Source organism: Paenibacillus sp. FSL A5-0031 (assembly GCF_001956295.1).
Taxonomy (GTDB): domain Bacteria; phylum Bacillota; class Bacilli; order Paenibacillales; family Paenibacillaceae; genus Pristimantibacillus.
This window is the reverse complement of the sequence record NZ_MRTD01000002.1, coordinates 406,037-463,707: the sequence shown is the minus strand read 5'-3', so window position 1 is coordinate 463,707 and position 57,671 is coordinate 406,037. Positions and strand designations below refer to the sequence as shown.

The following is a 57,671-nucleotide window of genomic DNA, read 5'->3' as shown; positions in this document are numbered from 1 at the left end:
ACTAATTGAAGAAATGAAAATTACAGTTCCTGTTGCGATCCACTTGGATCACGGTTCCAGCTTTGAAAAATGTAAAGCTGCGATCGATGCTGGATTTACATCCGTTATGATCGATGCTTCACACTCACCATTTGAAGAAAACGTAAAAACGACTCAAGAGGTTGTTGCATACGCGCACGAGCGCGGCGTTTCTGTTGAAGCTGAGCTAGGTACAGTTGGCGGACAAGAAGACGATGTAATAGCTGAAGGCGTTATTTATGCAGATCCTAAGGAGTGCTTCGAGCTAGTACAACGTACTGGTATTGACTGCCTTGCTCCTGCACTTGGTTCCGTTCACGGTCCTTACAAAGGTGAACCAAACCTAGGCTTCAAAGAAATGGAAGAAATTTGCCAAACAATCAAATTGCCACTAGTATTGCATGGCGGCACAGGTATCCCAACTGAGCACATCAAAAGATCAATTTCGCTAGGAACAGCGAAAATCAACGTAAATACAGAAAACCAAATCACATTCACAAAAATCGTTCGTGAAGTGTTGAGCGCAGATTCCGAAGCTTTCGATCCGCGTAAATTCCTTGCTCCAGGTCGCGAAGGAATCAAACAAACAGTTATGGGCAAAATGCGTGAGTTTGGTTCATCCAACAAAGCGTAAGATCATTTTCGAATATACAAAAAAGAGCTGTCTTTCAAACGCCGCTGGCGGGAGAAGGGCAGCTCTTTTTTTGTTATCTGATTTGCGGCAAACGCAAGGCTGCTCACGTTCCCGCCAAGCTAAGCGCCAGCAAATAAAAAGGATTTCAATTAGAAACGAGGAATATAATGTAAAAATAAACATGCATAAACAGAATGGAGAATGGCCTATCGAGCTCCCTTACTATGAGCAATATAAAAGGATTTTTGTGCAGACAGCGAAGCCTTTTGCTTATGTAAATCTTGATTTATTGGATGCGAATAGCAGAGCCATTGCGGCTGCGGCGGGTGACAAAAAAATTCGAGTCGCAAGTAAATCAATAAGGTCTGTGGAGGTTCTTCGACGTATTCTTCATTCAGACAAAGTGTATCAAGGCGTTATGTGTTATACGGCAAGAGAGGCGGCTTTTCTGCTGAAGCATGGCTTTGATGATTTGCTGCTTGGTTATCCCGTTTGGGAGCCGGGCGAAATATCAATTCTGTTAGAAGCTGCAGCTAGTGGCCGAACGGTTGTATTTATGGTTGATTCCATTCAGCATGTGGAGCATATCGAGCGGCTTGCAGCAGCCACTGGCGTACAGGCAGCCGTTTGTCTGGATATCGATATGTCTGCAAACTATCCAGGACTGCATTTTGGCATATGGAGATCACCGGTAACCTCATGGCCACTGGCTAAGCCGATTGTCGAGAGGATTATGCAATCCAAATGGGTAAGGCTGGACGGTGTAATGGGCTACGAGGCGCAAATTGCTGGGGTAGGGGACCGGGTTTCGGGACAGTGGTTAAAAAATTCATTCATCCGCCAGCTGAAGCGGCGTTCAATTCGAGAAGTAGCTGAAAGGCGTGAGGAAGTGCTGCAAGGTATTCACGCGTTAGGCGCGGAACTGCGCTTTGTAAACGCTGGAGGCACTGGGAGTATAAGCAGCTCTAAGCTGGAGCAGGGAGTAACGGAAATCACCGTAGGCTCCGGTTTTTATTGTCCTACGCTGTTCGATCATTATGCTGATTTTCAGTATTTTCCTGCTGCCGGATATGCGGTGGAAATCGTGCGGAAGCCTAGATTAGATATGGTAACCTGCTTGGGCGGGGGTTACACCGCTTCAGGTGCTGTTAGCGCGGAAAAAGCGCCGCAGCCGCATTTGCCGGAAGGCTTAACGTTGATTTCGTTAGAAGGCGCCGGTGAGGTGCAGACGCCGCTTCGTTGTCCGAGCGGTTTGGCTCTCGAGTTAGGAGATCCAATCTTTTTCCGGCATGCGAAGGCTGGGGAATTATGCGAACGGTTTCCAAAGCTGTATGCGATAACTGGGGAAGGCATCGTTGACGAGTACTTAACCTACCGCGGAGAAGGGGAATGTTTCCTATGACAGCGAATCGGAATAGCTGGACAAATTGGTCGGGGTCAGTCACTGCCGCTCCTGAGCTTATTCGGCATCCGAAGACGATAGATGAAGTAGTGGCAATCGTTCGTCATGAGAGTTTGAAGAAAGGCAAATATTTGCGCGTTGTAGGGTCAGCGCACTCTTTTACGGCGGTTGCTGCTTCTGATCAGGTGCTTGTATCGCTTGACGAGCTGCAAGGAGTGGTGAGCGTAAATGCTGACGAGCAGACGGCTGTCGTCTGGGCAGGAACGAAGCTGAAGCGGTTAGGCGAGCTGTTGCATGAGGAAGGACTGGCGCAGGAAAATCTAGGCGATATAGATGTTCAGTCGATTGCAGGTGCGATTAGTACAGGAACTCACGGATCAGGGCTGCGCTTAGGAAGTATAGCTACACAGGTGATTGGCATAACGGTCGTAAATGGCTTAGGAGAAGTGATGGAATATACGCTGCAGTCACATCCGGCTGTATTTCGAGCATTACAGGTTTCATTAGGCACATTAGGCATTATCGTTCAGGTAAAGCTCCGTTTAAGGAGCTCTTATGTACTTTCCTATGAGAGCAAACGTATGGCTTTGACGGACTGCTTGACGCAATTGCCGAATCTTGTAGAGGATAACCGGCATTTTGAGTTTTTTTGGTTTCCATATGCGGAGACTTGTCAGGTCAAACTGATGAATGAGACGGATGCGCCCATACCTACGAACAAATGGATTGAATATGTAAATGAAAAGCTAATTGAAAACACATTGTTTGGCTTACTATCAGGGCTTTGTAAGATGATCCCCACTGCAAGTGCTGCCATAAGCAGGTTAAGTGCATCAAGTGTACCCGTTGCGACGAAAGCGAACTATAGCCACCGCATATTTGCGACAGAAAGAACCGTCCGTTTTTATGAAATGGAATACAGCTTGCCGAAAGAAGCCATGACGTCGGTCATTCGTGAAATGCGAGAGGCAATGGAACGTGAGCGATTCCATGTTCATTTCCCTATTGAGTGCCGTTACGTGGCGGCTGATGAAATCTGGCTTAGTCCTGCGTATGGCCGCGATTCTGCCTATATAGCAGTCCATATGTATAAAGGTATGCCGTACAAACGTTATTTTGAAGTGATGGAGCAAATCTTTCTTCGGTATGAAGGCAGACCCCACTGGGGGAAAATGCATACGCTCAAAGCTGCCAATTTAATTAAGCGCTATCCGATGTGGCAGGAATTTGCTGAAATAAGAAAGCAAATGGACCCTCATGATTTGTTCATGAGTCCTTATTTGCGGGAGTTGTTTACGACTCAAAATTAGCTTTTACATCCGCTAGATCATGTTTAAGCCGGGTAATAAAGCTCTTTGAAATCGGAGTAGAGTGATGTCCTTCAGGCTGAATAAGGCCTAAATAAACAGCACCTTGGCCAGTTAAATCGAGCTCCAAAATGACCGATTGATCCCGAATAATGGACAAATCACTCACAAAAGAGTAATCAAGGCCGATGGTTACGGCATGATGATTTAGGAGTGCCCTGCCAATCGAATTCGGGTTGTTTGTCGTAAACAAAATATCCACCGTGCCATATTTGGCTTGAAAGTCATCCATAAACCATTTCACATAATCATCATTATACAAGACGATCGTTTGCTGCATAATTTCCTCTGGCGTAATCGTTTTGTTAAGCGCCAATGGAGACTGTGTGCTTACTGCAGCAACCATCTTTACACTCATCAAGCGTTCAATGGACAGTCCGATATTTTCAACAAGGCGATTCTCAAACAATATAATAAAACCCAAGTCAGCTCGATTATGCAGAATGTCGTCGATAATTTCCTGAGAGCCCTTCTCGAAAATTTCCATTCGTATTTGCGGATAATCCTTTTTAAAATCCATGACGGCATTCTCAATCAGAAAAGCATGGCCGGGAATGGTGGCGAATCGCAAATGGCCTTGTACAGAATTAGAATAGCCCTGTGTGGTCTCGACTAGCTCTTTGTACTTGTTAAGAACTTCATACACCTTTTTTATAATTACAATTCCTTCGGCTGTTGGTACTGCTCCTGAACGAGATCGTTTTAGGATGACAACCCCCCATTCCGATTCTAGGCTTGAAATCGCCTGGCTAATAGCCGATACGGTCACATGAAGATTTTGAGCGGCAGCCGAGATCGACCCCGTTTTTACAACTTCAACAAGATACTCCAGCTTTTCGATATTCATGAATGACCTATCTCCCTTGTTTTAGTTTTTCTTAAGTATAATTCAATTTGTTTAAATTTATCTTAACTTATAACAGTGATAAGATGAAATCAAGGTACAGCTACTCGTACTTATAAAGTAAGAGTGAAATTGGCGGATTATGGACAACGTAATCGAGACCGTTTTTGGGCTCGAATCATAAGAAGGAGTGTTGATAACATGAGATTCCAAGATAAAGTTGTTATTGTTACTGGCGGTGCAAGCGGTATTGGCGAAGTAACCGTCCGATTATTTGCCGAAGAAGGGGCGAAAGTGGTCATTGCGGATTTTTCTGATCATGGGCAGGGCGTTTCCGATCAGTTGAATACAGAAGGCTTTGATACCTTGTTTGTAAAAACGGACGTGTCCAACGAGGACGACGTCATTCATATGGTATCCCAGACAGTGAGCAAATATGGCAAGCTGGATGTTCTGTTTGCAAACGCAGGTATAGCTAAGGACGGGCCTGCTGATCTATTAAGCTTAGATGCCTGGAATAGAACCATTGATATCAATCTAACAGGTGTATTTCTCTGTGATAAATATGCAATCAAGCAAATGATTGAACAAGGCACAGGCGGTTCCATCGTAAATTGCGGCTCCATCCATAGCCACGTTGGCAAAGCAAATGTTACTGCGTATGCTTCTGCGAAAGGCGGCGTTAAGCTTTTGACACAGTCGCTGAGTGCGGACTATGCAACTAAAGGCATTCGAGTCAATGCAATATGCCCAGGATACATTGATACACCGCTCATCGCAGGGCGGAATGAAGCGATTACGCAGCATCTTATCGATTTGCATCCGATGAAACGCCTTGGCAAACCTGAAGAAGTCGGTAAAGCCGTGTTGTTCCTTGCCAGCGATGATGCTTCTTTTATAACAGGTGCCAGCCTGCTTGTTGATGGCGGCTACACAGCGGTATAATTCGCATTTCGATAACTAGGATCTCGTAAGGAAGACAAATCCGAAAGGAAGGATCAACGATGAGATTACAAGGCAAAATTGCTGTTATTACAGGCGCAGGTACAGGTATAGGAAAAACAACAGCACTTCGGTTTGCTAAAGAGGGAGCCAAAGTTGTCGTAACGGATATCAATTTTGAAAATGTTAAAAAAACAGCAGACGAGATTCAACAGTCCGGCGGTGAAGCGCTAGCTTTACACCATGATGTTAGTCATGAGGATAGCTGGACTCAGGTTGTTGACGCATCTTTATCCACATATGGACAAATTGATATTTTATTTAATAATGCAGGAATCTATTTCATCAAGCCTCTCGCAGAAACGACATTGGACGAGTTTAATCGCATGATGAGCATCAATGTCACCAGCGTGTTTCTTGGGATGAAGCATGTTATGCCGCTTATGGCGAAGAAAGGCGGCGGGTCGGTCATCAATGCCTCCTCCGTTGCAGGTCTAAAAGGGGCTGCAGGTCATATTGCATATGGTGCCAGCAAGGGCGCTGTACGAATTATGACCAAGGATGCTGCCGTTGAGTACGCTCCGGCTAATGTCCGCGTCAATTCGATTCATCCGGCCTACATTAATACGGCGATGGGAGCCTACGCTGTTAACACAGCTAAGATACCTGAGTCTGAATTGGCCAAAATTGTGGCGCCATTAGGACGCTTTGGTACGGTAGAGGAAGTCGCGAATTTAGTTGTTTTCCTGGCATCCGATGAATCATCCTTCTCAACGGGTGCAGAATTCATTCTCGATGGCGGGGCAACTGCGAGATAAATAAAAAAAGTAAGGGCACCCAAGCGCGGGTGCCCTTACTTTTTGTCTCGCCTTAAATAGAGAAAGGAATTATATTAATCAACTAGCGTGTTGAAAGAACGTCTGAGTTAAATTGGATACTATAATGTTTTCGCCATCACTTCACTTTGAATATGACCACCTAAGTAAAGGTGGATGACTCTCCAGGTTCAGCGGAAACCCCATTCTTCAGCGTTGGAGGAGCAGAGGCTTCTGTCGGAAAGCGCGCTACGCCAGAACATGTTGTAATAAGTCGTTATAAACAGTTGAGCGTCAGAAGATAACCTATGGTGAAACATAGGTTATCTTCTGACGCTCTTTTTATTGCCGTACCGCCACCTGAATGACACATTGATCCTTTATAGTATAGAAACTGCCATCAATAATAAAGGAAAGATAGGAGAAATAAACATGTATGAAATTCATAATGTATCCAGATTATTTGGCCAGGAATATGCACTTAAAAATATATCTCTGGAAATCAAGGGTGGGCTTAATTTTATCGTAGGTGCATCAGGAAGCGGGAAAACAACCCTCCTCAAAATATTAGCTGGTTTGGACCAGGATTTTAAAGGGGAGGCTTATTACAAAAAGCAAAGTTTAAAAACGCTGAGCCAAAAGGATAAGAGTGAGTATCACAATAAAAAAATCGGGATCGTATGGCAGGAATTTAATTTGATCGATGATTTATCGGTATTGGATAACATTAAAATGCCTCTTTACTTAAACGATACCATTTCAGGTGAACGAATAACCCAGCTTATGAAGCAGCTTAAAATTAATGAGCTCGCAAAGCAGAAGGTCAGAAATCTATCTGGCGGTCAAAAGCAGCGGGTGGCTATAGCAAGAGAGCTTATGAAAAATCCGGAGGTCCTTATTGCGGATGAGCCCACAGCTGCGCTTGACCCGAAATCAGCCAGTGTAATTATTAATATATTGAAGCAAATCGCCAAAACGCGTACTGTCATTATCGTCACGCATGATAGCTCGATGCTTGACGATAACAGCAGTGTTTTTGAGTTTGATAAAGGCGAGCTCGTGTCGGAAACCAAAGTTGAACAAGCTAAGCCAAAACCATCTCCAATGACAGCAAAACCTGCATTATCTGTGAAGCGGACCATGTCAATCTCAATGACCAATATAAAGAGTAAAATAAGCAGATACGCGGTGTTGGTTATTGCCATATTGGTATCGACAAGCTTTCTATTCATGAATACATCAGGCCGTATACAGAACACGAGTCAAAACAGCTTTGATGAGTTGTACGCTGCGATTGGCGAGGGCCTTTTTGATATTGAAATTGCGTCTAAATTTATAAGCGCAGGCAGTTCAAGTGAATCTGATCAAGAGCAAAAGCCGAATGTCGATGTGGATCAGGACATTGCAGGCCTTTATGAAAAATACTTAAATGATGAACGTGTGAAGCACGTGGTATTTGCTCAGGCAGTGAATAATATTACGGTAGTCTTAGATGGCAAGGAGCACAAGATTGAGGGCTCAAACAATGTTCCTGTATTCAAAAAGCTAATAGCTGGTAAAATGCCCTCGGGTGATCATAATGAAGTGGTTGTCTCAAACAGCTTGGCAGATGTTTTAGGCGTTTCCAATAATGATCTCATCGGCAAAACGATTGACCTCCGCGGGACGTTATTTAATTGGGATTCCGGAGAACCAGTTGAAATGCCAGTTGGTACAACTATCAAAATTGTTGGTGTAGCGGATACAACAGCTGTGGTAGAGATTAATGGTGAGATTAAGGAGTTTCCAGTAAACGACTCATTCTTTTTCAGTAAATCATCAGTTGTGGAAATGCGTGAACAGGCGAACATGAAATCCAAAACGTCTAATTTCTCGATGAGAGCAAATAGCGCTGAAGACATGATTTCATTGAAAGACGAGCTGCTGGCGATGGGAATTGTGCCGAATGGCAGATTTGAACTGGTCGAAGATATGGTTCGATTAAATGCTCAGGCGAAAGAACAATCAGGCTCAGCTGTCATTGTCATTAGCATTCTGTCTCTAATCGTTTCGCTTGCCATTTCGTTCATGACTGCAGCTATGCGTAAAAGAGAATATGCGATTTTCAAAATAAACGGCTATAGGAATAGCGATCTAACAAAAATTACGTTCGTGGAATACTTGTTTGTTAGCTTAGCGGTATTTGTGTTATTTGTGTTGGCCTCTCCACTCATCAACATGGCTATGAATTCAATTACTGGCTCGCCAGGTGTTTTGGAAGCCAAATCATATGCTATAGAAGCGGGCCTGATAATCCTCATTGCTTGGTTTTGCAGCTTGATAACAACGATGGTGATTGGGACTGTAAATACATTCAAATCGTTGAAGTCAGGTGACAGATCATGATTATTTTAGAAGAGGTAACAAAAAAATATGGTGACCAAACGATTTTAAACCATCTAGGCTATACGTTTCGGGATACAGGGATTACCTGTATTCTTGGCGCATCAGGCAGTGGGAAAAGTACATTATTGAACCTGCTTGCAGGGTTTGATATGAATTACAAAGGAAACATTACGGTATGCGATGAGAAAATTACAGAATTGACTCCAGCAGAGCTTTGCCAATTCCGACAAAACCATATCGGGTTTATTTTTCAAAGTTACAATTTAATAAGCGGTTATACTGTTATGGAAAATATTTTACTCGCAGCTGAGTTGAATGGGAAATCAGCGCAAGAAAACCGTGATAAGTTATTTGCATTAATCAAAGAGTTGGGCATCGAAACGAAGGCAGAAGAAAAAGTGGAAAACCTATCAGGGGGGCAAAAGCAGCGCGTTGCGATTGCGAGAGCTCTCGTGAATGATCCGCAAATATTATTCGCAGATGAGCCAACTGGAGCACTTGATCGTGAGTTAGCTAATCAAATCATGGATATCTTGAAGGAAGTGGCAAGGGATCGGTTGGTCGTTGTCATTACCCATGATAAAAAGATATGTTCGTGGGCTGATGAAGTTTTGTCTATCCAAAATGGGAAGATACAGGTTGTTTCATCTCAAACAATATCAGCAGAACAAACGATAGTCCAAAAGCGAATCAAAGCAAAGCATACGAGTAACCGTGCCAAGGTTTCCATTTGGAAGCGTGCTGTTAAAAATTTTAGAGTGCGACTATTTCGTTATATGGCAGTTAGCTTGGTTATTGCAATAGGAATTGCGCTGTTTGTTGTATCACTATCATCCAGCAACATCATGAGTCAGACTATTACTGATTTTAAAGACAAAAACACCGCGTTCAATAACGGATATATTGCGTTAAATGAGAAACAAGATCCATTTAAACTATTAATCCAGGATCAAAGAATTGAAAATGTCTATTATCAATACGTGCTCAAGGACATAGCACTTACCCTAAGTGCAGGGAGCGTTAGCTTTAAAGAGAAAATACCCATGCCAAGAGCCACTGAAAATATGTCATATGGCATCATGCCGAGATATGGGGAGAACGAGATTTCAATTACGCCAAGTGTAGGGAGAAAACTTACCGATAATATCCGTGAGCTCATTGGCCAAAAAATAACGCTAAAATATAACGGAGACAGTTTCCCTCTCACAATCAGCGGTATCTATAACGCAGGTTATGATGACTTTTTCATCAGCGCCGATGTGGAGCAATCACTGTATGGGCATGAGAGAGGAGAGAGGCCATTCTCAGTTTCTTATGATGTAACAAGCTTTTCGGATATTGTGCCGGTAACAGAGGATTTGGAAAAACAAAACATAACGACCAAAACGGCTGTGGAGCAAGTCGCTGCTCTGGAGAAAACCTTTAACAGCGTAAAGAAGCTTTTTCTTGCTGTGTCCATTCTTATTTTATCCATCGCACTTTTTATTAGCATTGTACTGCTTGCTAAACAAACAAATGCTAGATACCGTGAGATCGGAATTTTAGCAGCTCTCGGCTACAACAAAGGATGGATCAGAGGGATATTAGCTGCTGAAAACATCCTTTTAGCTAGTACATCAACGATTCTCAGTATCGGGATGTTCTTCGTCATCAGTTATGTATATAGTCTTTTGCTAGGGGGCGGAATGATCATACAAGCCCTGCAAATTGCGATTACTGTCATTTCAACATTTATCATTATTCTTTTAATGAGTACGATTGTTAGTCGGAAACTAATTGCTGCTGAGCCGGCGGATGCTCTTCGGAAATAAAGGATTACGAAGTAATACTTAGTGATGTTAAAAGGCAATATCGTGTCGCAAACGAAAACAGTCTATACTCCTGAATGATAGGGGTTTAGACTGTTTTTTTATATTTTCAGCTAATTGGCCTTAGTTAATTATGTTCTAGAAGAGGAAGGGTTAAATAAAACGTTACACCATCCGCTTCATTAAACACGCCATACTCACTTTCATGTCGCTGTAAAATCGCTTTTACGATGGACAAGCCGATGCCGGTTCCTCCAAGCTCACGGCTGCCTGAGTGGTCGGCTCTATAGAAAGTGTCCCAAATATAAGGCAGATCCTCTTCGGGAATAGGCATGCCCTCATTTTTAAGCGCTACCCGTACGGATGACTGTTCGGTCTTTATACGTATTTCAAGATTTCCTTGAACGGGGGTATGGCGTATAGCGTTGCCAAGCAGGTTGATCAGCACTTGCTCCAGCCGCTGCCGATCTGATCGCACCCATAGTTCTTCAGCATCTAGTCCAATCAGCTGGGGACGAATGGATTTCTCATGCAAGAGTGGAGCGATCTTCGTTAGTACCGATTGGACCGTTTCATAAAGCGGGACCGTTGACCATTGCAGTGCAAATCGGCCGCTCTCTAGTTGGGAGAGATCCAGCAAATCGGCGACCAGACGGGCCATCCGCTCCGATTCCTCGATAATCACGGCCGTATATTTATCGCGTTTCAGTCCGTTTGCTACATTGTCTTGGAGCGCTTCAGCATAACCTTGGATTAGACTGACCGGTGTTTTTAATTCATGTGATACGCTAGCTACGAATTGCCTGCGCATGCGTTCTAGCTGCTTTTCTTTCTCAATATCATCAAGCAATTTCAAGTTTGCTTCCTGTAATTCTGCCATCGTTTGCTGCAGATTACGGGCAAGGCTATTCATCGTTCCCGCGAGCTGGCCGATTTCATCCTTCCGGTTCATACGTACGAATGCTGTGAAATCGAGCTTGGCCAGACGCTTTGCTACTTTGTTCAGCTGCATCAGCGGCAATGTAATGGTGCGTGAAAGGAAATAAGCAAAAAGTAAAATAGGGATGGCAGCAAGCGCGTAAAAATACATATAAAATCGGCTCATGACTTGAACAGCATCGCCGACGGGCTGGAGTGTTGCCAGTGCAATCAAATACGCATCTCCACCCCTATTGTTTACTGTGTTCGGCAGCTTCACTGCGGCAAGTAGCATGTTTTCGTTATCAGCATTAAAGGATGATATTTTCGTCACGCTCACATGTCCTGTTTGGGATAGTGTGCTGAATCGGTCGTTATTTTGCAGCCAAATGCTCATGGCGTCTGACAGCCGATTACTGTAGGGATTAACATAAGTTGCAGGTACGAGGGGTTGGCTTCTAATGTTCTTATCATCCAGCGGAGGCTGGACGTAAGGCTCGGGATCGAGTTGAATCGATATATCGTAATCATGATTAAGGATGATGGAAGGCGTCACAGGTATAGCAGGAATGGCTTTGTAGCCCCCAGCATATACGTCGATTTTATTTCCTTGCTTGTACAACGTGGCTGTTACACCGTAAAAGCGTTGTTCGAAGCTGACGACCTCTTCTGGCTTGACGTTTAGATCGTAAACACCGGATGCATACTTATGATAAATGCTCTCCATCTGCTGAGATAGCTCATTCGACTTCTGCTCGATATAAAAAGTTCCAAAAAATTTAGTCTGGAGCACCATCCATAAGATGATAAATAACATCAAAGCGACCAAGGTCACCCAAAATATTTTGAAATCCAATCGCTCTCTCTTCATAAATACCTCATGTTTTGTTTTGAAATTTATAACCATTGTTGCGCACGGTTTGGATGTAATCAGACTTGTCTCCTAGTTTTTTGCGTAGACGTTTAATTTGCGTATCGACTGTGCGGGCATCGCCGAAATAATCGATCCCCCATAAGCGATCAAGAAGAGTATCTCTTGTTAATACGATATTTGGATGCTGGTAGAAGAACAGCAGCAGTTCATATTCCTTTGGAGACAATTCGATAAGCTTGCCGTAAAGATAAACTTCATGGGCTTGCTCATTAATTTCCAAATCTTGATGCTTCTTCAGCTCTGCGGCCCCATCATGAACATGCCATCGGCTTAATAAGGCTTTAATTTTCGCAATCAATACTTTGGGGCTAAATGGCTTAGTTACATAATCGTCTGCACCCAATTCGTAGCCATATAACTTATCTTCTTCCTCCGACCTAGCCGTTAGCATAATTATTATAGTGTGGGAGTGACTGCGAAGCTGCTTGCATACTTCAAAACCATCTATCCCTGGCATCATAATATCAAGCACAACGAGATCAGGCGGCGTATGGCGAGCATGCTCTAACGCTTCATAGCCATTTGCTGCTTGTATGATGCGGTAGCCCTCTTCTTCCAAATAATCTGCAACAAGCTCCCGCATGCGAGGCTCATCCTCAACGATGAGTATTAAGGGCTGTTTCACCATGTTGGATCCAATCTCCTCTTTAGCCCATGTCATTCCACTGTCATAGGGGCATTATGATTCTTATGGTTTGGAGCTCACTAATTACCACCATTATGGAGGAAATGATCCTGTAAACGCAATGCTGCTCTATATACCGGCTCATTCGCCCCTAATTTGCATTGCTAATGGTTTTCATTTGTCGTTTTATGATAGTATATAGACCTATACGCTAAGAAGGAAGTGAACCATTATGATCAACATAACGATTCCGGCGCCGGACGTAACCATAACCAAGCAGGTTAATCCACAGCTGAGCAATATTTATGGCTTTACTGATTTTCACCTGATTACAAGGGAGCATGGCGGTTTCTTTATGTTTTACAACGATAAGGACGAGCTGTTGTTTGTCGGCAAGGCCCGGAAGCTAAGACCCCGTATCAAAAAACATTTTGAGGATTCCGTATCCGTCATGAAAAATCATCGCAATGAGGTTACTAAAATAGAGGTTTATGTTAATGAGGATTCGGTTGATCGCGAGATTTACGAAACATACCTTATAAACAAATTTAGAGCGAAATACAATGTAGAAAAAGTGTTCTTTAAATAAATAGATCGACAAACACAAAGCAATGAGCGCAGTCATTAGGACGAGGCTTATTGTTTTTTTGTTTAGGGTGAGATGGCGGCTTGTTGACATCGAAAAGTAAACCTGTTATATTTATCTTAAATTAAAGATAATTAAATTAAAGATTGTTTTAGAAGATGATTTGTCTTCATGAACCACGGGAAAGCTAAAATTGAATGGAGGAATATATAATGAATCAATTAAAAGGTATCCATCACGTTACGGCAATTACAAGCAGCGCAGAGCGCAACTACGATTTTTTTACAAACGTGTTAGGCATGCGATTAGTGAAAAAAACCGTGAACCAAGACGATATTCAAACGTATCACTTGTTTTTTGCAGATGATAAAGGCAACGCAGGAACTGACATGACATTTTTCGATTTTCCACATATTCCGAAGGGCGTGCATGGAACGAACGAAATTTCAAAAACGTCATTCCGAATTCCGAATGATGCGGCTTTGCATTACTGGGTAGAGCGATTCAACCGTCTAGATGTGAAGCATACCGGTATTCAAGAGATGTTTGGCAAGAAGTCACTTTCGTTCGTTGACTTTGATGACCAACAGTATCAATTGATTTCGGATGAAAATAATAAAGGGGTAGCTTCAGGGGTGCCTTGGGAAAAAGGACCAATCCCGTTAGAGCACGCGATTACGGGTCTAGGACCAATCTTCATTCGCATTTCTAATTTCGAGAACTTCAAAACGATGCTGGAGAAAGTGCTGTTGTTCAAAGAAATTGACCAAGACGGCTCATTCCATCTATTTGAGGTTGGTGAAGGCGGAAACGGAGCTCAAGTTATTGTGGAATACAATGCTGTGCTTCCACAAGCGCATCAAGGCTTCGGCACCGTTCACCACGTGGCATTCCGTGTTGAAGACCGCGGCGTATTGAATGAATGGATCGAGCGCCTAGAGAGCTTCCGATTGCCGTCTTCCGGCTATGTAAACCGTCACTTTTTCGAATCGTTGTACGCTAGAGTGGCTCCGCAAATTTTATTCGAATTTGCAACGGATGGTCCAGGATTTATGGGTGATGAGCCATATGAAACGCTTGGTGAAAAATTATCGTTGCCTCCTTTCCTAGAGCCTAAGCGTGAAGAAATCGAAAAATTAGTCCGTCCAATCGATACGGTTCGCAGTACGAAGGCGTTTATTAAAGAATAAAGCTTTAGAAAAAGACAGAGGCAGTGGAATGATTGGACAATATCCCCTATACTTGTAAGGCAACTTCAAGGAGAACTTGAATGTATAATAAGGAATGGGGGACATGAACTTATGTCTAGTTTGCCAAATTGCCCGGAATGTAATTCTGAATACACGTATGAGGATGGCAGTCTGCTAATCTGTCCAGAATGCAGTCATGAGTGGAGCTTACAATCAGAATCCGATAATGATGAAGATAAAAGAATAATTAAAGATGCGAATGGAAATGTGCTGAACGATGGCGATTCTGTAACGGTCATTAAAGACCTTAAAGTTAAAGGCAGCTCGCTCGTTATCAAAATAGGCACAAAAGTAAAAAACATCCGTTTAATTGAAGGCGATCATGATATTGATTGTAAAATTGATAGCTTTGGCGCTATGAAATTGAAGTCGGAATTTGTTAAGAAGATTTAGGATTTGTTTTTAATTCAAGTATAGATGAGGCCCGATTAGCTCTTTAGAGCTTATCGGGTCTTTTTATTGATGTTTAGAAGAAAATAATTTTCATAAATTAAATAATGGTGAAATTAATTTACAAAATGAGGGTATTATGATATGTTGATTTTGCCTAAAAGGCAGGAGCAGTCAAGGAGTAAATAAAAACAGTGGTGGAGTGGAGTCCAATGAATACAAATAGAAATGTACTTGATAGGATAAGAAGAAAGCTGGTCGTTTCCTGCCAAGCTTTGCCGGATGAGCCGCTTCATAGTCCATTTATTATGGGGAGAATGGCATATGCAGCGTTTTTAGGCGGTGCTTCGGGTATTCGTGCCAATAGCGTAGAGGATATTAAGGAAATTAAGAAGCAAGTAGATTTACCGATCATAGGCATTATAAAAGAGGTTTATGAGGGGTCTTCCGTATTTATCACCCCTACGATGAAGGAAGTAGATGCGCTTTGCCGTGAAGGCGTGGATATCATCGCAATGGATGCAACAAATCGTGTGAGGCCGGACGGATCAACGATATCGGAATTATTTCCTTTACTACGAGATAAGTATAAAGATCAGCTCTTTATGGCGGATTGCTCGACCTATGCTGAAGCTATCGAGGCTGCAGCGCTAGGGTTTGACATTATTGGGACGACTCTTAGCGGCTATACGGAAGCAACAAAAGATAATGTTTTGCCAGATTTTCAGTTGATAGAGAAGCTCGTGAATACGATATCCGTTCCGATTATTGCGGAGGGAGGCATCTCAACACCTGAGGAACTAAAACGATTATTTGACCAAGGGATTTATTCGGCTGTAGTGGGATCTTCCATTACAAGACCGATGGAAATAACCAAAAAATTCGTAAAGGCTGTTGAATAGCCCATGGGAATGAATATTTTAGCGGCAGATATTGGCGGTACCCATACGAAGATAGGCATTTGCGATGAACGAGGCCGTATCACTCAGTTCAAGGAGTATGCAACTGAAGCTCATATGGGCGGCAAGCATCTCATGGAAAAACTGCTTTTCCAAATGGAGTCGTATCAGCATTTTGATGCTGTCGCTATTAGTACGGCCGGACAAGTGAACGCGGATGAGGGCTGCATCTTGTATGCCAATGAGAATATCCCAAGCTATACAGGCATGAAGGTCAGAGAGATCGTAGAGAATCGGTTCCATAAGCCAGTGAAGGTTGAAAATGATGTGAATGCGGCTGCTTTAGGCGAGGCGTGTTTTGGAGCGGCAAAGTCGTTTACTGATTTCTTATGCTTAACGTTTGGGACGGGGATTGGCGGAGCCATCGTCATGAATCGTCAGATCTATCGTGGTGCGAGCGGCTCAGCTGCTGAATTCGGTCATATGTTTACCCGTCCATTGTCGCAAACGAATGGCGGCACGCGCAAATCATTTTATGAAACTTATGCCTCAACGACAGCCTTAATTCGAATGGCCCAAGAAGCTGATCCTGAAATTGTAGACGGAAAAGGTTTTTTTGATAAAATACAGGTAGGAAACGAACCATTACAACAAATATTGCATGCATGGACGACTGAAGTATCCACGGGTTTGGCTTCACTCATTCATATCTTCAATCCACCTGCTATTATTGTAGGAGGCGGAGTGATGGAGCAGGATGAGCTTGTTCGAATGGTTGAGAAACAAACGAAAGCTTTAATTATGGAGAGCTTTGCTGGTGTGAACATCGTAAAGGCATCTCTTGGAAATAAAGCTGGCTTATTAGGTGCGGCATCATTATTTCTACGCGGAATGGACAGGATTTAGGGAGGTGATCGGTTGCGCACTATCAATATTTTTACAACGATTCATTCGAAATACAACAACCTAACGAATACCGAAAGGAAAGTAGCAGACTTCATTCTGGAAAACTCGGAAGGTGTCGTCTACATGTCGATTACTGATCTTGCAGATCACTGTGGAGTGGGCGAGTCCAGCGTATTCCGGTTTTGCAGGTCGTTAAGCTATAAAGGGTATCAGGATTTTAAAATCGCCCTTGCACACAGCATCACCGCTGAAAACGAAATACCGCAGCTCACGGACAAGGTCCTGATGAATGATACGATGGATCAAGTGTCCTCTAAGGTGCTCTCATCCAACATAAGTGCATTGAACGAGACCTATAACTTAATCGATAACGAAAAAATGGATCAGGCGATTGAGCATTTACTCCAAGCGGAACGGGTCATATTTTTTGGCGTAGGCTCCTCCTTAATGACGGCAATGGAAGCGAAAATCAAATTTATGCGTATCACAAACAAAACGGAATGCAGCATCGATTCGCATCTGCAGATGATGTCAGCGGCATTGATGACGAAACGAGATGTCGCTGTCGTTATTTCTTATTCCGGCTCTACAAAGGATACGATTGAAGTAGCGAAAAGGGCTAAAGAAAGCGGTGCTACCGTCATTTCAATTACGAGGTTCGTTAAGTCGCCGCTAACCTCTTACTCCGACCTGACGCTGCTGTGCGGAGCGAATGAAGGACCTTTGCAGGGCGGCTCATTATCTGCGAAGATTTCACAGCTTTACTTGCTCGATGTTTTGTATGTGGAATATTTTAAAAGAACCTATGAAGATTCAATAAGGAATAAGGAAAGCACGGCTGCGTCGGTAGCTGTGAAGTTGCTATAAAGCTTACGGTGAACAAAAAGAGGCAGAGTGCGGTTGAGAAGCACTCTGCCTCTTTTTTGATTTTCATAGAAAAAGCCGCTCTATCGCGGATCGGCACGAAGAGCGGCTGGCTTTAACATAGTTTAATGATGAGATTTCGATTATGAACGAGGCTTGAAGATGCCAAAAGGCCGACCGATTGGCAGAAACACACGCCCAAAATGCGTGTTCAATACAGCTGCGCCTGCGGCATATAGCGATAGGAGAGCAATACCCATTTCCGCATAGGCAGCTAGTGTGTGGAACACGTCGGGTGCTACTCCGAATGCATCGAAGCTCAGTCCAAGGAAAAGCAAATCAATTAGAACGAAGATGAAGAATAATACTTTATTGGTCTCCGCTGCTCCGATAGTCATTAGCAGCGAGAAAATGAGATAACCGACAAAAGCAAAACCAAGCTGCTTGTTATCTGCGATTGCAGCCAGCTCAGCGCCGAACACACCGAGCTTGATCAGCCAACTGCCGGCCATCGCCATCCAGAAGAAAGCATAAGCGCCAAAGGCGGTCATACCGAATGTATTGTTATGTTTTGCATCTTGAATAGAAGCAAAGAGCTGAGCAAAGGCGCCTAGAAAAACCGCCCATGGAATAACGAGGCTTAGACCGTCAGTTAAGCCGAGCTTCTGTGAGGAAGCTACGAGCGTAACGATAGCCAGCCCAAATAAGCCGATGGCGCTTGGGTCGGCTGTTACAATTTTGACATTGGAATGATGTTCATTATGCATGTTAGAAAAGAAACCTCCAATAGTTTTCAGGGGTAAACCTGCAATAGTATAGTTGATTCTGCCGATACCAGAATTTCTAGTTTAACGGAAAAGACCTAGCTCGCATAGGGGGAAATTATTGAAAACGCCCCTTTTGCCTTGTTTCAGCAGAGGGGCGTCACATAAATGTTTTAAATTCAGCCTTTTGGCTACTGTCCGAGCGATTTCTGTTTGGGGATAGGTCCGAATAAAACCCAATGTCCTTTCATTTTTCCAGCCCAAGCAACGATGATCCATGAGCCAATTAAAGCCAGGAAGAAGCCTCCTGCAATCCATGCTCCGTAAACGAGCGGACTCCCATTCACATCCATCATACGGTAATATCTGAGGAACATCGGATGCAGCAAATACATGCCAAATGACGCATGGCTGAGATGAATAAGTACCGATTTCAAATATTCCATACGGGATGCCTTAATCCGAAGGGCAAGATGAATAAGCAGCAAACAAGCCGAAGTAATATAAACTTCATTTTTTATTTGTACCAAAAAGCTATCGTTAAATAGTAGTTTTCCCTGCGCCTCACGTAAAAAGTAGATCACGTTGATCGTGCCGGAAATGGCTACTACTAGAATTAATGTGCTGCGTAAAGCAATGCTGCTGCGTTTGCGCTCCCAGAAGGCATAAAACCTCGTATAGTTGATTCCTATATAAGCCCCGATACAAAAGTACAAGCTGTATGCGAAAAAACCGCTGGTGACGTATTTGATTCCCATTTCCTTGGCGTTCAGCATATAAATCCACTGAATGAGAAGTCCGCCTGTGATCAGCCAATTGACGAGACGCGGCCATTTTCTCATCACATACCAAAGTACAGGGAAGAGCAAATAACACTGGATAATAATAAAGATAAAATACAAATGAGCATAGGTTTTTCCTATCAGCAATTTAACGAGAAAATCCCAAGTTTGAAAATAAGAGACAAACTGCTCGAAATTAATAAATCCGTATCTGAAATAGATGATAGTGGCATAATACATAAACGAAAATAGGAGAAACGGCAGCATAATTTTAGTGATGCGTTTCTTGTAGAACATCGTAGCTGTTTGTTTGTTTAATGGTTTATCATTGTAATTGTAGAAAAGAGATATGCCGCTGATCAGAATGAAGAGAGGCACGGCGAATTTGGATAACGTATTAAACAGGACAAGAATCAAAAACAGTGTGGAGTTAGGATCGGAATTGACTACTGAAGAGGATGTCGCGTGAATCATAATGACAGCAAGTATGCCAAATGCGCGTAGGCTCTCAAGCTCAGTCAAAAGCGCCTTCTTAGCTGGCGGTTGAGACATTTATGCACCTCGTGAGTTAGTTGATAATTTAACAATATTTGTTGCTAAAATGCTGACAAGCTAGTATAGCACAGAAGTGGAAAATTATAATGTAGTAGTTTGTGGAGAAAATGTGCGCGGGCAGGAAAATTGAAAAAGGAGCTTAAATTTAAATCTCGAATATCTAATGTAATCGGATAGCTAAAAATCTAATGACAGACAGGAGTTAGATACCATGATAAAAGGTTTTGGCGGAATATTTTGGAGAACTAAAAATCTTGAAATGATAACAAAATGGTACAGTGAAGTGTTGAAGCTTGAAATAGGGAATTGGAATGGGACGATGATAAAACCCGAATCCGGAAATGAGACTATTTTTTCTTTTTTTAACGAGAATGACAGTTATTTTCCATTAGAACAACAAGTGATGATAAATTTCCAAGTACATAATGTAAACGAGATTATTCAGCATCTTGAACATATGGGTGTACCTCTTGCTAAGAACTTAGAGGTTAGCGAATTTGGGAAGTTTATTTGGATTGAAGACCCGGAAGGTCGATTGATCGAGCTTTGGGAGAAAAACGGGTAACTATAACTTAACCATCACTATGGCGAGGCTATCGGCATGAATCGGTAGCCTCGTTTAAGTAATAGATAAATTAGAATTTATGGAGGAATCAAAATGGATGTAACATTTCAAAGAGATCACTTATTCTGGGTACACGAGCCTAAAGAATATACGATTACAGATGGAGAAATTGTGATTAAAACAGAAGCTGGAACAGATTTTTGGCAAAGAACCTATTATGGCTTTCAAAATAATAATGCTCCTGCTTTGTTAATGAAAACCAATGAGAAATACTTTTCATTTTTAGTAAAAACGGAATTTGACAGTAAACAACGCTTCGACCAGTGCGGCGTAATTATTTATCAAAATAGTGATAACTGGATAAAGGCTTCTATTGAATATGAAAATGAAGAATACCAAAGATTAGGAAGTGTTGTAACGAACTTAGGCTATTCTGATTGGGCAACTACGGATATTTCTGCAACAAAGAAATTGATGTATTACAGACTAAGCCGGCGTGAAAGCGATTATTGTATTGAAAACTCTTATGATGGCATTCACTATAAGCAAATGCGTATTGCGCACCTTTTTGAAGGAGCAGACAATATACAGATTGGTATTTATGCTTGCAGTCCAGAAGAATCCTCATTTAATGCTATTTTCACAGAAATGAAATTTACTGAATGCCAATGGAAAGATCATAAGTAACAAATTTTCAGTTTAATGTCCTAATGGTTGAAATTAACCTTTCTCAGGAAGATGTTCTGGCTGATTGACGACAACAGATCCATCATCTAGTCTAAGCCATGTTTGAAAGTCAGCTTCCCCTTCGGTCAATTGTATGATCCGTGCACCACGCGGAAAACCCTCTTTTCCATAGGTGTTATAGCCCGTAGCTCTTCCATAACATAGACGGATACCATGAAGCTCACCCCAGTAATCATTGATATGATCATGCCCCACGAACGTACCGCGGACATCTTTCATTTCAAGAAATGCTGTGAAAAGTCCAGAATTGATTTTTGGACTCGCTACGCCCTCGTGTTTCTGCCCATAGCAGGTATGCTCGTTCCACACCTCGTTATATTCGGGCACAGGGATATGGAAAAAAGCAAGCGAAGGCAGTGGCACATCATTGTTTTGTTTCGTCAAACGAGCGGATTGCTCCTTATACCAGCCAATTTGGCTGTGAGTTACCCATGCATAGCCGCCAACGGGCTGATCGGCATACTCGCCTGAATCCAATAAATATAATGCGGCAGCGGGGCTGCTATTATTTTTAGAATGGATTTCCAGCACATAATTTCCCGCACGATCCCCCAGGCTAGGGCCCATTTCTGTTAAGCTGAGCGGTCTTTCCTGCTGCAAGCGAATAAGCTCTTCTCTGGTGGTGCCAACCTCGGTATCATGATTGCCAAATACAGCTGCCCATGGGATATTAAATTCTTCCGCTGCTTTGACGGCCTTTTTAAAGGACTCTTGTCTATCCGTACAATGCTCGCTATAAATAACGTCACCGGTAAAGATCACCAAATCCGGTGATTCTTCTTGCAGGACGTTCTTCATTAGAGAATAGGTTTGTAAATCCTCTTGCTGCTCGTTTTGCCAGTGCAGATCTGTAAATTGAACAATTTTGAATGTGCCATCTTCTCGAAAGTTTAAGTTAGCCATAGTACCCTCCACTTGGATCTCAATCGAATGATTTCCGCCAAAAATATGTAAACAATGGTTTACGTTCATTCATTTCGATATCATTCCGCATTATCCTGCAATAAGGCATGATTAAATAAGGGCTGTCCCAAACGTAGATGTATCTGCGTTTGGGACAGCCCTATTGTTGTTCCGCTATGATATTAAAAATCAAAGTTGTCGGGATCTGGACCCACCCGAAGATTTTGATTCAGAGCGTCTATCCGGGACTGCTCACTCTCAGATAGTTCAAAATCAAATACATTACTATTTTCGATGATGCGATGCTCTTTCGTTGACTTCGGAATCGTTACAATGCCATGCTGTAAATCCCAGCGCAGAATGACTTGAGCAATGGATTTATTATGCTTCTCAGCAATCTCCTTAAGAACAGGATGATCTAACAGCTGACCTTGCATAAGCGGAGACCATGCTTCGATTTGAATGCCTTGTTTCTTGCAATAGTCGATTAACTCTTTCTGCGTTAGCTGCGGATGGAGCTCCACTTGATTGATCATCGGTTTAACGGCAGCATCTTTCATTAACGTCTCCAAATGATGAATCTGAAAATTGCTTACGCCAATGGCTTTGACTCGGCCATCCTTGTAAAGGGTCTCCAAAGCTCTCCACGCCTCTTGGAATTTGCCTTCTACAGGCCAATGAATCAGGTACAGGTCAAGATAGTCTAAACCGAGTTTATTTAGCGTAGTTTCGTAAGCCGCCAGTGTAGATTCATATCCGAGATCAGCATTCCAAACCTTTGATGTGACAAAAAGCTCTTCTCTCGTCACGTTATACTCAGCCATAGCTTCACGAATGCCTTGTCCGACACCTGTTTCATTGCCATAAATAGCTGCGGTATCAATACTGCGGTAACCATTTTTAATCGCTGCTTTGACGGACTCGACCAGCTCCGTGCCATCCTCAACTTTAAAGACGCCAAGACCAAACCAAGGCATTTGAATACCATTGTGAAGTGTAGTTGTATCCTGTAAATTTTTTGCGATCATAGTGAAGCCCTCCTGTGTTTTGTTTCATCTTTTTTTTCTAAAGCTCTAGCCCAGCCGGTTAAAATTACAGCGCCGAGAACCATCAATCCGCCAACCCAAGCCGTATGAATAAGTCCCATCGAGTCCGTAATAACACCGCCCAAATAGGCGCCAATGGCGATACCAGCGTTAAATGCAGCGATATTGACAGCCGATGCGACATCTACCGCCTTCGGCGCATAACGTTCAGCGAGCATCACGACATGCACTTGCAAGCCGGGCACGTTCATGAATGCAAATAGACCCATCAAGATAATCGTAATTAAGCCAACCACTTTAAACGGTGCGGTGAAGGTAAGAACAAAGAGTATGATAGCCTGCAAAATAAACATGTAAAACAAGGCGGTAATCGGCTTCTTATTGGCAGCTTTCCCACCGATGACATTGCCGATGGCGATGGCGATGCCGTATACCAAAAGAATGGCCGCTACCGTACTTTCCTTAAATCCGGTTATATCGTGAAGCAACGGGGATAAATAAGTAAAGACAACAAACGTACCCCCGTACCCAATAGCAGTAATCGCGAATGCAAGCAGCAATCTTCCATTCGTGACCAGTTTTATCTGCTCGCGCAGCGGTGTTCGAGTTCCTTTGCGCAAATCGGAAGGAATCAACACCATATTGGCAATAAAAGCGATAACGCCAATAAGAACTATGCCAACAAAAGCAGCACGCCAGCCCATATGCTGTCCAATCCAAGTACCTAACGGTACGCCTGTAACGGTTGCTACAGTGAGTCCGGAGAACATAATTGCGATTGCGCTAGCTCTGCGGTTCTCAGGAACGAGATCGGCTGCAATAGTAGCGCCAATCGACATAAATACGCCATGAGCCAGTGCTGAGATGACGCGAGCGGTAAGTAAAATGCCAACTCCGCTTGCCGATGCCGCAAGGCTGTTCCCAGCAATAAAAACAATCATGATCCAAAACAATAATGTTTTTCTTGGAATCGTAGATGTTAAAGATGTTAATATTGGAGCTCCAAAAGTAACCCCAAGAGCATACAACGTAACGGTTAGTGCCGATGTTGTAACCGATATATTCAAGTCTTCAGATATAAGCGGAAGCAGCCCTACACTGATGAACTCTGTTGTCCCAATCGCAAAGGCGCTTATGGCTAACGCTAGAAGCGCCAGGGTACTTCTTTTTTTATCTAATGCCATTTGTATAACCCCTTTTGTATGGTATTGCCGGCCGGTAAGTGCTATTATGATGGGTTTAGGCAGTAATGAACAGTACGTACTTTGAAGTGCTATAGGTACTAAAAAGTAATAAATGCATGAATAGTAGGCTATAGCTTGGTTGGGGAGGATATATCTATGATTAAGAAAAAATACAATATTTCAGTGGAAGCGACCCTCGAGGTTATTGGAGGGAAATGGAAATGCGTAATCCTTTGTCACTTAACGCATGGCAAAAAAAGAACGAGTGATCTCAAACGTATTATGCCCTCCATTACACAAAAGATGTTAACGCAGCAGCTGAGAGAGCTGGAGCAAGATGGCATCGTGAATCGAATAAGCTACAATGAGGTCCCGCCGCGGGTTGAATATGAGCTCAGTGAATACGGATGGAGCTTAAAATCGATATTGGACTCCCTTTGCTCATGGGGCGAGATCCATATTATTAAAGAATACGGCAATAAGGCTGCCGTATTGGAAGACAATGGCCTAAATAATCTTGAGATGGATATCGTCGAACTGGAAGAAGATGTGCTTTGTTAATCCATCTAATAACAAATAGGCTGTCGTCAAGTGGACGACAGCCTATTTGTTTATGACGATTATTAAGCTTTTTGTTCGTACAGCTTAACGATTTCAATAATTGTATTGACGGCTTGGACCATATTGTTAACCGATACATACTCAAATCGGCCATGATAATTTTCTCCGCCGGTGAAGATATTCGGTGTCGGCAATCCCATGTAGGAAAGCTGCGAGCCATCTGTGCCGCCGCGAATCGGTTCGATTAGCGGGGTAATGCCGAGGTTGATCATCGCTTGCTCTGCGATGTCTACGACTTGGATTACCGGCTCGATTTTCTCCTTCATATTGTAGTATTGATCTTTTATTTCAAGGACAATACGTTCTTCTCCGTACTTCGCTTTCAGTTCCTCTACGATACGAGTTAGCTCCAGCTTTCTTTCATTAAATCGGTTGCGGTCATGATCACGTATCAAATAATGAAGCTCCGTTTGCTCGACGTCGCCTTGAATGGATGACAGGTGGTAGAAGCCTTCATGGCCTTCTGTCTGTTCAGGTGTTTCATTAGCCGGCAGTTTTGCGTGGAGCTCCATCGCCATTTTGGCGGCATTGATCATTTTGCCTTTGGCCGTTCCGGGATGCACGTTTTTGCCCTTGCATATAATGACAGCGCCAGCGGCATTAAAGCTTTCGTATTGAAGCTCGCCCAGCGGACCTCCATCCATTGTATAGGCATAGACCGCATCAAAGGCTTGTACATCAAACTTATGCGGACCTCGGCCGATCTCTTCATCAGGAGTGAAGGCTACTCTTATTTTGCCGTGCTTCAACTCAGGATGATTAATGAGATGAGCCATCGCCGTCATGATCTCAGTTATGCCTGCTTTATCGTCTGCACCAAGCAGTGTCGTGCCGTCTGTTGTAATCAGCGTATGACCTTTATAGCCGTGCAGCTCGGGGAAGTCGTTCGGCGACATAATGATGCGCTGTGCTTCATTCAAGATAATGTCATTCCCGTCATATTGTTCAATAATTTGCGGCTTGACGTTAGTGCCAGTAAAGTCAGTTGCTGTATCGATATGCGCAAGGAAACCGATGGTTGGGATCTCTTTATCCGTATTGGCTGGAAGAGTAGCCATGACATAGCCGTTAGCATCCATCGTAACCTCTTGCATGCCGATGGTTTTCAATTCTTCTACTAGTATATTAGCTAGCGTCAATTGTCCGGGCGTGGAAGGGCAGGTTTCGCTGCTTTCATCGGACTGTGTGTCCACCTGCGCGTAAGTGATAAATCTGTTTATAATCTCGGTTTTCATCATTCTCAGCTCCAATACAAATAGTCATATAGCAAAATACAATACAAAAGCGACGTATCTTCAACCGTCACTAGAAGTGGTCTCTAATCTGTTTACTTTAAAGATGATACGCTGTTCCATGATTTTTTTCAAATCGCTTGGGAAACAATGAGAGCAGAGGTGGAATCACGGCATGCATACCTATATGGATATATTAATACGTACGATTGTTGCTATTTTACTGCTTCTATTAGTAGCTAGAATATTGGGCAAACAGACGATTTCCAACATGACGTTTCATGATTTTGTGACCGGCATTACGATAGGGGCACTTGCAGCCAACTTGGCATTCAATGATACGTTGAAATGGACGCATATTATTTTATCACTCGCGGTTATGACCGTTACGTCTTATCTGTTATCTGTCGTTGCTTTAAAGAGCCGTAAATTACGAAGCTGGATTTCAGGTTCCCCAACGGTACTCATTGAAGGCGGGAAGATTCTTGAGAATAATATGAAGAAGGTCAGATACACTTTGGATTCTTTGGATCAAGCTTTAAGAGAAAATGGGATTTTTAATATGGATGAGGTTGAATATGCAGTTCTTGAGGATAATGGAATGGTGTCTGTACTAAAAAAAGACGAGTATCAGCTTGTCACGAAAAAGGACATGAAGCTTCAATTAAACAAGCAGGAGTTTCCCATTGAATTGATTATGGATGGTTCACTTTTGGAAAAAGAAATGAAGGAGAATGGGCTGACGAAGGAATGGCTGGAAAACGAACTGAGAAAAAAAGGAAAGAAAATATCTGACGTTTTCTACGCGGTAAGAGGGACAAAGAAGCAGCTCATCTTTGACTTTTATGAAGACGGTATACAAAAACCTACGGATGAAGAATAAAGATGCACGCAACGGTAATTTGCATCGCAAATCACAGATTACCGTTGCATGTCCGTTTACCTCTATATGTGTGTAGCGCTGGTCGTTGTTTTTTTTGTGGCTCCGAGTCTGCTTGCACCAACAAACATTGCGGTGATTAAGCCAATGCTGCCAACACAAATGCTGAGTATAAAGCCGTGATTGATCGCTGTTGCCAGCGCCTCTTGCAGAAACTTGCGTATTAGCGGGTCTAGCTGACCACCTGCTCGCATGAGCAGTTCCGGATTGGCGAGTGTATTGATTTTGTCGGAAGGAATGCCAGCCTTTTCTGCACCCGCCGTAATTAACCGATGCAAGTTGTTGTTCACAATCGTCGCCATAATAGATGCACCCAATATGCCGCCAATGTTGCGCCAGAAGCCTACGATAGATGAGCTGACACCCATATATTTAGGATCAACGTTTGCAGCAATCGAGCTCTGTGCGACACTCATTAGAGGACCGACGGCGCCAAAGCCAAGCAGAATCATAAGTACAATCATATAGCCGCTGGAAGCATGAGCGCTAACTGTAGAAAGCAGCGTAGCTACAATAATAGTCATTAGCATAGTGAACAGCATGAGTGTACGGAAGGCGAATTTGGATTGCAGGAGACCAAATAGAATAGCACCCCCGATTAACGAGGCCATCATAGGCGTCAATACGCCGTTTGAGTTGCTATGTCCTAACACCCCTACCGTAAAGCTAGGCAAATACGTAATGGCGGAGAACATAATGACGCCTTGGCAGAAGCAAAGAATACTTGTGCCCAAAACCATCTTATTTTTAAAGATGCTCAGAGGAAGGACGGGTTCAGGGGCACGCAGCTCGACAAAAATAAATAAAGCGCCGACTACAGCTGAGATTGTGAACAAGCTAATTTCCTGCCAGGAGCTCCATGCGTAGTTTTTTCCGCCCCATTCGAGCGCCAGCATTAAAGAGACCGTCGTAATGATCAAAAACAAGGTTCCCAAATAATCGATTTTTGGTTTTTTCTCGGAACGTGTTTCTTTGAGCGCAATCATTAGAACAATCATGGATGCCAAACCGATGGGAATGTTGATATAGAAGTTCCATCTCCAACCAAAGTGTTCAGCAATGAAGCTGCCGAGCTGCGGGCCTGCAACGGAGGATAGGCCGAAGATCGCACCGAATACACCGGACATTTTTGCTGCATCCTTCGGGTCTTTAAATATCGTATAAATAATCGTAAAGCTGATTGGGAACAAGGCGCCGGAGCCAATCCCTTGAATGACGCGGAACCAGATGAGCTGATCGGCGCTCTGAGCGATACCGCATAGGGCGGAGCCGATCAAGAACAAGCCAATACCAATCATATAAAACATTTTTCTGCCGAATAGGTCGGACATCTTGCCGAACACCAGCATCGTGCTTGTTGCTGCCAGCATATAGGCCGTAAAAACCCAGCTGACTTTATCGAAAATGTTAAAGTCCTGACTTAGCTTGTTAATGCAGGAGGCTACAATCGTATTGTCCAAAGATGCCATTAATAACCCTAGTGCCATGGCAAGAATGATGAGGTTATTGTTTGAACGTGATTTTTCCATCCTAAACCCTCTTTTCCTGTTCTAATTTATCCATACGATCCAGCCCCTCTTGGATCGCTTCCAGCTTAGCACTATATTCCTTAATTCCGATTTCAATGCATATGATATGTCCGGGCTGCATGGTGCTTTTATATAGGGCGTATTTATCGCGCAGCTGATCGAGCTGTGTCTGTGTATACTCCTGTGCTTGCTTCAACCACTTAACTACCATGTCATTGCCTACCAGCTGGCCAAAATAAAGCCGCATCAGGAAATCTGATTTAACCGTATCTGTTTCCATCGGGCTATGCAGATATTCGTAAAATCTGCTTTTCCCAGCCTCTGTGATGGTGAACACATTTTTATTCGGTTTGCCCTCTTGAAGCACATTTTCCTTCGTGATCAATGCCTCTTTCTCCATCCGATGCAGCATCGGGTAAATCGTTCCATAGCTTGAGCTATAGAAATAAGCGAAAATATCCTCGAACAATTGTTTAATTTCATAACCGGATAATGATCGTTTCATAAGCATGCCTAAAATAACGTCCTGACTGTTCAAAGCAAATGTGCCTCCTTGTCATTTTACTTAGGATAGAATGGATATAGGTGTAATAAATATCCATATTTATATTACGATTCATAATATATCACTCCGATATAGGTGGTGTCAATATTTAGAAATAAAACAATTGGTAAATAAAAAAGAATGAGTAAACCATTCACTTTTCATAAAATTCTACCTAACGATAGGTTGAAAAATAATAATAAGAGTGATATTCTAAAACAAATTCAAGGCACAGGAGGAGTTGCAATGAGTAAAAGCGAGGAAACATTGGCATCCATCAAAGAAGTGAGCTATCAACTATTTGCAGAGGTGGGCATTACGAAAACGACTTACTCGACGATTGCCAAAGCGGTTGGAATAGCTAAACCATCCATTTATTATTACTTTAAATCGAAAGAAGATCTCATAGCGGCAATTTTTGAAGACTTGTGCAGCGCGATTCAGTTCTCGACTTTTTTTGAAGCGGATACTTTTACAAAAGATAATTTTGAGGAGAAGCTTGTTGAGCTCGGACTCCATATGATTGATGAGCAGGCTAAGGACCCTTATTATAATCGCGTATTGCAGGAATATATGTTAATGGCCACAAGGTATCCCTTTTATCACGAGAAGCTGCTTATGATCCAAAAAGGGTATTTGCACGGCTTTGAGATGCTGATGGAGAAAGCTAAACATTTTGGACTTATTTCAGATCAGGCGAGTGCTGCCAAAGCACATATGCTTGCCTTAGTGCTTGATAACATTGGCAACTTTATGATGCTGGTTGAGCATATTGATTATAAACAGATCTGGGTAGAGGCTGTTAGCGGCGTTTTCAAAGGAAGTGATGCTAGTGGAAGTAAGTAAACGATTGATTGGGCTTGATTTTGCCCGTGCATGGGCACTGTTCGGCATGCTCATCGTAAATTTTATTGTTATTACAAATGCTGAGCATAATGGCCCCGCGTGGTTGATTACTGTTACTTCGTTATTTCAAGGACGAGCCTCGGCTTTATTCGTTTTACTTGCTGGCATAGGCATTTCGCTCATGTCTCGGAAAGCTGTTGCTAGTCACGATAAAACAAAGATTAGGGTTGTTCGCCAAATGATTTGGAAAAGATCGCTGTTCTTGTTTGTAATCGGATTACTGCTATATGTTATGGAATGGACAGGTGATATTTTACATTATTATGGTGTTTATCTGTTCATGGCGGCAGTGCTAATTACGGTAAGAGACAGGATATTGTATGGACTGGGCGCTGCTATATTAATAACAGCACAATGCCTTCAGCTTGTATTCGATACCTTTAAAGGATGGGGCGGTCCTGTACCGTTTATGCATTATGTGGATTTTTGGACGTTGGAAGGTTTTGTTCGCAACTTATTTTTTAATGGCTATCATCCTATATTTCCATGGTTTTGTTTCTTCATCATCGGACTCTTGATAGGGAGAATAGATCTTCATAACAAGGCGCTTCGAATGAAGCTGCTGATCATTGGAGCAAGTGTCACGATAACGATGGAGCTGCTGTCAAAAATGCTAACTTATTTGTTCATCCCGGGCATGGGCAGCGAAAGTGCTGAGTTTTTGTTCAGCACAGGTCCGATTCTGCCGAATGTATTGTACATATTATCTGCAGCGGGATCGGCTATTGCCTTCTTAATTCTATGTCTGTTCTTGACTGAAAAATACGATAAAAGCTGGTTTATAAACGTTATCGTACAAACAGGCCAGTTAACGTTGACTCATTATGTGAACCATGTGGTAATTGGTATCGGTGTTCTCATTGCACTAAATCGACTGGAAAACCAATCGTTGATATTCGCCTCTATATACTCATTTTGTTTTTTCTTATTTAGCATCCTATGTAGTGTGCTTTGGCGTAAGAGATTTTCAAGAGGGCCTCTTGAACTGCTGATGAGGAAAATTACGGGATAAAGATATAAGTTTATCCATCTGCTCTCTGTACAATAACGAAGTTAACGAAAACACCACTCCATCAGGAGTGGTGTTGTTTATCTTATAGTTTGGTTAAGAGGTAGCTTTAGCAGTCTGACCTTTGGGATGACGAGGAGCAGCATAAGTGCTCGGATTAGCTTTGCTCATTGCTTTTCTCTGCTGCACATTGTTTCGAACAAGCGCGAAGATGACGAGCAAGGTGCCGAAAAACTCATAGGCGCTAATGTGGTAGCCTTGAAAAGCCATAATAACGAAAGTAGTAATAGGAACGAAATTAATGAACAATATGCCATTTAGCGGTGATAATAATTTGATGCCTGCATTCCAGCATAACAAAGCGGCTAATCCAGGCAATAGAATCATAAAGGACATTTCATATTTAATTGAAAGTATCGTTTCCCAAGTAGGTACAGGCAGCACGCCAAAGGTGGATGCAAGTGTAACGATAACAAAAGATACGGCGCTGCCGAGCAAACAGGTTAACGTGGAATAGCGGAGTATGGACCATTGTTTAAACTGCGTACCGCCCATGGAGTAGATCACCCATCCAACAACTCCTGTAAAGATGAGCAGGAGCGGGAACGTATGTTGACCAGCCATTACGAAGAAAGCTAATTTCCCGTTCGTAATGACAAGTAAGGCGCCTACAAGGGCGATGGCTACACTCGTAAGCATATATTTTTTGGGCGCGGTTTTTTTAGTGACCCATATTACCATAATAGATATCATCGGCATAAGCACTTCCATTATCGAAGCAGCGACAGTGCCGGATTCCCCCATCAGATGCTGCCCAAGGAATACGGCCATATTGTAGACTGTAAAGGCCATTGTCCCATAGAACAATAAAGATTTGCCTCTGCCCTCTAAGCGGAATGCAGATTTACCCTCTTTCACTAGCAAGAGCACGCTTAGAATGATTGCAACGACAAAATAGCGAATAAACGAGAAATAAAATGGATCAATTTGCTGTAAAGCAATGTGGGCTACAGGAAACATGGCTCCCCACGACATACTTGCAACGAGGCAAAGTATAGAGCCGATAATGACTTGTTTTTTAAGCACGAGGTGTCTCTCTCCCTAATAGAAATTATGCCGAGTTATTGTCTATTTCCAATGATAGGGGGTAGCAAGACGATAGTAAAACGATTGAAAATAAAGTTTATCATCATTTATAATGATATCTAACATATTAGTTCATCTGAATCGAATGGCAGTGGAGGGGTGCGCTTGGAATTTAAGGATTTGAAAATTTTTCAAACCGTTGCTGCACACGGCAGTATCAGCAAAGCAGCGCTCGAGCTGAATTACGTGCAATCCAATGTAACAGCAAGAATTAAGCTGCTGGAAAAAGAACTGGATACGCCATTATTTTATCGCCATAAGCGCGGAATGATTTTAAATACGGAGGGCAAACGTCTGCTCGAGCATTCGAAAGAGATCTTGTCCAAAATGGAAGAAATGAAGCGTACCTTTCACAATAAAACAAATCCTTCCGGTGTCCTGGAAATCGGAATTGTGGAAACCGTTATCGCGCTTCCTCATATTTTATCGTCTTATTACAGCAAGTATCCGAATGTAGAATTATCGCTGAAAGCCGGAGTGACGGATCAGCTGCTGCAAGAAGTTCTGGATATGAAGCTGGATGGCGCTTTTGTTACCGGACCAATTAGGCATCCCTTAATCGAGCAGGTAGAGGTTATTCAAGAAAAGCTAGTGCTGGTGACCAAAGGTGATGCGTTCTCGATGGACGACATTACGACAAAACCGCTCTTGCTCTACAACAAAGGCTGTGGTTACCGCGGGAGACTGGAAAGCTGGATGAAGGTAGAGGGCATTATTCCAAAACAAATTATGGAGTTTGGCACTTTTGGGACGATTATTGGCAGTGTCGCAGCGGGGGTAGGCATAACGATTATTCCCGAATCCTCGATTATTGATTTGGCTGCTAACGGCACCGTTTACTGTCATAGTGTACCTGAGCCATATCGTGATATTACGACAATTTTTATTCGGCGCAAGGATTCCTATTTAACGAATACACTACAATGCTTTATTGATGAAATTATTGCTCGGACAAGCGGAGTGTAGTCGAATGTGATATAAAAAAAAGTCGGTGCAGGGATTACGCCTGCACCGACTTTTTTCATAGCCTTTTATTATTCGAACCATTGTCTCGGCCCTATCGTGTGGAAGCTCTCCGTCTGATCTGGATTCAAAGCATCTTGGATACGTTTATAAGTAAAGTCACTCAATGGTCTAGGCAGATCATCAATACTGCAGTACTGGCAGGCTGTAATTTCTTTATAACAAGGCTGAGGGGCTTGATTGTTTACGATTTTGCAAATGAAAACAAAGTGGTGCATATCATGATGCGGCTCGTAGTATACACCCGTTAAGCGATCTACGGTTACCTCGAGACCTGTTTCTTCTAATACTTCTCTTCTCGCAGTTTCCTGCGCAGACTCGTTTTGTTCGGAAACCCGCCGGGTATTTCCCAATTGTATTTTCCATAGTTATGTTTCACCAGCAGAACACGATTTTCAGAATCAACGATAATAGCAGCCGCACCAACCGGTTTTTTTGACAATTAATGTCCTCCTAGTTATCTGTATGAATAATGGCATTCTCTATACGGAACCATATGGAAAAAAGTTGCAGCGATATTTACAATACCTTCACCCTGAGATAATAGAGCAATGATATCTTCTTGTTATGATGAGGCAGTCATGTTTATGTGGATTGTCAAAATTGTTTACAAAGGAGATTATTATGAACTACGTCAACAAAAAGGTATTATCTATTCTGTTATCCTTGGCATTATTGCTTGGTTTACTCGGAGCAGCCGCACCATCCCCGGTCGCTGCAGCTTCAACGAATGAACCGGTGACATTATTGCCGGGAAATTCGGTTTGGAAATATTACGATAAAGGTATGGATCTAGACACAGTATGGAGATCTACTTATGACGATTCGGCGTGGAGTTCAGGCAGTGCCCCGCTTGGTTATAAGGATTCTGGCGCCATAATTAGTGCAGCTGGTTTTGGCGCACTGAAAACAATTGTAGATTATGGAACGAATAAAAGTAAAAAACCTCCGACGACATATTTTCGGACGAATCTGAACGTAGATAAGAACAGCGTTGATCATTATGGGCAGCTGCTAGCTACATTTGCCATTGATGATGGTGCAGTGGTTTATGTAAATGGAGTAGAGGTTGTCCGTCTGGGCATGCCGACAGGCGACATTTTTTATGAAACGCTTGCGGCTTCGAATAAGGATCTTCCAGTTGTTTATCCAGATGTAGACCTAACAACAGCATTAAAGGCTGCCTTAAAAGACGGTAACAATGAGCTTGCTGTTGAGGTTCATCAGCAAAGCGCCGGCAGCTCCGACCTCTTCTTTGATATGAAGCTAATTGCTCTGCAAGAGGCACCTACGGTAGAAGTAAGCAAAGTGACGGTAACCTTCAATGGTGACCCTGTCAGTTCCAAAGGCTTCACTTGGTACACGCCGTTTGATGCTAGTCAAAGCGACTTGCAAGTGGTAGAAAAAACAGGCGCTGCAGCAGATTTTACGAACGCAACGGCATTTAAGGGTCGTTCTTCCGTTGCCAAGAACTCCTTAGCAGAACTTGTTCATAAAGCTGAAGCGACGGGCTTGAAAGCAAACACGACATATTACTTCCGTGTAGGCGATCAGTCGTTGAATTTGTGGAGTGAGACAGGAACATTCCAAACTGCACCAACAGGCGGAGCGTTCTCCTTTATTGATTTAACGGATACACAAGCGAAGGAAGAGGACGAGGCGCAAATCTCGGGCTCAACCATAGCTAAGGCGCTAGAAACTGTGCCAGATGCAAAATTCGTCGTTCATAATGGCGATGTAGTTGAGAATGGGACATCCGAGCAGGAGTGGAATTGGCTGCTTGGACATTCACAACCAAGTTTGCTGAATACAACGATTGTACCTTCAGCTGGTAACCATGAGGATAAAAACTATGCATTTTATGATCATTTCAATGTGAAGCAAGCTGAAAATTCAGCAACAGTAACAGGTGCTTATTATTCGTACGATTACAGCAATGCTCATTTTATCGTGCTGAATTCGAACGAGAACTCAACTGAGTATGCGAATTTCTCTGTAGACCAAGTAGAATGGTTGAAGAAAGATGCAGCAGCAGCGAAAGCAGCAGGTGCAGAGTGGATCATCGTTAATATTCATAAAGGTCCATATACGACTTCAAACCATGCGACGGACAGCGATATTATGGGCGCTAACGGCGTAAGAAACAAAATCGCTCCACTCATGAATGAACTAGGCATTGATTTTGTGCTTCAAGGACATGACCATATCTTTGCTCGTACAAAACCAATTAAAAAGGATGGCACTGCAGAATCGGTTGAAAAAATTACAGAATCTCTAAATGGACAAACGATTGAATACGCATTAAAGCCTGACGGCACGATTTATATGATTCCAGCTACAGCTGGTGCGAAAGTTTATTTCAAAAACCAAGATGCACGGCTTGGCGATGCGTATTACAATCTCTTCGACAAAGCTGATGAAAATCATGCTCGCAAGTATGGCGACACGACAAGTGCTGCACGTGGAAAGGTACAGAACTTCGTTGGCGTTAACATTGACGGAGGTAAACTAACAGCAGTTGTTTATGAAATTGACCAGCAAGTAAATGCAGGTAAGCCATTCATCGTTGATCAATTCGGTATTACGAAGGAAGACAAGCCTGATTACAGCAAAGAAAAAGTAAGCAAAGTTACGGTAACCTTTAACGGCGACCCAGTAAGCTCGAAAGGTTTTGCATGGTATACTTCACTGCTTCTTAAAGGCAATGACCTGCAAGTGGTAGAGAAGACGAACGCAGCGCCAGATTTCACAAAAGCAATTAATTTTGCAGGTCGTTCTACCGTTTCTTCCAACTCACCTTCTGAGCTTGTTCATAAGGCTGAAGCAACGGGCTTGAAGGCAAACACGTCGTACAATTTCCGTGTGGGTGACGCGGCACTGAACATTTGGAGTGAAGTAGGAACATTCCAAACTGCACCAGTAAACGGAGCATTCACATTCATCGACTTGGCGGATACACAAGCCAAAGAAGAAGATGAGGCGAAGCTTTCGGCTGAAACGCTGGAGAAAGCACTAGCTACAGTACCAAGCGCACAATTCGTTGTGCACAACGGTGATATTGTAGATACAGGAACAAGAGAAGAGCAGTGGAACTGGCTGCTTGGCCATTCACAAGAAAGCTTGCTTAACACAACCATTGCACCATCAGCAGGTAACCATGAAGATAAGAACAATGCATTCTACGAGCATTTTAATATCAAGCAGGCAGAGAACTCTGCAACGGTAACGGGTGCATACTACTCGTACGATTACAGCAACGCACACTTTGTTGTGCTGAACTCGAATGAGACTTCGGCAAAATATGCGAACTTCTCCGAGGCGCAAGTCGAGTGGTTGAAAAAAGATGTGCAAGCAGCGAAAGCAGCAGGCTCGCAGTGGATTATTGTCAACATTCACAAAGGTCCATATACGACTTCAAACCATGCAACGGACAGCGATATTATGGGCGCTAACGGCGTAAGAAACCAAATCGCGCCGATTATGGCAGAGCTCGGAATTGACTTTGTTGTACAAGGCCATGACCATATCTATGCCCGTACAAAACCGATCAAAAAAGATGGAACAGCAGCAGCAACAGAGAAGATTACTGAAACATTAAATGGTGAAAAGATTGAGTATACGGTGAATCCGGATGGTTCAATCTACATGATTCCTGCAACAGCAGGTCCGAAGGTATACTACAAGAATGCAAAACCAGCACTTGGCGAAGCATATTACAATCTGTTCGAGCGTGCGGAAGAGAACCATGCAGCTAAATACGGCCCAGATCCGAACGACAGCACACGTCCAGTTCGCGGCCAAGTACAAAACTTTGTTGGCATCACGATCGATGGCAACAAGCTAACGGCTGTAACGTATGAAATTGATCAAAAAGAAAATGATGCTAAACCATTCATCGTTGATCAATTCGGTATTGTGAAGAAGGAAAAAACAGATCCGGGACCAGGTCCAGGAACAGGTCCGGGAACAGGTCCGGGTACAAACCCAGAAACGAATCCAGGACCAGGTCCGGGAACTAACCCAGGCGCAAATCCTGGTACAGGAACTGGCGGCGGCAATGAGTCAGAAGTTGTATTGAAGGATATTGCAGGCCACTGGGCAGCATCAGCTATCAATGAAGCTGTGAAAGCCGGTTTCGTTAAGGGTTATGAAGACAGCCAGTTCCGCCCGAATAAATCAGTTAATCGTGCAGAGTTTATTACGATGCTGGCTCGTGCGCTGAATCTCTCTGACTCAGGCAAAGCTTTAAGCTTCAAGGACTCTGATAAAATACCTGCATGGGCACAATCGTTTGTCACGCAGGCTGTTGAATCAGGTATCATTAGCGGATATGCTGATGGCACATTTGGTCCTGAGAAGGAGCTGTCTCGTGCAGAGATGGTCGCTATGATTGTTCGTGCAAGTGGCATAAAAGTAAATCCAAATGCTAAGCTTTCCTTTGCGGATTCCAAATCTGTTCCAGCATGGGCTGTTCCATACGTAGCAACCGCAGTGGAGGCGGGACTTGTTAGCGGCGTTGGCCAGAACCGTTTCGCTCCTCAGCAGATTGCGACTAGAGCAGAAGCAGTAGCACTCATTATTGGTTTGCTTAACAAAACGAAATAATCGTATCTTTTATTCAGAAAAGCCTGCAGGCTTCACCAATTGGTGGAGCTTTGCAGGCTTTTTATTATGGAAATACATGTATGTTAACGAGCGGCAGCGGCCAAAATATTGCCGATTGCTTGCTTCGCTTCATTTTTGATTTGTTCAAGTTGTTCGTAATCAACAGCTTTCGAGTATAATTGTTCCCGTTCATCTTGCAAAGTCTTGGCTAGAGCTAGCTGCTGAACCGATGTTTTGATCTGCGCAGCATAACGGTTTTTTATTTCGGTAATGGTATCTGAATTCGCTTCATCTGTTCCAGGTGTAATGCAGCTGGCATACATATCGATAATTTCATCGCCTGAACGATCGGGAAAGTACTCATGCGGCGCTGTACTGTCGAAAATTGCGAAGCCAAGCTCACGAACGATGACCATATCTAAGCTGTTCGGATCGAAGCCGCAATGATAAATCTCAACATCCAGTCCGCGATCGACCCCGGCTGCAGCTATTTTTTTGAGCATGGTGGATTTGCCTGAACCAGCTCTGCCTTTAACGAAATATCGTTTTAAACCATCCGTCAGATTCGGGACAAAATCGAATGAGCCCTTAGCTGTAGCAGCGCCCAAAAAACGGTGATCAACACGACTTGTCTTCTCCAGCCTGTTATCGCCATAGAATGTATCGATGTACGAAGCTGTCAGCTCATCGGCTGCTTGGAAATTCATGTTCTGAATATAGACGGTCTCCCAGTCGTCATGAATACGAAGCGCCTCAGCAAAGCCAGCATAAGCTTGATCGTACGCCTGCGTAATTTGTGTACTTAAAATCTCGATCTCTGGCTTTAGCGCTTGCAGCTCTGCTGCATCTGCGGCCTCGCCGAGATAAATGTATTGAACGGATGCTCCCAGCAAAGCGGGATCAATAAAGCGCGGCGGTGTTCCATCAACAAGGCCGAGACGGAGTGCGGGAACGATGAGTCCATCTAGCGAGCCATTGTCGAAGGGGGAGTGCAGCAGCCAAATGTCATAGCCACCCTGCGCGATGTCGTCAGCTATAGAACGAATGAGGTTTGATCGTTCTAAAGCAGGTCCTTCTTTCAAAATAAATAAGCGCTCCAAATCTTGCAAAGACGAGTCGAACAGGCTGGTCAAGCCGCGAGCTGTATTTCCGTTCACATAGAAGTTTTTGATGATTCCAGTCATAACCGTCACACCTTCCTAGGCTAATGTCATGCTGCATACTCCATCGTATTATTTCCATGTTGAATTGGTGCTAGTATCCAATTCTCTTTATTGTGCCTTTAACGTAAGAACGGTAAGCTCTGGCCGGCAATGAAAACGAACGGGAATCCGTGTCATTCCTATCCCGCGAGTGGTGTACACTTGCAATTTGCTGTTCGGTACCTGATACAAACCGGCAGTATACTTGCTCCCGTAGGGAGGTGTATACAGTGCCCCGACTAAAGGAATACGTACTTGTCCGCCATGACTATGGCCTGACAATTGCAGGTCGACCGGATAGCGGGCATACTCATCAGCAAAATCCGGCTCATGCGCGAGCAGAATGGTACTGGAACCGTCCGGAATGCCTTGTAAAGCCTGATCGATATTTGGGTGTCCAACCATCGGATCATCGACTCCGGCAATATAGAGATGCGCTGAGCCCTTTGATAAAGCAACATGCTGGTTATCGAGCACATGGAATCCAGCTTTAGATAACCCCTTGGTAACCGCTCTTCTATTGCCGAAGGCATCGTGATTGCCTAGAACGGCATATTGCCCAAATGGCGCTTGCAGCTTCGAGAGCTTCGAGAGGAAGGCTATGGCTTCCGGCATATACGCGGTGGATTGATCGAGCAAATCTCCTGTAAAGCAAATAAGATCTGGTTTTGCCTGCCTAACTTGCTCTGCAAGCTCAGTCAGCAGTTCAGGTTTAGAATGAAAGCCGAGATGCAGGTCACTGATATGAACGATACGAAAGGAGTTGAAGGAGGCAGGCAGCTTTGGGATGGCAACCTTCACCTGTTTAACCTCAATCCAATACGGCTCAACTAGATGCGAATATACGCCGGATAAACCAGCAGTTCCCATCAGCCCCAAAGTTAAATGCAAGCTCTTCTTCAAAAACGTCCGTCTACTCATAGGTGCTGAAGTTGATTGCATAATGCCTCCATTTTTCCTTTTTGATATCTTCCAATGATGATCTGTAAGTGCAATCATAGTCCTTTTTTGTTACGTCAATGTGACAAAAAAATAAGGCACCGCAACAGGATTGTCGCAGCGCCTTTAATTCTTACTCGTATCTATAGGCAACGAGAAATAAAATGTAATTTCCTCGTTTTCAATATGAAAGCCAAACGGTGCTTCATGTTTCTGCAAAATCGTTCTGGCGATCGATAAGCCTAAGCCCGTTCCGCTAAGCTGTTTGTTGCGGGAGCTCTCCATTACGTAAAAGGGTTCCCATATCAAATCCCATTGTCGCTGCTCATCATTTTCAATCCCATTCGTGATCGAGAAATGTAAAAAATCATCTTTATTAAGAGCAGTAATACGAATTTGTTGATTGGTTGAATATTTCATTGCATTGGAAATGAAATTGTTCAAAACCATTTCTATCTTCTGCTCATCAGCGAATATATGGTGCTGGCTTAGCAAGCTGTCATCTACAGATAGCTGAATAGCTTCCTGTTGAATGGAAAAACGATATTTTTGCAAGGTTCGATGGAGCAGCTTTTTGAAATCAAAGGTGTTCATCCGATAAAGGTCGGTTTGCAGCTTGGAGAGCTCAAGCAGCTTACCCACCAGCATCGCAATGTCATCGGTTTGCTGCTGGATAACATCAATATAGGTACCGTCGTCCATTCCGTCCTTTATTCCTGAAGAATAAGCCTTTATTAAGGATAGCGGGGTCTTCAGTTCATGCGAAATGTTGGCAATAAACTGCCGTAAATTCTCATTTCTCGCTTCCAGCTCATGATGGGCATGCTCTAATTTATCACTCATTTGATTGATGCTCTCTGCTAAGGATTCAATTTCATCGCCCGTACGAATATGAACCTTGGTAAACGATAAGCTTGAAATGCCTTCAGCTGCATCTTGTATTTTGGCAAGCGGTCGAACGATGCTTCTCGTAAAAAGTGCTGACAGGATGATCAGAAGCAGCAGCTCGCCTGCATAAGTATAGAGGGTAAATTGATTGACGATGGTTAATGTTTCTGCCGAGTGGGATATCGATTCACCGACTACAAAAACGATCTCATCTTTTTTCATAAAGGTAACGAGAAAGCTGGATTTCAGCTTCTCTTGATTGTAAATTTTTCTGACCATTTGATATTCGTTCAGCCTCGCAAGGCTTTCATCCGTGATCCAAAACTTGCTCAGCGTAATGCCTTTTTTATTTAAAAGACCTACAATCGTTTCGTTTAGCCCATTTAGATTTGTGGTGACAGGTGTGTTTACAATGGTAACATCGTATTTATTCTCAAGAGCCTCCATATTACGCAATAACTGCTTTGTATCCATGGCATCGAGCTGCTCAGTTATAGCTGCAAGGGCATGCTTTTTTTTGTACAAAAGATATTTGGGCAAGAAAAACGAATTCATCACAATTGAGAAAATAACGACGATACAGAACACAAATAAAATTCGCCCAATCAACTTTTTGTTTAGCTTATTCATGCGGTTCTTCCAGGCTGTAGCCCATCCCTCTATGTGTTCTGATCAAATGATCGCCGATCTTTGCTCTGAGCCTGCGGATATGCGTATCGACAGTTCGTTCTTCGCCAAAATAATCGAATCCCCAAATACGATCGAGCAGAGCTTTCCGTGAAACGATAATCCCTCTATTTTCAATGAGGTACCTCATAAGATGAAACTCTTTATTCGTAGCCTGCAGGTCGGTTTCATCTCTAAAGATTTTTTGGCTATCGATATCTACTTTTATATTTCCTATCGCAAGTTGATTGTCCATATGAAGCAGCTTCTTTACTCGCAAAATCAATATACGCGGGTCAAACGGCTTGCTGACATACTCATCTGCTCCAGATTGAAGGGCGATGAGCTCATCCTCATCTTCCCCTTTTGCCGTCAGCATCAATACCTTCGTTTTGCTTTGTTTTTTGATCTCTTTGCATACCTCAATACCGTTTACTTTAGGCATCATCCAATCTAATACAGCTAAATGGATGTTATTTGAATAGAAAATGTTCAGCGCTTCCTCTCCATCCTGTGCTAGGAAGGTATGAAAGGCTTCTTTCTCAAAATACGCTTTTAAAATTTTGAGCATAAAGGGCTCATCATCGGCAATTAATATATTCATTAAAGGCTCCTTCCCAGCAATGTAGAGAGATAGAATACGTAAGGAATATGATACCTGTTATTAGAATAAGCTGTACATCTTGTTTTTGTTTCATACCAGCAGAGCCTCCGGTCAAGCGGCTGTAAGAAAACCATAACTAAATACGACCACGACAATGACAAAAAATAAGACAACCAAGCAAGCAGCTATTTTCATCTTATTATAAACCTGTCTCGTTGATTAGCTCTTCTCGGTTCCCAACCTCTTTAATCAGCTCCATGATTTTAGGGGCACCTTCACCATTTTCAAAGCTACTCATATGCTCGGCGTATACGAATCGGTGCTCATACAGCTGCATAATCGCCTTAACAAAGCTTTGAGCGGTCATTTGCTCTTGAAGCAGCAGCTTGGCAAAGCCGGCCTGCTCAAAATATTGTGCATTCATAAGCTGCCCTGTGCGGCTTCCGCCTCTCGTATGCGGAATAAGCAGCATTGGCTTCTGCAGCGCAAGCAGCTCCATAATCGTGTTTGAGCCCGCACGGGAAACGACAACATCCGCCATCGCGAGTAAATCCGCAAGTTCCTTGCTGACAAATTCAAATGCTCTATAGCCAGCCATCGAGAGGGTATGATCAACCTTGCCTTTGCCGCAAATATGAACGATTTGAAAGGTGCCGAGCAGCTCATGCCTTGTTGTTTTCACCATTTGGTTAATGCTGTCTGCCCCTAGGCTGCCGCCCATAATAAGAAGAACGGGCTTCTCGGAAGTAAAGCCGCAAGCATGGCGTGCGCGCTGAATATTGTCCGACTTTAAATTTTGCTTCAAAATAGGACCTGTATATACGGCTTTTGAATCGCGATAATCTGCTCCCGTCTCCCGGAAGGCCGTACACATCGTTGATGCAAACGGATAGGAAATTTTATTAGCCAGCCCCATATTCAGATCGGGTTCATAAATAACGACAGGCACCTTATTAAGTCTCGCTGCGAGTACAACGGGGACAGCCACGAATCCACCTTTTGAAAAAACAACATGTGGCTTTCGTTTTTTGATGAGCCGGTAAGCTTGAAAAATGCCGCGAACAACTCGAAATCCATCGATGACATTTTCCCAGGCCCAATATCGTCTCAGCTTACCGGTAGAAATGGGGTGGTACGTCACCTTTTTGTAGTCAGAAACTAGCTTTCTCTCGATACCTTGCTCTGACCCAATATAATGAACATCCCAATTTTGTTCCAGACACAGCGGGATGAGTACAAGATTGCCTGATACATGACCCGCAGTGCCTCCACCAGTCAATACGATTGTTTTTCTCATGACAAAAACCCGCCATTTTGCAGCATTTCTTTTATTTCAGGTTTGCTCATCAGTACATGATCCGAATGGAAATGATCGAATTGCACGGGAGTACGACCGGCGTAAGTTTCATGCAGTCCATCGATTGGGAACGGAGGCAAAATGACATAATAGTCCTCATCCAAATGAATGGAGCTCATGCTTTCGAGTTCGGAAATCAACGATTCACACATACGCTCACCAAGGCGAGCGCCTGTCTCACGGATTGGAATGTCGGATGCCGCCAGCTCCTCAATTAATACCTCAGCGAGGTCCTGTATGCGGCAGCCTTGCATTCTCATGACGTAAACCTCCCCGCCGCTGCTTTCATCCGTTGCTTTGAGCAGCAGCGATACAGCTTCTTCCAACGCTAAGAAGAAACGAGTCATTCTTTTATCCGTTAAGTTAATCTGCAATCCCTGTTCAATTTGCTGTTTGAAAATAGGCACCACGCTGCCTGTCGATCCGAGCACGTTGCCGCTGCGCACACATACAAATTTGGTCTTGCCCTCTCTTAAATTGGCATGGACGATGAGCTTCTCGCCGATGGCTTTGGTCATGCCATAGGTGCTCGATGGATGGGAGGCCTTATCGGTTGAGACGTAAATGACCTTCTCTACTCCGTTTTTAATTGCGGCTTGAATGACATTTTGCGTGCCAATTACATTTGTTTTCATGGCACTGTCCGGCTGCTGCTCACAGATTGGCACATGCTTTAAGGCAGCTAAGTGGAAAATATAATCCGCCTGCTGGCACGCCTGCATGAGTTCATATTTATCGCGTATATCTCCAATAATGAAGGTTAACTTGGGATGATGATAAAATTCGTGCATCATTTCGACTTGAAGCGCTTCGTTTCGGGAAAAAATACGGATTTCCTTAGGTTCTCTCTCTAACAGCCGCTTTACGAGCTCCCGCCCCCAAGACCCTGTTCCTCCGGTAACGACGATCGTTTTATTTTTCAAAGCTTGTTCCTCCCGTTTATGTGAACGATGAATAAGAACAAGCATAAAGTTTGAATGTTACACCAATATGGCAAAAATCATTTACGGCATTAGTTCATGCAATAGCGGTTCTATTTACAAAAAAAATAAGCTCTCATCAGGAGAGCACATGGTAAATTGGGATAGGCTTATTTTCTCCTATACAGACGATGAACGATGCTTGCCAGGAGAATGCCGAGCATAAACCCTGAAATCGGAGCTACAACGGTTATGCCGATATAGTTGGAGCTGGATGTGAGGATAAGCTTTAACGCTAAAGTCAGCAATGTGCAAAATAAAACAATTGTCCAATATACCATTTTGAGTTTTGTGGCAGCGCCTGTATAAGCAGATTCCAATTTAGCTTTATTTATAAAGCGGTATAACAGCATTGCTTCTATAACTAGACCGACGATGGATAACGATCGCTGAAACCATTTGTATAGCGGTATCCCGGCAATTGATTCACGAAGAACAGGAAATGTAGTAACGAACATGCCTGAATAGTGCGTGCAAGCATCGATTAATAGATGTGAATAGAAGCCAATGATGACGGAAACGAGAAACACCAGCCAGCTCTGCACCGAATTTAGTTTCCATTCATGGGCGAGGCTGTAGGCTTTACGATCTAAACTCCCAAACGCAGGCAGGTTTATAGCTAAGGGAACTTTTACAACATAATGAAACAAATAAGCGAGCATAATGCTCAGCGGTATCGCTTGATAGATCAACCCGCCAAAGGAATGGCCGATTGTCTGATAAGGCTCAAGCGCAATAAAATATTCAAAGTCAGGAGACATGCTCCCGAGAACGAGACCAGTTAAGCTAAAATAAGCAGGCTTTGCCGCTTTTAAAGGTGCAATATATAGCGGATGAGCAAAGGTGAACGGCAATTCGGCACCTCCTAACGGGTCTATGTTAAAATAGGAAGACGGTACTTTTAAAAGAAATGTAACATATAGGCCAAGGCAGGGGCATTAACATAATAATTGGGCGCTTTCCCCCCTTGTTTTAATGAGGTAATTTTGGGACAATAATAAGCAGATTGTTTGTTTCGGCCTACTAGCTAGAATAGGGCTGCTTTTTAGCAGTTTTGAAAAGAGGATTAGTTATGACTAAAGCATCTATATATGGATTAACGTTCGATCAGCTGACGGAATGGCTGAAGGAACGAGAGTATACAAAGTTTCGGGCATCACAGGTATGGGATTGGCTTTATCGGAAGCGTATAACGGCTTTTGAGGATATGACGGATGTGAAACCAGAGATCATTCAGCTGCTTTCCGAGCATTTTGTCATTCAAACGCTTACCGAGCATACGAGGCAGGAATCAGCGGACGGAACGAATAAATTTTTGTTCAAGCTGCATGATGGCAATTTAATAGAGACGGTACTGATGAGGCATAAATTCGGGTTATCGGTTTGTGTCACGACACAAGTGGGCTGTAATATTGGCTGCAGCTTCTGTGCGAGCGGTCTGCTTGCAAAGAGCCGTGATTTAACGGGCGGAGAGATCGTGGAGCAGATTATGAAGGTTCAGCTTCATTTGGATCAGGCGCAGAAGGGCGAGCATGTCAGCCACGTCGTTGTCATGGGCATCGGAGAGCCGTTCGATAACTTTGAGAATCTAACGGACTTTATCGGCGTGATCAAGAGCCAGAAGGGGCTTGCGATCGCTGCTAGACATATTACCGTATCAACGAGCGGCTTAGCGAACAAAATCGTGGAATTCGCTGACTCGGATCTACAGGTTAACCTTGCCGTTTCCTTGCATGCACCGAATGATGAGCTCAGAACGCGAATTATGAAAATAAACCGAGCGATTCCCATTGCGAAATTGATGCAATCCATCGATTATTATTTGGAGAAAACGAATCGGAGAATTACGCTTGAATATATATTGCTGAAGGACGTTAATGACCAAAGAGAGCACGCAATAGAGCTAGCACAGCTTATTGGTCATAGAGGTAACCTGGCTAATGTAAACCTCATTCCCTACAATCCAGTGGATGAGCATAGTCAATACCAACGAACGGATCGCGAAACGGTGCGAGCTTTCTATGATACGCTTAAGAAACAGGGTATCAGCTGCAGCGTTCGCCTTGAGCATGGTACGGATATTGATGCCGCATGCGGACAGCTGCGGAGCAAACAGATCAAAAAATCCAAAGAGCAGAAATTGGGACAAGAAAGCGCAGCAGCAGCGTCCCTCTAGAAGCGTATCATACCTTTGCAGCTGCTGCTTTTAAAAGATAATCATGTGAATAATATGAGAACACCTTCTAAAAGAGGTGTTCTTTTTATTTGTGTATCCAGCCATTTTTTCTGAATATTTACAATTTCGGATAAGATGGACATACTACGATCATATATTTTTAGATAAGAAGGGTGTATGCATATGAAGAAGAGAATAATGGATGTCATTACAATTATGGTTGGAGCACTTATTTTTGCATTAGCAATCAACTTATTTGTTATTCCGAACGAGTTTGGCGAAGGCGGGGTTACCGGGATAACGATTATTTTATATTATGTTTTTGGATGGGCACCATGGTTAATGAGCTTAATTTTCAACTCCTTCTTGCTCATTGTAGGCTACCGTTTTCTGGATCGACAGACGGTAATTTATACGATCGCAGCGGTGCTTTTCCATTCTTTGTTTCTCCATTTAACAGCAGACTGGAGTATTCAATCCGATGAATTAATCGTAAATGCGCTGTTTGGCGGCTTGTTTGGCGGAGCGGGAATTGGGCTCATTATCCGCGTTGGAGGCACGACTGCAGGAACAACGATTTTGGCACGTATTGCGAATAAGTATTTGGACTGGAACATTAGCTATGCCTTGTTGTTCTTTGACTTAATCGTCGCGTTCTCCTCTTATTTCATTATCGGTGCCGAGGCGCTGATGCTTACCATCGTCATGTTATACATCGGTACCAAGGTGATGGACTTCATCATTGAAGGGGTTAATCCGAAAAAAGCGGTCACCATTATATCCAAGGAGCAAGGCAAAATAGCTGAGCAGGTTAATGTGGTGATGGATAGAGGAGTCACTGTTATTTATGGCCGTGGACACTATACGAAAACACCGCAGGAAATTTTATATATTGTCATTAGCAAGCAGGAACTGAGCCAATTGAAAAAAATTGTGAAGGCATGCGATAAAAATGCGTTTATTACGATTCATGATGTGCGGGACGTATTTGGCGAAGGATTTATTGATATTTCAAAATGATTACAGCGATTGGTATAAAAAAGAAGGTCGTGGAATTTCGCTTATTTTCGGGATATAGAGTAAAATTAAAACAAGATAGCAGATAGGAGTTGTTTAGATGTCGAAAGACGAAGTAATTTTGACGCAAGAAGGCTTAGAGCAGCTGCAAGCTGAGCTGGATGATCTTAAATATGTGAAGCGCAAGGAATTGGCTGCGCGTATTAAACTCGCGATCAGTTATGGCGACTTAAAGGAAAACAGCGAATATCACTCAGCCAAAAATGATCAGTCCTTCATGGAAACGAGAATTCTTATTTTAGATAAAATGCTGAAGAAGGCTCGCGTGATCGAAGCGAAGACCTTAGACCTATCAAAAGTAAGCATCGGTTTAACCGTCATTTTAAACGATATCGAATTTTCCGAGAAAATCGAGTACAAAATCGTAGGTACAGAGGAAGCAGATGTTGCGGAGAACAAAATTTCCTACGAGAGTCCACTAGGCAAAGAGCTGCTTGGTCAGACGGTAGGCAGCATCATTAACGTAAGCGCGCCTATGGGTGTTATTAAATACGAGCTTCTCGAAATCAGAGCATAATTCATTATCCTATAGATCATTTCATCACAGCTAATCCGCCTGAAGCGGGTTAGCTTTTTTTGACGAAAAAGGGCAGAAACGACAGCATCGTTAAAGAACCGATCGATACAAACATATTGCGACAGAAACAGATGAGAAAAGATTAACGGGCATTGGGACTATAGCTTGATGTAAACTAATACTTTGTATGGCAAAGTATTACCATGACAGTTGCAACAAAAAAACATAATCTTTGGAAGCTGTACAAGTTTCCAAAAACCTTTTCTAGGAGGAAAGCCATTATGAACTATCATTTCTTTGTAGGCAACGATAACGGAAACAGCGAGCATGATCTTATCATTGACGGCAAGCTGGTTCAGCAGCCTAATGTAAATTGTACGGTGGACGAGCTTCCATGGAGCGAAGAGCAAACACCAGAGAGCTTTATTAAGAATTTGCAGGATCAGTTGGTCGTAACCATCGATTCGCCATCAGCAAGACCAGGGATGTACTATGTCGGGAAGTTCGCTTTAGAGAGCGGAGAAGTGCTGGACAATCTGCAAATCGGAATTGATCTGAAGAGCGATATGGACTTGCCGGTTATCAATACGCTTGCCCAAATTGCGGCGATGGCTGTTCAGAAGGCGTATGAGGAAGAGAAAAAAATACCTGCACAAATCGATGTGGAAGTAGATATGGCAACGGCGCTTCCGGTTACGCAGCACACGGATGAGACCTCCGCTAAGTTTGAGAAAAGATTTACGTCTGGCTTGCACCATGTGACGGTTCATTTGGGTATGCAGCGCGTAGCTGTAAAAATCGTATTCCCGTTTGCGAAGGTCGTTCCAGAAGCAACTCCGGTTATTTTCACGCTGCAGAAGGATTCGGCGGGCGGCTGGAGAGAGGGCGAAATTTTTGGGGATTTCCTCGAATCTTACGAAGTAGATAAGAAATTCAACGGCAGTTATTTCAAAGAGAAGCGCATTCTTCATGTCGATATTGGAGACGGCTCTACGGAATATCCGATTACGGAGGGGAATAAGTTTCTGCGTCAATTCGTGCATGGCAGCCATCATGGCGCCGGTTATGCGATTGAAGAAGCGCTGCAGGAGTTTAACCGACTCATTCATTTGGCAGACAGCCCGCGTCAATTTTTCAGCGATGTTATCAAAAATCCTAACCATAAATACCATGCACGTGCGCTTAAGACATTAAGAAGACCGCTTGAGAGCCAGGTTAGACAAATCGTGCAGCATGTCAAAAAACAGCTGACCAAGGCACGCAATGAAATCGATCTGATTTGCGTTTACGGCGGCGGAAGCATACTTATGCGCTCAGTACTCTACGGACAGCTGAAAGAGCTGTGTACGGAAAGAGAGATGCAGCTGCTTTATATTCCTGCTGAGTACGCAGTGCAGCTGAATGCAATGGGTCTTGATGCATTTGTGCGTGGCAAAATCTATGAGGCATTAAAAAATAAAGCGGTTCAGCCTGCATAAGCATGATCATCAGGTTGAGGTATAATCTAACGGATTCTGGTAGGTGAGAGGTATGAAGAAAACAAAACTGCCCGGTGAAAATATAAGCTTGAAAACAAAAAAATCAGAAGATCCCTTAATTATGCTTTGGTTGAATTCACAATCGAATCTCATGGATTCTCTTCGATATTTGGTTGAAAACGAGATCGCCGTAAACGGCGTTCGGAATTTACAAGCTTTTGTTCCGATGGAGAGAAGTCGATTGCAAGGCTCATCGGCCCTGCAGCAAGGCAGTGAAATCAGTTCTCCATTAACAGGGGAGGAACAATTGTCAGCAGCGATCGCTGAAGTTAGCGCCGCAGTCACTGCTCCCATTCCTGACCCAAAAGCTTCTCCGGTTGTAGAGGAAGAAATTGATGATGATGATATTGAAGCATGGAGCTAATGGAAAAATGGTAATATTTAGAATCACTTAGTTGGGTTATATATGACTAAGTAATTCTAAGTATTACCGAGTGATGCAAAACACCACTAAGGGATGCTTGATCATTCCTTGTGGTGTTTTTTTGCGTAAAACAGTTCTTTAAGTCTAGTAACCCTAGTGTATAATAGTAATATGTTCCATTTATTTTCATCATATCCGTTTAGTATATAAGACTATATAGAGGTGGGCCGTCCATGCCTTTTTTCTCACGAAGCTCGAATCCAACCGTTGCTAAACCAAAACCAGCTCCTCCGACGCAAAGCACTGCACCTGCGCAGCCACAGCAATCACCTCAATCACCGGCTGTGAATGCTGGGCAGCTCCTGCAATTGCAGCAGACGGCAGGCAATCAGTCTACGAGTGCACTAGTAGGCGGGGCTGCGACTGCCCCTCAGAAGTCACCTAAAGACGTTCGAAAGGATGAGCTCAAAGCAGATCGTGATACGCAGGTCACTGTCAAACCACAGCAGCTCTATGATGGGCTTATTCAGCAAACGAGTCAGCATATACATACGTTCTTAAATAGTGATAAACAAACGGCGTCGCTAAGAGCTAGCCTGCAGGCTAAAGCCAAGACGGCGGTAGAAGCGAATATCGATCAGAACGGTGTAGCAGAGGCTCATGAGAAGGCAGATGAAAAGCTTTATGCTGCAGAACATGTAGCTGCAAAAGGCATCGTATCTGATACGTTGAAGAAATATGCGAGTGATACTGTCGTGAGCAAGCTTCCATCGAGCCAAAAGAGCCTGCTGGCGAATAAGTTCATTGAAGGCTATAACAAGACGGAGGCAAGGCCTGAGGTTCCTTTAGCTAAACAAGTGTTAGCGGCGAACGCACAGGCGACGAGGGAGGCAACTGCTGAAGCTGAACGGTTGTCTAATGTATCTCTTGCACAGATTAAAAAGGATGCTGTGGACAAGGTCAAGCAAAGTGCAGCATTTCTCGATAGCAGTGTAGACGTTGGCGATTTGGGTAAGGCAGAAGTGGAAAATCGGCATCAAATGGATAGTACGCTTGTTCAGCCGGCTGTTATTAATACGGTTTATACGAATAAGCTGTATGAACCCATCAAAGAAGCTGTCGTTATGAAGCTCGGCGTAGGACGAGGCGCTTGGCGAAGATCCAAAGAGCTTAATGCTTTTCGTCAGAAGATGAAAGATGCTGCGCGAGAGCAGTCGAGAACGGATATTGACAATCAATTGGACACGAATGCACTAACATCGGGCAAAACGCAGCTCGATAAGAAATTTACCGGCATGATGGCGAAGAAGGAAGCACATGCAACCTCCAAGGGCTCTGTCGATGCAGCTATGACCACTGAGGCAGTCAATATCACGAAAAGAGTGCTGCCTGAAGGGGATATTAAGAAGCTGCTGAAAGAAGCAGCACAAGCCTCAGCATATGGCGTAGCACGTACAAACGCTGCGGGTGTAAAAGTAAATGAAGCGGCTTTAGCTGGTGCCGAGAAGAAAGCGATTGTACTGCTGAAGAGCAAACAAACCGAAGCGGTAAACGCCGTTCGAAGCATTACGAAAGGCGACAAAAAGGTGCCGGGCTCGAAGCCGGATGCTGCGCAGCTTACCGCACTTGCTGAGAAAACGAAGGAACAGGTTACGGCGGATGATATAGCCGGCAAAGCCATTAAAAAAACAGTAGAGGCTCCTACGCTGAACAAAGGGCTCTTCGTCATAGGCAAGGTGCTTGATCTAGCCGCGCCGAATATTGGCGACTCCAGCTCGTTCAGCTTTGATTTGAAAATACCCGTTCATGCTAGCGGCGTCTATGTTCTGTTCGGACTGGCAGGCTCGGTAGGCAGGGAAGATAAAGAATTAACGATGGCCGCTGAAATTACATTCGGTGCCGGCTTCCAGTCGTTTGGTTTCGACGCCAATTTCCGTGCGGGCTTCTTCCTGGAGAGCATAGGAACGGATTCAGCCGGTGTCATGAATTTAACCTCGTACGGCATGTACAGGCAAATAAGAAACATTTCCGATAGGGCAGCGGATTATCTCTGGGGTATGGGAGGTAAATCCGGTATGGCCGAGGTCGAAGAAGCAGAAATATGGGCAGCTATGATCGAGGAAAAAGAGCTGCAAAAAGCAGGCAATCATGTTGATATTGGCTTGACCTTTAAGGGAGAGGCTGAAGCGAATGCCGGGGTAGCCGAAATGGGAGCAGCCCTTGGCTACAAGTTCTTAGGCCGCTTTGACAAAGAAGCTCTTGAGAAACAATCGCCTAACGGATTTGGCGGAGCAACGGATCTGACGAAGCTGAAGGAAAAGGCAGCAACCCTCCGCAGAGGTATGAATGTGCATGTTATGGAGGCCTCCGCCGAAGCGAAGGTGAAGCTGGGCGGCAACGACATCGGTTTTGGACTCGAAGCCGCAGGTTCCGTAATTAATAATAATTTGAGATCGCTCGAAATTACAGCTAGCGGCTCTATTCCATTCCAATTCGGTGAAGATGCGGGCGAATGGGTCAAGATTGCATCGAAAGTAGCGACACCTGTAGCAGGCTCGGCCAAAAATCTCGTTGGCATTATCACTAGTAAAGTGAAAAAGGATAAGGATATGTTGGCGAAGGGTGCAGGCTCAGCTCTGGATACCGGAACGGATCTGTTATTTGTAGTTCCGCAATTTGAAGCAGTCGGCAAAAGCCTTGCCTCAAAAATCCAAGGCGACGAAACCGTCAATGATACGATTCGCGGTTGGCTAACAGGTGATTCAAGCGCGAGTGCGATTGAACAAGGAAACAAAATAGCGCTCGCAAGCTCACTAGATTTGAGTATCGGATTTAGCAAAAAGTGGGATAAAGATAATAAGTCCAAAGGCTGGGAAATTGCATTGGAAGTTACGCAAACGAAGTCATTCGAAGTGGAAGCAGGCATCGTGAATGTAGCGGTAGAGAAGTCCAAGCGGCTTGGAAAGCTGCAATATGAGCAGGATGCGAGCGGATCGGGGTCCATTTCAGGGGAATTGGCAGGGCACGAAATAGGTTAACATTTGCTAGGAGTGATCGTAGTCATGTCCAAACAACAGAAGTACACGGGAGATACAAGCATTACTACAGAGCTGCCGATAAATTTCCATACGCTGACGGGAGAGTTTGTGCCTGCTGTCTTGCGAAAAATTAATTTTCAAAGCTTCGAGGAGTCGCTTTCTTGTCAGATGATGATCGAGGTTAGCGGCCAAACTTATCAAGATATTATGGAGAACGAGTGGTTTAACTTGATCGCCAGCATGAGGACAGGAAGCAGCGCGGTTATGGATGAGAATCAACCTGTAGAAGTTCATGTCGCGCTAAGGCCAAGCTTGACGAAGCTGGCTGCTCAGCATGGATTCGATGCAGAAGCTATATTTGATAGTGTGCGCTCAAGTACGGAGCCAACGAGCAAGCTGCTGAGCTTAGATCATACCGAGAGCTGGCTTGCGCTGGAATTAAAGCAAAGCGTCGTTTTGCCTGAAGCATTGAAGGGTGAAGGCGTCTTAAAGATGGGATTCAGAACGGCGTGGGCTGCAGAAATGGATCAAGGAATTTCAGTAACAGAGGAGCCTTCTATTGCAAATGAGGCTTTGAATGAGCATATCACATCATTTCTAACGGAAAATGAACTGAAATATGAGGTTATAGACGATCAATTGTACAAGCTTATCTTTACTAGCAAAGGCGAAAGCTGGGTTGGTCTCATACGGATCGAGGAGGTTCAGGATTATTGTGCGGTTTATTCCGTCTATCCGGAGCTCGTCCCTGAGCATCAGCGCCAGGAGCTTGCCTTGTTGTTATTGAACGAGAACATGGGCCTGCTAAGTGGCAGCTTCGAGCTGGATGATGAGGATGGCGAGCTAAGATTCCGATCCTCCTATTATGCCGGAAAAACGTATGACTCTGAGGTATTCAGCAGAATACTCGGCAACCATCTTGAAGCGGTAGAGTCTTATTTTTCTGAAATTCGTGAAGTGCTTAAACGCTAATATCATCGATAACCAAAGGGCTGTTTGCAGGAAGGGTGTACCCTCCCCTGTGCAAACAGCCCTTTTTGTGTTTATTTTGTATGTTGATCACGGTACTGAGCGGGTGAAATACCGTATGTTTTTTTGAACAGGGTGAAGAAATAGGTTGTGTTGAGCACACCGACACTTTCGCTGATGACCGCAATGGAATCATTTGTTGTCGTAAGAAGCCGCGTAGCTTCCTCCAGCCGAATCTTCTTTAAATAATCATTAAATGACAGCTGCGTATGGCTGCGGAATAGCTTGCCGAGGTAGCCGGGAGATAACTGTACGGTCTCCGCTATCGTTTCAATGCCCAGATCAGACTCATGATAATGCTTCTGCAAATAAGCGCAAACCGATTCAATCAACGTATCTGTTTTGGTCGTTTGCTTCTTGTCCATCATGAGGCCGATAAGGGTACAGAAATGACGAAGCAGCGAATGAACCTCTTGAAGCGTTTCCTGCTTCTGCAATTGGTTAACTGTATCGTAATATTCTTTGGAGTATTCCTGCATAATGGGCAGCGCGCCGTCAAAATCACGCAAAAGGGCGTTCAAAAGTTGATTTGCGCTGGAGATAGCCTGATAGTAGCTCATCTCGCCCAGCTGCTTCATAAATTGATCAAGTGCTTGATTGACCTTGTCATTGTGGTTTAAACGAAGCTCCTCGCATAGCTTCTTCTCAGCTGCTGCAGGGTACACACTTGCTTGCTGCATGACCTTAACAACCATAGCTTCATGAATAATAGCCTGATGTCCGTAGAAGAAACGATACTTGGCGTATTCCTGCGCCGATTCGAAGGAACGATCAATTTCATATTTGTCATTAACCGTTTCGCCTAGGCTGAACGTAACCGTAAATTTGAAATAGTTATAGATGATTTCTTGAATTTCGCCAAGGGTTAATAAGATATGCTCGGGCACGGATGGCGAATCCAGAAACAATAAAATAGCGAGTGTCTGCTCATCGACGACGATCGTTTCGTTTTTCGCGTGTTTCTGAAGCAGCTCACTCGTAATATTACTGACAGAAAAGCGGAAAAGTCCCTGTTTTGTCTGATTGTTATGCTGCGCAAACTCCGCAAACCGATCAATTTGCGCGACGATAACGACATAATTCGAGCTGGTAAAATGCTCATTAATCGCAGATTGGATCATATGTGTCGCCGATAAGTCATGCAGCGTTCCATGCAATAAATGCTGAAGATAGGTTTTCTTTAGCACCGGCAAAGACTGCTTCTGCTCCAATTCAACCATATTTGCTTGATCGATGACGTTGGAGAAGGCCTCGGAGAGCAGGGCAAATTCATTTTGATTTTGCTCAGCGAGCGGTTTTTTGTTGCCCGTGACCTCATGCACTTTTTTAATAAGACGGCCAAGCGGATTATAGAGCTTATTTGTGGCAAAGAAAGCTGTTAAAGCACCAAGCGCAATAATGACGATAGCGATCAAGCCGGTAAAGGTTCGCAATACAGAAATATCCGAAATAAGCAATCGGTAAGGCTTAACGCTGACAAAATACCAATTCAGCTGGTTTGATTTCACAAAAGTGACCAGCTGTTTCGAGTCGTTTACTTTAGCCTTGAAATGTCCCGCATTCATGGACGAATTCAGAATTCGTTCGATATGGGGCATCGATGCGAAGCTTTGCATGAACTGGTTCGCATCGGTATGGGATAATACAAGCCCGTCTGCATTCATGACAAATACATCATCGTTAGCACTGCTAATCGCTTTGATCGTATTCAAAATATACTGCTCATCCACATGGATGGTGATAGCTCCTTTGTATGCAGAGGTAAGCGCATAGTTTGGACGCAAAATCGCAGTGAGCACATGTTCCGGCTTGCTTGTGCTTGGAGCGTTTGGCATACGCAGCTGGTTTGCGAACAACTCCATGTACTGTAAGTGATTGATATCCGTAATTCGCTCCTTCTCCAAATCATTTAACACATAGGTTGTCCCCGCCGTGTTCAAATACCGCTTCGTATGATCATTATAAATGCCAATGTATTTAATGAACGGATAAGTGGACTGGATATCCAGAAGAATATCCATCGCGTCACGATCTTGTACATAATCATGTTCTTTATTCATCAGTACGGTAATGATGCGATTATTGCTTAACAAATGGTTGCCTATCGTTTCAATTTGCTCATGAACGATGCTGGAGGTATAGCTTGTTTGCTGCAGCATGGAAATGACGTTTTTGCTGATCGTCTCTTCCGTTTTGGAAGCAAAGAAAAAGTACAAGGTGCTGCTGACAGCTAGAACAGCGAGAGCGACGAGTAGGATGTAATAAATCAACATCTTGCGGTAAACGGAATAATTAAATAATTGCTTCCATTTCATCGGGCCTGTCTCCTTACTCCGTTAATAAATGAATCGCTTACATTGTTTATTTAGAAAACTTTAAAATACATCCTTCTTTAATGCAATGTTCCTTCGCTATATTAGCAAAAATTGAAGGTTTAACTGATTTTTATAGTCCCCAAAAGCCTTGATTTTAAAGGGTTTATCAAGATTTTAACTATTCAGCGATACTTGCCGCGGCGCATACTGAAATCACCGAAAACAAACAAATCATCATGAAGGGAGATGCTGCTGTGAGCAAGCCTAAAGGTCAACGGCAAAAGCGATACACTTTTTTTACCGACATTAAGCGGAACAAGATTTCATATTTGCTCGTCTTGCCGGCGATGCTTTACACATTCGTATACGGTTATATGACGCTGCCTTATATGGTTATCGCTTTTCAAAAGTTCAATTATACAAAGGGCATCTTCGAGAGCGACTGGGTAGGATGGAAAAACTTCGAGTTTTTCTTCAACTCAACGGCGGCTGCGATGGTCACTTGGAACACGATTAAGCTGAACTTTTTATCTATTTTATTTGGGACGATTGTAGCGCTGGCATTCTCTATTCTATTGAATGAAATTCGCTCACGCGTATTTAAGCGAGTATCGCAATCGACGCTGTTGTTCCCGCATTTCTTATCGTGGATTATCGTCAGCTACATCGTCTACAGCTTGTTTGCAACCGAGCATGGCCTTATCAACAACATGCTGGAGACGTTTGGTTTTGATCCGCACAATTGGTATTCCGATCCTAAGCCATGGACATGGATTTTGGTCGGACTCAGCATCTGGAAAGAGACAGGCATGTCCGCCGTCATCTATTTAGCAGCGATTACAGCAATTGATGATTCCTTGTATGAGGCCGCAAAAATCGATGGAGCCAATCGTTGGCAGCAAATTAAATCCATTACGATTCCAATGTTGATGCCGACGGTATCTATTCTAACGCTGCTTGCGATCGGTAAAATCTTTTACTCCGATTTCGGAATGATCTACGCCATTATCGGCGACAATGGCATGCTTTATTCGACAACGGATGTTATCGATACGTATACGTTCCGAACGCTTCGTACATCGGGCAATCCTGCGATCGCAATGGCAATTGGATTGTATCAATCTGTCGTTGGATTTGTGCTTGTTCTATCTGCCAACTGGATTGTGAAGAAATTCAATAAAGATAGCGCGATGTTCTAAGGAAAGGAGGGAATGTGCTTGAAAAAAATAGATGTATTTCAAATCGTTAATACGCTTTTTGTATTGTTGTTCGCACTGCTTTGTACGCTTCCCA

At 43.5% G+C, this 57,671-nt stretch carries 52 protein-coding genes (2 of these 52 running past the window's edge); 30 read left to right on the top strand and 22 right to left on the bottom strand.

Annotated elements, in window-relative coordinates; all coding sequences use genetic code 11:
* The 3 genes from BK120_RS05545 to BK120_RS05535 form a co-directional block, all read left to right on the top strand.
* A protein-coding gene (locus tag BK120_RS05545) for a class II fructose-bisphosphate aldolase (RefSeq protein ID WP_054025684.1) crosses the window boundary here: on the top strand, positions 1 to 652 show its 3' portion. 206 nt of this gene lie to the left of the window's left edge; the window shows 652 of its 858 coding nt (coding positions 207-858); the start codon falls outside the window, past its left edge; it ends in the stop codon at positions 650 to 652.
* Between the two features lie 247 nt (positions 653 to 899).
* A complete protein-coding gene (locus BK120_RS05540) occupies positions 900 to 2,054 on the top strand; it encodes an amino acid deaminase/aldolase (protein WP_256710806.1) in 1,155 nt (384 codons plus the stop codon).
* Positions 2,042 to 3,364, top strand: coding sequence for a D-arabinono-1,4-lactone oxidase (locus BK120_RS05535; protein ID WP_076266475.1), 1,323 nt, complete (start codon positions 2,042 to 2,044; stop codon positions 3,362 to 3,364). The genes BK120_RS05540 and BK120_RS05535 overlap by 13 nt, the downstream gene beginning before the upstream one ends.
* Here BK120_RS05535 and BK120_RS05530 read toward each other — a convergent pair.
* Entirely contained in the window at positions 3,348 to 4,268 is a 921-nt protein-coding gene (locus BK120_RS05530; protein WP_076266474.1) for a LysR family transcriptional regulator, read from the bottom strand. The two genes, BK120_RS05535 and BK120_RS05530, sit on opposite strands and share 17 nt — an antisense overlap.
* 198 nt (positions 4,269 to 4,466) lie before the next feature.
* On the opposite strand from BK120_RS05530, the gene BK120_RS05525 reads away from it, so the two are divergent.
* The 4 genes from BK120_RS05525 to BK120_RS05510 all read left to right on the top strand — a co-directional run bounded on the left by BK120_RS05525 (position 4,467) and on the right by BK120_RS05510 (position 10,218).
* Complete coding sequence (locus BK120_RS05525; RefSeq protein ID WP_076266473.1) at positions 4,467 to 5,210, top strand: SDR family NAD(P)-dependent oxidoreductase; 744 nt, start codon at positions 4,467 to 4,469, stop codon at positions 5,208 to 5,210.
* A 59-nt stretch (positions 5,211 to 5,269) separates the two neighbouring features.
* Positions 5,270 to 6,025 carry an SDR family NAD(P)-dependent oxidoreductase gene (locus BK120_RS05520; RefSeq protein ID WP_076266472.1) on the top strand — a complete coding sequence of 252 codons (756 nt, stop codon included), beginning with the start codon at positions 5,270 to 5,272 and terminating at the stop codon, positions 6,023 to 6,025.
* A gap of 429 nt (positions 6,026 to 6,454) precedes the next feature.
* Positions 6,455 to 8,407 carry an ABC transporter ATP-binding protein/permease gene (locus BK120_RS05515; RefSeq protein ID WP_076266471.1) on the top strand — a complete coding sequence of 651 codons (1,953 nt, stop codon included), beginning with the start codon at positions 6,455 to 6,457 and terminating at the stop codon, positions 8,405 to 8,407.
* Entirely contained in the window at positions 8,404 to 10,218 is a 1,815-nt protein-coding gene (locus BK120_RS05510; RefSeq protein WP_076266470.1) for an ABC transporter ATP-binding protein/permease, read from the top strand. The genes BK120_RS05515 and BK120_RS05510 overlap by 4 nt, the downstream gene beginning before the upstream one ends.
* Positions 10,219 to 10,342: 124 nt before the next feature.
* Here BK120_RS05510 and BK120_RS05505 read toward each other — a convergent pair whose 3' ends face one another.
* Entirely contained in the window at positions 10,343 to 12,004 is a 1,662-nt protein-coding gene (locus tag BK120_RS05505; protein WP_076266640.1) for a sensor histidine kinase, read from the bottom strand.
* A gap of 7 nt (positions 12,005 to 12,011) precedes the next feature.
* Complete coding sequence (locus BK120_RS05500) at positions 12,012 to 12,695, bottom strand: response regulator transcription factor (RefSeq protein WP_256710805.1); 684 nt, start codon at positions 12,693 to 12,695, stop codon at positions 12,012 to 12,014.
* 229 nt (positions 12,696 to 12,924) lie between these two features.
* Between BK120_RS05500 and BK120_RS05495 the strand changes: the two genes are divergently transcribed.
* From BK120_RS05495 to BK120_RS05470, 6 genes are all read left to right on the top strand, one after another.
* The gene (locus BK120_RS05495) at positions 12,925 to 13,281 is read left to right on the top strand and encodes a nucleotide excision repair endonuclease (protein WP_076266468.1); all 357 of its coding nucleotides are present in this window, start codon (positions 12,925 to 12,927) and stop codon (positions 13,279 to 13,281) included.
* A 209-nt stretch (positions 13,282 to 13,490) separates the two neighbouring features.
* On the top strand, positions 13,491 to 14,468 hold the full coding sequence (locus BK120_RS05490; protein ID WP_076266467.1) for a ring-cleaving dioxygenase: 978 nt from the start codon (positions 13,491 to 13,493) through the stop codon (positions 14,466 to 14,468).
* 111 nt (positions 14,469 to 14,579) lie between these two features.
* Entirely contained in the window at positions 14,580 to 14,921 is a 342-nt protein-coding gene (locus BK120_RS05485) for a zinc ribbon domain-containing protein YjdM (protein ID WP_054025674.1), read from the top strand.
* A 209-nt stretch (positions 14,922 to 15,130) separates the two neighbouring features.
* Positions 15,131 to 15,820, top strand: coding sequence for an N-acetylmannosamine-6-phosphate 2-epimerase (locus BK120_RS05480; RefSeq protein WP_076266466.1), 690 nt, complete (start codon positions 15,131 to 15,133; stop codon positions 15,818 to 15,820).
* Between the two features lie 3 nt (positions 15,821 to 15,823).
* Positions 15,824 to 16,723: an ROK family protein gene (locus BK120_RS05475; RefSeq protein ID WP_305953873.1), complete on the top strand. Its 900-nt coding sequence runs from the start codon at positions 15,824 to 15,826 to the stop codon at positions 16,721 to 16,723.
* A gap of 12 nt (positions 16,724 to 16,735) precedes the next feature.
* Complete coding sequence (locus tag BK120_RS05470) at positions 16,736 to 17,590, top strand: MurR/RpiR family transcriptional regulator (protein WP_076266465.1); 855 nt, start codon at positions 16,736 to 16,738, stop codon at positions 17,588 to 17,590.
* 140 nt (positions 17,591 to 17,730) lie between these two features.
* Here the strand turns inward: BK120_RS05470 and BK120_RS05465 are convergent, their stop codons facing one another.
* Both BK120_RS05465 and BK120_RS05460 read right to left on the bottom strand, forming a co-directional pair.
* Complete coding sequence (locus BK120_RS05465; protein ID WP_076266464.1) at positions 17,731 to 18,354, bottom strand: acetate uptake transporter; 624 nt, start codon at positions 18,352 to 18,354, stop codon at positions 17,731 to 17,733.
* A gap of 188 nt (positions 18,355 to 18,542) precedes the next feature.
* Positions 18,543 to 19,685, bottom strand: a complete 1,143-nt coding sequence (locus BK120_RS05460; RefSeq protein ID WP_076266463.1) for an acyltransferase — start codon at positions 19,683 to 19,685, stop codon at positions 18,543 to 18,545.
* A 214-nt stretch (positions 19,686 to 19,899) separates the two neighbouring features.
* Here BK120_RS05460 and BK120_RS05455 point away from each other — a divergent pair, with 214 nt between their 5' ends.
* Entirely contained in the window at positions 19,900 to 20,253 is a 354-nt protein-coding gene (locus BK120_RS05455; RefSeq protein ID WP_076266462.1) for a VOC family protein, read from the top strand.
* A 93-nt stretch (positions 20,254 to 20,346) separates the two neighbouring features.
* Complete coding sequence (locus BK120_RS05450; RefSeq protein ID WP_076266461.1) at positions 20,347 to 20,940, top strand: DUF1349 domain-containing protein; 594 nt, start codon at positions 20,347 to 20,349, stop codon at positions 20,938 to 20,940.
* A 33-nt stretch (positions 20,941 to 20,973) separates the two neighbouring features.
* On the opposite strand, the gene BK120_RS05445 is transcribed toward BK120_RS05450, so the two are convergent.
* The 3 genes from BK120_RS05445 to BK120_RS05435 form a co-directional block, all read right to left on the bottom strand.
* Positions 20,974 to 21,903 carry a metallophosphoesterase family protein gene (locus tag BK120_RS05445; protein WP_076266460.1) on the bottom strand — a complete coding sequence of 310 codons (930 nt, stop codon included), beginning with the start codon at positions 21,901 to 21,903 and terminating at the stop codon, positions 20,974 to 20,976.
* 182 nt (positions 21,904 to 22,085) lie between these two features.
* The gene (locus BK120_RS05440) at positions 22,086 to 22,931 is read right to left on the bottom strand and encodes an aldo/keto reductase (RefSeq protein WP_144376691.1); all 846 of its coding nucleotides are present in this window, start codon (positions 22,929 to 22,931) and stop codon (positions 22,086 to 22,088) included.
* Positions 22,928 to 24,133 carry an MFS transporter gene (locus BK120_RS05435; protein WP_076266459.1) on the bottom strand — a complete coding sequence of 402 codons (1,206 nt, stop codon included), beginning with the start codon at positions 24,131 to 24,133 and terminating at the stop codon, positions 22,928 to 22,930. The genes BK120_RS05440 and BK120_RS05435 overlap by 4 nt, the downstream gene beginning before the upstream one ends.
* Positions 24,134 to 24,289: 156 nt before the next feature.
* Here BK120_RS05435 and BK120_RS05430 point away from each other — a divergent pair, with 156 nt between their 5' ends.
* Positions 24,290 to 24,694, top strand: a complete 405-nt coding sequence (locus tag BK120_RS05430; protein WP_076266458.1) for a winged helix-turn-helix transcriptional regulator — start codon at positions 24,290 to 24,292, stop codon at positions 24,692 to 24,694.
* 62 nt (positions 24,695 to 24,756) lie between these two features.
* Here the strand turns inward: BK120_RS05430 and pepT are convergent, their stop codons facing one another.
* Positions 24,757 to 25,989: a peptidase T gene (gene pepT, locus BK120_RS05425; protein ID WP_076266457.1), complete on the bottom strand. Its 1,233-nt coding sequence runs from the start codon at positions 25,987 to 25,989 to the stop codon at positions 24,757 to 24,759.
* 172 nt (positions 25,990 to 26,161) lie between these two features.
* Between pepT and BK120_RS05420 the strand changes: the two genes are divergently transcribed.
* Positions 26,162 to 26,869: a DUF421 domain-containing protein gene (locus BK120_RS05420; protein WP_076266456.1), complete on the top strand. Its 708-nt coding sequence runs from the start codon at positions 26,162 to 26,164 to the stop codon at positions 26,867 to 26,869.
* A gap of 62 nt (positions 26,870 to 26,931) precedes the next feature.
* On the opposite strand, the gene BK120_RS05415 is transcribed toward BK120_RS05420, so the two are convergent.
* Positions 26,932 to 28,455 carry a DHA2 family efflux MFS transporter permease subunit gene (locus BK120_RS05415; protein WP_076266455.1) on the bottom strand — a complete coding sequence of 508 codons (1,524 nt, stop codon included), beginning with the start codon at positions 28,453 to 28,455 and terminating at the stop codon, positions 26,932 to 26,934.
* A 1-nt stretch (position 28,456) separates the two neighbouring features.
* On the bottom strand, positions 28,457 to 28,993 hold the full coding sequence (locus BK120_RS05410; RefSeq protein WP_076266454.1) for a PadR family transcriptional regulator: 537 nt from the start codon (positions 28,991 to 28,993) through the stop codon (positions 28,457 to 28,459).
* Between the two features lie 252 nt (positions 28,994 to 29,245).
* Here BK120_RS05410 and BK120_RS05405 point away from each other — a divergent pair, with 252 nt between their 5' ends.
* A complete protein-coding gene (locus BK120_RS05405) occupies positions 29,246 to 29,845 on the top strand; it encodes a TetR/AcrR family transcriptional regulator (RefSeq protein WP_076266453.1) in 600 nt (199 codons plus the stop codon).
* Positions 29,832 to 30,917: a DUF418 domain-containing protein gene (locus tag BK120_RS05400; RefSeq protein ID WP_144376690.1), complete on the top strand. Its 1,086-nt coding sequence runs from the start codon at positions 29,832 to 29,834 to the stop codon at positions 30,915 to 30,917. Before BK120_RS05405 ends, BK120_RS05400 begins: the two co-directional genes overlap by 14 nt.
* Positions 30,918 to 31,010: 93 nt before the next feature.
* On the opposite strand, the gene BK120_RS05395 is transcribed toward BK120_RS05400, so the two are convergent.
* Positions 31,011 to 31,949, bottom strand: coding sequence for a DMT family transporter (locus BK120_RS05395; protein WP_372238958.1), 939 nt, complete (start codon positions 31,947 to 31,949; stop codon positions 31,011 to 31,013).
* Positions 31,950 to 32,165: 216 nt separating this feature from the next.
* Between BK120_RS05395 and BK120_RS05390 the strand changes: the two genes are divergently transcribed.
* On the top strand, positions 32,166 to 33,026 hold the full coding sequence (locus BK120_RS05390) for a LysR family transcriptional regulator (RefSeq protein WP_076266450.1): 861 nt from the start codon (positions 32,166 to 32,168) through the stop codon (positions 33,024 to 33,026).
* 68 nt (positions 33,027 to 33,094) lie between these two features.
* Here the strand turns inward: BK120_RS05390 and BK120_RS05385 are convergent, their stop codons facing one another.
* Positions 33,095 to 33,436, bottom strand: a complete 342-nt coding sequence (locus tag BK120_RS05385; RefSeq protein ID WP_076266449.1) for an NUDIX hydrolase — start codon at positions 33,434 to 33,436, stop codon at positions 33,095 to 33,097.
* Entirely contained in the window at positions 33,367 to 33,525 is a 159-nt protein-coding gene (locus BK120_RS34810) for an NUDIX hydrolase (RefSeq protein WP_144376689.1), read from the bottom strand. Before BK120_RS34810 ends, BK120_RS05385 begins: the two co-directional genes overlap by 70 nt.
* A gap of 182 nt (positions 33,526 to 33,707) precedes the next feature.
* On the opposite strand from BK120_RS34810, the gene BK120_RS05380 reads away from it, so the two are divergent.
* A complete protein-coding gene (locus BK120_RS05380; RefSeq protein WP_083681638.1) occupies positions 33,708 to 37,688 on the top strand; it encodes an S-layer homology domain-containing protein in 3,981 nt (1,326 codons plus the stop codon).
* Positions 37,689 to 37,771: 83 nt separating this feature from the next.
* On the opposite strand, the gene BK120_RS05375 is transcribed toward BK120_RS05380, so the two are convergent.
* From BK120_RS05375 to BK120_RS05345, 7 genes are all read right to left on the bottom strand, one after another.
* On the bottom strand, positions 37,772 to 38,872 hold the full coding sequence (locus BK120_RS05375) for a PRK06851 family protein (protein ID WP_076266448.1): 1,101 nt from the start codon (positions 38,870 to 38,872) through the stop codon (positions 37,772 to 37,774).
* An 87-nt stretch (positions 38,873 to 38,959) separates the two neighbouring features.
* Complete coding sequence (locus tag BK120_RS05370; protein WP_256710804.1) at positions 38,960 to 39,832, bottom strand: metallophosphoesterase; 873 nt, start codon at positions 39,830 to 39,832, stop codon at positions 38,960 to 38,962.
* A gap of 123 nt (positions 39,833 to 39,955) precedes the next feature.
* The gene (locus tag BK120_RS05365; protein WP_076266447.1) at positions 39,956 to 41,347 is read right to left on the bottom strand and encodes a sensor histidine kinase; all 1,392 of its coding nucleotides are present in this window, start codon (positions 41,345 to 41,347) and stop codon (positions 39,956 to 39,958) included.
* On the bottom strand, positions 41,340 to 41,987 hold the full coding sequence (locus tag BK120_RS05360) for a response regulator transcription factor (RefSeq protein WP_076266446.1): 648 nt from the start codon (positions 41,985 to 41,987) through the stop codon (positions 41,340 to 41,342). Before BK120_RS05360 ends, BK120_RS05365 begins: the two co-directional genes overlap by 8 nt.
* A gap of 199 nt (positions 41,988 to 42,186) precedes the next feature.
* On the bottom strand, positions 42,187 to 43,284 hold the full coding sequence (locus tag BK120_RS05355; RefSeq protein ID WP_076266445.1) for an undecaprenyldiphospho-muramoylpentapeptide beta-N-acetylglucosaminyltransferase: 1,098 nt from the start codon (positions 43,282 to 43,284) through the stop codon (positions 42,187 to 42,189).
* On the bottom strand, positions 43,281 to 44,267 hold the full coding sequence (locus BK120_RS05350; protein WP_076266444.1) for an SDR family NAD(P)-dependent oxidoreductase: 987 nt from the start codon (positions 44,265 to 44,267) through the stop codon (positions 43,281 to 43,283). Before BK120_RS05350 ends, BK120_RS05355 begins: the two co-directional genes overlap by 4 nt.
* 167 nt (positions 44,268 to 44,434) lie before the next feature.
* The gene (locus tag BK120_RS05345; protein ID WP_076266443.1) at positions 44,435 to 45,178 is read right to left on the bottom strand and encodes a DUF4184 family protein; all 744 of its coding nucleotides are present in this window, start codon (positions 45,176 to 45,178) and stop codon (positions 44,435 to 44,437) included.
* Between the two features lie 218 nt (positions 45,179 to 45,396).
* Here BK120_RS05345 and rlmN point away from each other — a divergent pair, with 218 nt between their 5' ends.
* From rlmN to BK120_RS05310, 7 genes are all read left to right on the top strand, one after another.
* Positions 45,397 to 46,500, top strand: coding sequence for a dual-specificity RNA methyltransferase RlmN (gene rlmN, locus BK120_RS05340; protein WP_076266442.1), 1,104 nt, complete (start codon positions 45,397 to 45,399; stop codon positions 46,498 to 46,500).
* Between the two features lie 183 nt (positions 46,501 to 46,683).
* Positions 46,684 to 47,520, top strand: a complete 837-nt coding sequence (locus BK120_RS05335) for a YitT family protein (RefSeq protein WP_076266441.1) — start codon at positions 46,684 to 46,686, stop codon at positions 47,518 to 47,520.
* Positions 47,521 to 47,617: 97 nt separating this feature from the next.
* Entirely contained in the window at positions 47,618 to 48,094 is a 477-nt protein-coding gene (gene greA, locus BK120_RS05330; protein ID WP_076266440.1) for a transcription elongation factor GreA, read from the top strand.
* 281 nt (positions 48,095 to 48,375) lie between these two features.
* Positions 48,376 to 49,572 (top strand): ParM/StbA family protein, encoded by a 1,197-nt coding sequence (locus BK120_RS05325; RefSeq protein ID WP_076266439.1) that lies wholly within the window; start codon positions 48,376 to 48,378, stop codon positions 49,570 to 49,572.
* Positions 49,573 to 49,624: 52 nt separating this feature from the next.
* Positions 49,625 to 49,996: a hypothetical protein gene (locus tag BK120_RS05320; protein WP_076266438.1), complete on the top strand. Its 372-nt coding sequence runs from the start codon at positions 49,625 to 49,627 to the stop codon at positions 49,994 to 49,996.
* A gap of 233 nt (positions 49,997 to 50,229) precedes the next feature.
* Complete coding sequence (locus BK120_RS05315) at positions 50,230 to 53,034, top strand: hypothetical protein (RefSeq protein WP_076266437.1); 2,805 nt, start codon at positions 50,230 to 50,232, stop codon at positions 53,032 to 53,034.
* Positions 53,035 to 53,058: 24 nt separating this feature from the next.
* The gene (locus tag BK120_RS05310) at positions 53,059 to 54,006 is read left to right on the top strand and encodes a YbjN domain-containing protein (RefSeq protein WP_076266436.1); all 948 of its coding nucleotides are present in this window, start codon (positions 53,059 to 53,061) and stop codon (positions 54,004 to 54,006) included.
* 71 nt (positions 54,007 to 54,077) lie between these two features.
* Here the strand turns inward: BK120_RS05310 and BK120_RS05305 are convergent, their stop codons facing one another.
* Positions 54,078 to 56,378: a helix-turn-helix domain-containing protein gene (locus tag BK120_RS05305; RefSeq protein WP_076266435.1), complete on the bottom strand. Its 2,301-nt coding sequence runs from the start codon at positions 56,376 to 56,378 to the stop codon at positions 54,078 to 54,080.
* 254 nt (positions 56,379 to 56,632) lie between these two features.
* Here BK120_RS05305 and BK120_RS05300 point away from each other — a divergent pair, with 254 nt between their 5' ends.
* Entirely contained in the window at positions 56,633 to 57,577 is a 945-nt protein-coding gene (locus tag BK120_RS05300) for an ABC transporter permease (protein WP_256710803.1), read from the top strand.
* Positions 57,578 to 57,595: 18 nt separating this feature from the next.
* A protein-coding gene (locus BK120_RS05295; RefSeq protein ID WP_256710802.1) for a carbohydrate ABC transporter permease crosses the window boundary here: on the top strand, positions 57,596 to 57,671 show its beginning. 794 nt of this gene lie beyond the right edge of the window; 76 of the gene's 870 nt are visible here — the first part of the coding sequence; its start codon is at positions 57,596 to 57,598; its stop codon lies beyond the right edge, outside the window.

What these genes read in the sequence shown, in the direction of transcription:
- BK120_RS05435 (WP_076266459.1), bottom strand. Translation starts at nt 24,133, where the DNA reads ATGGCATTAGATAAAAAAAGAAGTACCCTGGCGCTTCTAGCGTTAGCC.
- BK120_RS05515 (WP_076266471.1), top strand. Translation starts at nt 6,455, where the DNA reads ATGTATGAAATTCATAATGTATCCAGATTATTTGGCCAGGAATATGCA.
- BK120_RS05395 (WP_372238958.1), bottom strand. Translation starts at nt 31,949, where the DNA reads ATGTCGTGGGGAGCCATGTTTCCTGTAGCCCACATTGCTTTACAGCAA.
- BK120_RS05370 (WP_256710804.1), bottom strand. Translation starts at nt 39,832, where the DNA reads ATGCAATCAACTTCAGCACCTATGAGTAGACGGACGTTTTTGAAGAAG.
- BK120_RS05315 (WP_076266437.1), top strand. Translation starts at nt 50,230, where the DNA reads ATGCCTTTTTTCTCACGAAGCTCGAATCCAACCGTTGCTAAACCAAAA.
- BK120_RS05490 (WP_076266467.1), top strand. Translation starts at nt 13,491, where the DNA reads ATGAATCAATTAAAAGGTATCCATCACGTTACGGCAATTACAAGCAGC.
- BK120_RS05450 (WP_076266461.1), top strand. Translation starts at nt 20,347, where the DNA reads ATGGATGTAACATTTCAAAGAGATCACTTATTCTGGGTACACGAGCCT.
- BK120_RS05495 (WP_076266468.1), top strand. Translation starts at nt 12,925, where the DNA reads ATGATCAACATAACGATTCCGGCGCCGGACGTAACCATAACCAAGCAG.
- BK120_RS05355 (WP_076266445.1), bottom strand. Translation starts at nt 43,284, where the DNA reads ATGAGAAAAACAATCGTATTGACTGGTGGAGGCACTGCGGGTCATGTA.
- BK120_RS05530 (WP_076266474.1), bottom strand. Translation starts at nt 4,268, where the DNA reads ATGAATATCGAAAAGCTGGAGTATCTTGTTGAAGTTGTAAAAACGGGG.
- BK120_RS05325 (WP_076266439.1), top strand. Translation starts at nt 48,376, where the DNA reads ATGAACTATCATTTCTTTGTAGGCAACGATAACGGAAACAGCGAGCAT.
- BK120_RS05415 (WP_076266455.1), bottom strand. Translation starts at nt 28,455, where the DNA reads ATGGAAAAATCACGTTCAAACAATAACCTCATCATTCTTGCCATGGCA.
- BK120_RS05500 (WP_256710805.1), bottom strand. Translation starts at nt 12,695, where the DNA reads ATGGTGAAACAGCCCTTAATACTCATCGTTGAGGATGAGCCTCGCATG.
- BK120_RS05310 (WP_076266436.1), top strand. Translation starts at nt 53,059, where the DNA reads ATGTCCAAACAACAGAAGTACACGGGAGATACAAGCATTACTACAGAG.
- BK120_RS05460 (WP_076266463.1), bottom strand. Translation starts at nt 19,685, where the DNA reads ATGTCTCAACCGCCAGCTAAGAAGGCGCTTTTGACTGAGCTTGAGAGC.
- BK120_RS05305 (WP_076266435.1), bottom strand. Translation starts at nt 56,378, where the DNA reads ATGAAATGGAAGCAATTATTTAATTATTCCGTTTACCGCAAGATGTTG.
- BK120_RS05420 (WP_076266456.1), top strand. Translation starts at nt 26,162, where the DNA reads ATGCATACCTATATGGATATATTAATACGTACGATTGTTGCTATTTTA.
- BK120_RS05455 (WP_076266462.1), top strand. Translation starts at nt 19,900, where the DNA reads ATGATAAAAGGTTTTGGCGGAATATTTTGGAGAACTAAAAATCTTGAA.
- BK120_RS05475 (WP_305953873.1), top strand. Translation starts at nt 15,824, where the DNA reads ATGGGAATGAATATTTTAGCGGCAGATATTGGCGGTACCCATACGAAG.
- BK120_RS05430 (WP_076266458.1), top strand. Translation starts at nt 24,290, where the DNA reads ATGATTAAGAAAAAATACAATATTTCAGTGGAAGCGACCCTCGAGGTT.
- BK120_RS05520 (WP_076266472.1), top strand. Translation starts at nt 5,270, where the DNA reads ATGAGATTACAAGGCAAAATTGCTGTTATTACAGGCGCAGGTACAGGT.
- BK120_RS05465 (WP_076266464.1), bottom strand. Translation starts at nt 18,354, where the DNA reads ATGCATAATGAACATCATTCCAATGTCAAAATTGTAACAGCCGACCCA.
- pepT (WP_076266457.1), bottom strand. Translation starts at nt 25,989, where the DNA reads ATGAAAACCGAGATTATAAACAGATTTATCACTTACGCGCAGGTGGAC.
- BK120_RS05480 (WP_076266466.1), top strand. Translation starts at nt 15,131, where the DNA reads ATGAATACAAATAGAAATGTACTTGATAGGATAAGAAGAAAGCTGGTC.
- BK120_RS05510 (WP_076266470.1), top strand. Translation starts at nt 8,404, where the DNA reads ATGATTATTTTAGAAGAGGTAACAAAAAAATATGGTGACCAAACGATT.
- BK120_RS05440 (WP_144376691.1), bottom strand. Translation starts at nt 22,931, where the DNA reads ATGATCGCAAAAAATTTACAGGATACAACTACACTTCACAATGGTATT.
- BK120_RS05445 (WP_076266460.1), bottom strand. Translation starts at nt 21,903, where the DNA reads ATGGCTAACTTAAACTTTCGAGAAGATGGCACATTCAAAATTGTTCAA.
- greA (WP_076266440.1), top strand. Translation starts at nt 47,618, where the DNA reads ATGTCGAAAGACGAAGTAATTTTGACGCAAGAAGGCTTAGAGCAGCTG.
- BK120_RS05505 (WP_076266640.1), bottom strand. Translation starts at nt 12,004, where the DNA reads ATGAAGAGAGAGCGATTGGATTTCAAAATATTTTGGGTGACCTTGGTC.
- BK120_RS05380 (WP_083681638.1), top strand. Translation starts at nt 33,708, where the DNA reads ATGAACTACGTCAACAAAAAGGTATTATCTATTCTGTTATCCTTGGCA.
- BK120_RS05535 (WP_076266475.1), top strand. Translation starts at nt 2,042, where the DNA reads ATGTTTCCTATGACAGCGAATCGGAATAGCTGGACAAATTGGTCGGGG.
- BK120_RS05360 (WP_076266446.1), bottom strand. Translation starts at nt 41,987, where the DNA reads ATGAATATATTAATTGCCGATGATGAGCCCTTTATGCTCAAAATTTTA.
- rlmN (WP_076266442.1), top strand. Translation starts at nt 45,397, where the DNA reads ATGACTAAAGCATCTATATATGGATTAACGTTCGATCAGCTGACGGAA.
- BK120_RS05335 (WP_076266441.1), top strand. Translation starts at nt 46,684, where the DNA reads ATGAAGAAGAGAATAATGGATGTCATTACAATTATGGTTGGAGCACTT.
- BK120_RS05365 (WP_076266447.1), bottom strand. Translation starts at nt 41,347, where the DNA reads ATGAATAAGCTAAACAAAAAGTTGATTGGGCGAATTTTATTTGTGTTC.
- BK120_RS05320 (WP_076266438.1), top strand. Translation starts at nt 49,625, where the DNA reads ATGAAGAAAACAAAACTGCCCGGTGAAAATATAAGCTTGAAAACAAAA.
- BK120_RS05405 (WP_076266453.1), top strand. Translation starts at nt 29,246, where the DNA reads ATGAGTAAAAGCGAGGAAACATTGGCATCCATCAAAGAAGTGAGCTAT.
- BK120_RS05375 (WP_076266448.1), bottom strand. Translation starts at nt 38,872, where the DNA reads ATGACTGGAATCATCAAAAACTTCTATGTGAACGGAAATACAGCTCGC.
- BK120_RS05485 (WP_054025674.1), top strand. Translation starts at nt 14,580, where the DNA reads ATGTCTAGTTTGCCAAATTGCCCGGAATGTAATTCTGAATACACGTAT.
- BK120_RS05525 (WP_076266473.1), top strand. Translation starts at nt 4,467, where the DNA reads ATGAGATTCCAAGATAAAGTTGTTATTGTTACTGGCGGTGCAAGCGGT.